At 63.2% G+C, this 57,671-nt stretch carries 25 protein-coding genes and 2 pseudogenes (2 of these 27 cut by a window edge); 14 read left to right on the forward strand and 13 right to left on the reverse strand.

What is annotated here, in order from left to right; all coding sequences use genetic code 11:
* From AC07W0_RS12785 to AC07W0_RS12810, 6 genes are all read left to right on the forward strand, one after another.
* Nucleotides 1–3,699: the 3' portion of a membrane-targeted effector domain-containing toxin gene (locus AC07W0_RS12785; protein ID WP_102617527.1), read on the forward strand. Its footprint begins 2,013 nt before the window's first position; 3,699 of the gene's 5,712 nt are visible here — the last part of the coding sequence; its start codon lies off the left edge, out of view; the stop codon is at nt 3,697–3,699.
* Nucleotides 3,700–4,143: 444 nt separating this feature from the next.
* A complete protein-coding gene (locus AC07W0_RS12790) occupies nt 4,144–4,635 on the forward strand; it encodes a CS1 type fimbrial major subunit (protein ID WP_017844569.1) in 492 nt (163 codons plus the stop codon).
* Between the two features lie 114 nt (nt 4,636–4,749).
* Complete coding sequence (locus tag AC07W0_RS12795) at nt 4,750–7,269, forward strand: TcfC E-set like domain-containing protein (RefSeq protein WP_102617526.1); 2,520 nt, start codon at nt 4,750–4,752, stop codon at nt 7,267–7,269.
* A 118-nt stretch (nt 7,270–7,387) separates the two neighbouring features.
* Nucleotides 7,388–8,128: a hypothetical protein gene (locus tag AC07W0_RS12800; protein ID WP_017844572.1), complete on the forward strand. Its 741-nt coding sequence runs from the start codon at nt 7,388–7,390 to the stop codon at nt 8,126–8,128.
* On the forward strand, nt 8,125–8,595 hold the full coding sequence (locus AC07W0_RS12805; protein ID WP_017844573.1) for a CS1 type fimbrial major subunit: 471 nt from the start codon (nt 8,125–8,127) through the stop codon (nt 8,593–8,595). Before AC07W0_RS12800 ends, AC07W0_RS12805 begins: the two co-directional genes overlap by 4 nt.
* Nucleotides 8,596–8,636: 41 nt before the next feature.
* Nucleotides 8,637–9,851, forward strand: coding sequence for a hypothetical protein (locus AC07W0_RS12810; RefSeq protein WP_017844574.1), 1,215 nt, complete (start codon nt 8,637–8,639; stop codon nt 9,849–9,851).
* A 45-nt stretch (nt 9,852–9,896) separates the two neighbouring features.
* On the opposite strand, the gene AC07W0_RS12815 is transcribed toward AC07W0_RS12810, so the two are convergent.
* From AC07W0_RS12815 to AC07W0_RS12825, 3 genes are all read right to left on the reverse strand, one after another.
* Nucleotides 9,897–14,975, reverse strand: a complete 5,079-nt coding sequence (locus AC07W0_RS12815; RefSeq protein WP_102617525.1) for an NEL-type E3 ubiquitin ligase domain-containing protein — start codon at nt 14,973–14,975, stop codon at nt 9,897–9,899.
* An 82-nt stretch (nt 14,976–15,057) separates the two neighbouring features.
* A complete protein-coding gene (locus tag AC07W0_RS12820) occupies nt 15,058–18,159 on the reverse strand; it encodes a transglycosylase domain-containing protein (RefSeq protein WP_046485821.1) in 3,102 nt (1,033 codons plus the stop codon).
* A 73-nt stretch (nt 18,160–18,232) separates the two neighbouring features.
* Nucleotides 18,233–23,434, reverse strand: coding sequence for a hypothetical protein (locus tag AC07W0_RS12825; protein ID WP_046485819.1), 5,202 nt, complete (start codon nt 23,432–23,434; stop codon nt 18,233–18,235).
* Between the two features lie 481 nt (nt 23,435–23,915).
* Here AC07W0_RS12825 and AC07W0_RS12830 point away from each other — a divergent pair, with 481 nt between their 5' ends.
* Nucleotides 23,916–25,334 (forward strand): amino acid permease, encoded by a 1,419-nt coding sequence (locus AC07W0_RS12830; protein WP_046485818.1) that lies wholly within the window; start codon nt 23,916–23,918, stop codon nt 25,332–25,334.
* Between the two features lie 45 nt (nt 25,335–25,379).
* On the opposite strand, the gene AC07W0_RS12835 is transcribed toward AC07W0_RS12830, so the two are convergent.
* The 4 genes from AC07W0_RS12835 to AC07W0_RS12850 form a co-directional block, all read right to left on the reverse strand.
* Nucleotides 25,380–31,901, reverse strand: a complete 6,522-nt coding sequence (locus tag AC07W0_RS12835; protein WP_256580828.1) for an NEL-type E3 ubiquitin ligase domain-containing protein — start codon at nt 31,899–31,901, stop codon at nt 25,380–25,382.
* 62 nt (nt 31,902–31,963) lie between these two features.
* Entirely contained in the window at nt 31,964–33,112 is a 1,149-nt protein-coding gene (locus AC07W0_RS12840; RefSeq protein WP_102617523.1) for an OpgC family protein, read from the reverse strand.
* Between the two features lie 266 nt (nt 33,113–33,378).
* Entirely contained in the window at nt 33,379–33,663 is a 285-nt protein-coding gene (locus AC07W0_RS12845) for a putative quinol monooxygenase (protein WP_017844581.1), read from the reverse strand.
* A gap of 12 nt (nt 33,664–33,675) precedes the next feature.
* Nucleotides 33,676–35,295: an FMN-binding glutamate synthase family protein gene (locus AC07W0_RS12850; RefSeq protein ID WP_017844582.1), complete on the reverse strand. Its 1,620-nt coding sequence runs from the start codon at nt 35,293–35,295 to the stop codon at nt 33,676–33,678.
* Nucleotides 35,296–35,598: 303 nt separating this feature from the next.
* Here AC07W0_RS12850 and AC07W0_RS12855 point away from each other — a divergent pair.
* Both AC07W0_RS12855 and AC07W0_RS12860 read left to right on the forward strand, forming a co-directional pair.
* A pseudogene (locus AC07W0_RS12855) lies at nt 35,599–35,766 on the forward strand (type II toxin-antitoxin system RelE/ParE family toxin); the annotation flags it as partial.
* Between the two features lie 3 nt (nt 35,767–35,769).
* A pseudogene (locus AC07W0_RS12860) lies at nt 35,770–35,838 on the forward strand (addiction module antidote protein, HigA family); the annotation flags it as partial.
* Nucleotides 35,839–35,874: 36 nt separating this feature from the next.
* On the opposite strand, the gene AC07W0_RS12865 reads toward AC07W0_RS12860, so the two are convergent.
* From AC07W0_RS12865 to AC07W0_RS12880, 4 genes are read right to left on the reverse strand one after another with little or no spacing between them, the layout of a single operon-like run.
* Entirely contained in the window at nt 35,875–37,266 is a 1,392-nt protein-coding gene (locus AC07W0_RS12865) for an ATP-binding protein (RefSeq protein WP_102617522.1), read from the reverse strand.
* Complete coding sequence (locus AC07W0_RS12870; protein WP_046485809.1) at nt 37,263–39,077, reverse strand: DAHL domain-containing sensor histidine kinase; 1,815 nt, start codon at nt 39,075–39,077, stop codon at nt 37,263–37,265. Before AC07W0_RS12870 ends, AC07W0_RS12865 begins: the two co-directional genes overlap by 4 nt.
* 10 nt (nt 39,078–39,087) lie before the next feature.
* Complete coding sequence (locus AC07W0_RS12875; protein WP_102617521.1) at nt 39,088–40,074, reverse strand: cytochrome-c peroxidase; 987 nt, start codon at nt 40,072–40,074, stop codon at nt 39,088–39,090.
* Nucleotides 40,075–40,097: 23 nt separating this feature from the next.
* Complete coding sequence (locus AC07W0_RS12880; protein ID WP_102617520.1) at nt 40,098–41,972, reverse strand: putative bifunctional diguanylate cyclase/phosphodiesterase; 1,875 nt, start codon at nt 41,970–41,972, stop codon at nt 40,098–40,100.
* Between the two features lie 257 nt (nt 41,973–42,229).
* Here AC07W0_RS12880 and nosR point away from each other — a divergent pair, with 257 nt between their 5' ends.
* Nucleotides 42,230–43,576 (forward strand): response regulator c-di-GMP phosphodiesterase, NosR family, encoded by a 1,347-nt coding sequence (gene nosR / locus AC07W0_RS12885; protein ID WP_046384557.1) that lies wholly within the window; start codon nt 42,230–42,232, stop codon nt 43,574–43,576.
* A 48-nt stretch (nt 43,577–43,624) separates the two neighbouring features.
* On the forward strand, nt 43,625–44,038 hold the full coding sequence (locus tag AC07W0_RS12890) for an NUDIX hydrolase (RefSeq protein WP_017844589.1): 414 nt from the start codon (nt 43,625–43,627) through the stop codon (nt 44,036–44,038).
* A 31-nt stretch (nt 44,039–44,069) separates the two neighbouring features.
* On the opposite strand, the gene metR is transcribed toward AC07W0_RS12890, so the two are convergent.
* Nucleotides 44,070–44,987, reverse strand: a complete 918-nt coding sequence (gene metR / locus AC07W0_RS12895; protein ID WP_017844590.1) for a transcriptional regulator MetR — start codon at nt 44,985–44,987, stop codon at nt 44,070–44,072.
* Nucleotides 44,988–45,276: 289 nt separating this feature from the next.
* On the opposite strand from metR, the gene AC07W0_RS12900 reads away from it, so the two are divergent.
* Nucleotides 45,277–50,211, forward strand: a complete 4,935-nt coding sequence (locus AC07W0_RS12900; RefSeq protein WP_256580829.1) for a dermonecrotic toxin domain-containing protein — start codon at nt 45,277–45,279, stop codon at nt 50,209–50,211.
* Between the two features lie 36 nt (nt 50,212–50,247).
* Here the strand turns inward: AC07W0_RS12900 and AC07W0_RS12905 are convergent, their stop codons facing one another.
* Nucleotides 50,248–55,899 (reverse strand): dermonecrotic toxin domain-containing protein, encoded by a 5,652-nt coding sequence (locus AC07W0_RS12905; protein WP_102617518.1) that lies wholly within the window; start codon nt 55,897–55,899, stop codon nt 50,248–50,250.
* A gap of 207 nt (nt 55,900–56,106) precedes the next feature.
* Here AC07W0_RS12905 and AC07W0_RS12910 point away from each other — a divergent pair, with 207 nt between their 5' ends.
* Nucleotides 56,107–57,126, forward strand: coding sequence for an alpha/beta fold hydrolase (locus AC07W0_RS12910; RefSeq protein WP_046485800.1), 1,020 nt, complete (start codon nt 56,107–56,109; stop codon nt 57,124–57,126).
* A 55-nt stretch (nt 57,127–57,181) separates the two neighbouring features.
* On the forward strand, nt 57,182–57,671 hold the 5' portion of the coding sequence (locus AC07W0_RS12915) for a DsbA family oxidoreductase (RefSeq protein WP_057004339.1). It continues 164 nt past the right edge of the window; only the first 490 of its 654 coding nucleotides appear in the window; the start codon lies at nt 57,182–57,184; its stop codon lies off the right edge, out of view.

The following is a 57,671-nucleotide window of genomic DNA, read 5'->3' on the forward strand; positions in this document are numbered from 1 at the left end:
CGTCGACAACTGACTCAACTGGCGGAAAACGCTGAAGGCGCGGCGAACACCTATGCGCAAAACCCGTTGTCCGACGCCCGCTTCATCAGCTTCGAGCGCTTCCTGCATGCCCAGGCCAAGACGCAGCTCAACGCCCTGCTGGGGCGCCAGCGGCAAAACGATGTCGACCCCGATACGGTGTGGGTGCATTACCCCAAAGACTTCCCGGCGTTGACGCGCCCCGCGTCGGTGTCCTACACCCGCCTGTATCGCGATGGTTATGAGGATTCGCTGGGGTTTCTCGACGCCAGGTTCGACACCGTCGCCACCTTCATGGGCCCGGCCGGGGTCGACCTGAGCAAGCTCACGCCGCGCAACGTCGCGCTTTCGGTGCGCGGCGTATGGATCGGCCAGCGCTACGCCGATGAAGTCCAGGCCACACTGCAAAACCCGGCCAGCCCCGGTTATGCCCTGCGCCGCGACGCAACGCTGGCGATCAACCAGTTGCAGTTGCACAGCGCGGCGCTCGAATCGCGCCTCAAAGGCCATATCGCCCAGGTCGATCTGGATTGGCTCGAGCGCGCCATCAAGAGCCTGGACGACACCTCGGTCGAGACGCGCAGCACCTACAACGTGCATCGCCTGATGATCGACGGCGACTGGGTGATCGACACCTTGCTGTTCAGCCACGGCGCGAACCCGGTGTTGCTCTATACGCCGCAGGCACCGGACGGCGTGTTCTTGCGCGAAGCCCGGCTGTTCAACTACCTGCTGAAAAAAGTCGACGGCATGCTCGATTACTTCAGCGCCCGCGTCGGTGTGCAGTCCCGGGTGCGCGTGCGGCGTTTTCTGCAAACCGCCCAGGCCGGCCTGCCCGCAGACCTCAACAGCACCGACCTGAGCCTGGCGCGCTACGACGCGATCGAGCGCGTGCCGCCCGTGCTCGACCTGCGTCACCTGCTGCACGACATGAAGCTGCAACGCAAGATCGATGACGTCGCCGCCACCACGGTCAATCGCAGCGACATGATCATGGGCCTGGTCTGGAGTTGCCTCGAACCGCTGATCGCCATTGCGACCGCGCCGTTCCCGGTGTTGAGCCTGAGCCTGGGCCTGCTGCTGGCGCTCAAGGACGGCATGCTGGCCCTGCACGCCTACAACCAGGGCGACACCGATGCGGCGCTGCAACACTTCGTCGGCTACTTGAGCAACAGCCTCGGCGCAGTGTTCACCGACCTGCGCCCGGCACTCAAGTCCATCGGCCCGCTGCTCCGGCCGATGCGCCACCTCATGCGCCCAGCAGCGCCGCGCCAGGCCATGGCGTTGATCCAGCAACTGCAGCCGCCGAGCCCCGCGCTCGCCGGTATGCAGGCGGTGTGGTTCGAGGGCCGGCCGTTGTGGGCGGGCAAAACCCCCGATGCCCTGGGCCGCTATCTGCTGTTTCACCAGGACCCGGTGAGCGGCAAACTCGTGTCGACCGCCCGCCTGGTCAACCAGAACGCCGAGGGCCGCTGGGTGCGCTCGGGCCTCACCGGCGGGGCGCCGAAACGCCCCGCGCCAAGCCCCCACGCGTTGCAGCGCTATGAAGTTCCGCCGGAGCTGGCCAAGGACTACGAAAGCGTTCTGAGCGTGGAGTTTCGCAACACCTCCAGCGTCGATGAGTTGTTGGGCGAGGGCACCCGCGACAGCCTGCTGACCTATGAAATGGCCCCGCTCCAGGCCCCTTACCTGCACGCCTACCTGCAGTTGCGCGGCGATGCCGACACGTTCTTCGCCCAGCTCAATCCCATCGTCCCCAGGGCCGATGTACTGGCCTTCGAAGCCAGCGCGAGCCATCGGCACATCCTGGAAAGCGCCTTCAAGGAAAACCCCGGCTTGGTGGTGGGCGCCGTGCCTGGCTCGCTCGCCGCCAAACAGCTGCTGATCGACAATATGCACACCCTCTACGAGCAGGGCGTGCGGCGCCTGTACATCGAGTACCTGCCGGCGGACCTGTTCCGGGGCAAACTGGACAAGTTCAACGCCGGCGGCAGCTACTGGCACATCAGCGAGTACCTGAAAAAAGTCGAGACAGCCCTGGGGATCGCCAACGACTCGCCGCACTCCTATCGCGCCCTGATCCTTGCGGCGCGCCGGCAAAACATCGCCGTCTGTGGGCTGGACGCGTCCACCGGCTACGAGGTGGACAAAGCCTTCAACCTGAAAAACGGTGCGCTGGTCAGCCCTCGGCCCAACGCCCAGCGAAACTTCTACTCCCACACGCTGATCGAGGCCGACATCGGCGCAAAACCCGGCGAAGGGTGGGTCGCCCTGGTCGACAGCCGCCGTCTCAACACGCACACCCAGACCCCGGGCCTGGCCGACCTGCAAAAGACCCTGAGTGTGCGCGTCGAAGACGTCGCCCCCGGCCAACTGGTGGGCATCTGGAACGATACGCCCGGCGCGATCGTCGACGACCCGGCGGCCAAAGCCGACTTCAAGCTGACCCTGCAAACCGCCTACACGGCGCCCCCGGCATTCGTCACCGCGCCTGGCCGCGCAAACGCGTACAGCGAGTTCGACATCGACTCGCGGTTCGTCCCCGAGCTGCATGAAATGGGCAAAGGCGCGCATGCGTTCGACACCCGTTATGGGTCGCTCAACCCGAAAATCGCCGCTGCCGAAAGCGCCTTCCGCAAGACCCGCGAGCGCCTGAGCACAGCGGCGCAGGCGTTCTTCAAAACCCCTGAACTACCCCCCAGGCCGACGTTGCCGGACCTGCCGGCGAACACCACGCCCGCCGACTTTATCGCGCAAAGCTACCAACACGCTCGGGGGCTGATTGTCTGTGAGAGCCACGTCGAGCAATCGAGCAAGGCGCTGCTGATCGATCAGATGAAGGCGCTCAAGCAGCAAGGCGTCAAAACCCTGTACATGGAGCACCTGTTCACCGACCTGCACCAGGCCGACCTGGATACCTTCCAGCGCACGGGCGTATTGCCCCCAGCGCTCAAAGACCGCCTGTGGACCCTCGACCGGGGCCACATGCCCGAGTACCGCGGGCCGCACACCTACACCAGCGTCGTGGAAGTGGCAGGCAAACACGGCCTGCGCATCCGCGCATTGGATTGCGTATCGAGCTACCACACCAAGGGCATGAGTGCGCCGCAGACGTCGCGCATTGCGATGTTCAACTTCTTTGCCGGCGAGGTCATCCGTCTAGACCAGGCTGCCGAGGGCGTGCACAAGTGGGTGGCGCACATGGGCAATGCCCATGTGCATTCGGTCGAAGGGATTGCGGGGGTGGCCCAGACGCAAGGGGCGATCAGCCTGCGGCTCTCAGATGTACCGGCGGGCACGGCCAGCGAGCTGCGCTCAGGGCTGCAATGGACCGTCGCCTACGGATCGTCGTTGTACCCCAACCGGCTGACGGCGATCCGCAGCGACTTCACCCTGGCTGTCGGCGTCCCTGGCATGCGTCCTCCTCGCGCCTATGTTCCCGCCGATCGTTCACGCTTGACGCGACCGGGGCAGTTCATGGTCGAGCAGCTTTCACCCCATGAAGTGAATCTGGTGCATCACTCGCGCAGCGGCGAGATCCTTTCCACGCCGGTGCAGATCGACGATCAAGGCCGCTTCTTCATCGAGCGCTGGGCAGAACTGAAGGACGAGCGGTTCAGCGCGTTCGAACGGCTGCTCTCGGCCCTCGATCAGGTGGTGAAACTCACCCACGTCCAGTAAGCCTGACCCCCCTGCCGGCGCGGGCAGGGGGGTGGAAAAGTCCAGATCCTACGTCAATAACAGCGTCGTCAATCTAGGCGGTGGCCGCTGAAAGCGTAGAGTCATGCCCTCGTGTAGTTCCAATACTACAGATATGAAGTTGTGCGTTAAGTGTCTCTTGATAACTGTACTGCTTTTATTGAATTATCTGTGTGTCATTAACGTCTTACAGTCGTTTTTTTAAAAATCGTATTTATTGCATTTCTTCCTCCAGCGTAATGGCCTATTGGCCTGCATGTTTCTCGGAGCTTGCCTGCTTACTTTTAAAGCGCATTGGTCGAATATTTCCCGGCGTTGAATGTTCAGCCAAACAATGAACATTGCGCCGCGCTGTTAGTTGGAAGTGAGTCTTGACTTGCTTTTTAGTTAACCGCCTTCCTTTAAATGACTACTAGGTATTCAAGCATGATCAAGAAGTTTGCTGTTCTGCTCCCGCTGGCTGTTGCGGTATTGGGTTCTTCGGCTGCCATGGCCGCCAACGATGCAAGCACCACGATCAACATCAAGGCCGACATCCCTACCAAGCAGTTCCACGCCCAGCCCCTGGACCCCAACTTCGGTCGCGACGAAATCATGACCTACAACACCGTGACCGGCGAACTGAGCACGCTGTCCTCGATGTTCACCCTGAAAAACACCGGTGGCTCGATCGACGCCTACCTGCAGGACGGCCCGGCGGCGCTCACCAACGGCACGGACTCGATCCCGCTGACCATCACCCTGGGCACCGTGGCCCTGACCGGTAGCCCGCAAGAAGTGGCCGCCGACGCAGAGTCCAACCCCGGCCTGCAAAAGCTGATGACCATCAAGGCCGCCAAACCGGCGGACACCCAGACCGGTCTCTACACCAGCGTCGCCACCGTGATCTTCGACAACGTGCCGCGCACCGCTTTCTAAGCACCCGGCCCGCGATAAGGCCGCGCCTTATCGATCACACCCACCGCCCGCAGGTTGTGTTCGCCTGCGGTCGGTTTCCAGATGGTTTGCAGTTCGCCATAGAGTATTAAGTTCATGTTCCCGATGAAACCCATCGCGGCGGCGCTGGCCCTGCTTGCCTGTTCGGCTGCCTGGGCGACGGCTGATAACAGTTATACGCCGCGCAGTTTACTGGCTCAGGCGAAAGGTTTGCCGAGCGAATTCGAAGAGCATTTTTTTGATGTGCCCCTGGCCGTGCGTATCGAACGCGACGAAGTCTTTCTGGGCGAGGCGATGGTGATACTTTCGCGCGATGACCGCCTCACGCTGCTGGACTTTACCGATATCAGCGACAGCCCGATACAACCCGCTGAGCGCGATACCTGGAGCGACTACCTGCAACAAGGCGCGGCCCTGGGAAGTTGCACGCAAACCTGCCCGGAGAAGATGTTGGCGGTGCATTACAACCTGGAAAACTCGCTGGTCTCGATCCTCACGGAGAACGCCGAGCACGACACCGATCATCAACGTTATTACCACCAGCCCCAGGACGGCAGCACGGGCTTGATTGTCAGCAACCAGTTGAACCTCAACGGCGGCCAAGCGCAGGAACTCGGCGGACGTTTCGGGGTTGAAGCCAGCAGCAGCCTGGGGAACTGGAGCCATGCGCTCAACCTGCAACTGGCACGCCTCGGCGGGCCGGACACCCAGCTTTATCACGCACTGTATTCGCTGTACGCCCAGCGCGAATTCGAAGGCCAGTTCCTGCGCCTGGGCTATTTCACGCCCACCTCCGAGGGGCTCAATCGCCAGCCGCGCGCGTTCGGCGCCGCGCCGGATATCGCCGTGGGTGTGATGCTCGGCAGTTCCGACAGCCTGGCCATCAACAACCCCAAGCCCAGCGTGTACCCGATCTACGTCACCTCCAACCGCCAGGGCTCGGTGGAGATTTATCGCAACGGTCTGCTGATCAACACCCAGGCGGTGGCCGCCGGTTTGCAGAGCATCGACACGCGGCCGTTGCCCGGTGGCATTTATGAAGTGGAAGTGCGCCTGGTCGAGGACGGCCAGGTCACTGCCACCACCCAGGAGTTGGTGTACAAGCCCAACAACTGGCGCAACCATGACGAGCGCTGGCGCTACAACGTGTTCGCCGGCCGCGAAAGCACCTTGTTCAACAACTGGGAGCAACGCGACAAAGGCGACATGACCGCCGGCGCTTCGCTCAATTACCTGCTGCACCCGCGCGTGATCGTCGGCTTGTCCGGGCGCCAGGTGCAGGAGCGCATGCAATACGGCGCTTCCATCGACTGGACGCTGGCGACCCAGGCGAGCCTGTACGCCAACGTCTACCAGACCCAGGACCACGGCACCGGCATGGACGTGCAAGGCCTCTACAGTTATGGCGCCGGCAGCGTGATCGCCAGCCACAACCGCAGTTGGCTGGACACCCGCAACACCTACGACACGCTGCCCGACGGCACGCGGCTGCGCACCCGGCAAACCTTCGTCGGCCAGACCAGTACCTCGTCGCTGTCGATCAACCACCGCCTGATCAACCAGCATTCGCTCAATGCACGCCTGTCCCACAGCCAGGGCAACGTCGAGGGCGTCGGCCTGGACCTGGGTTGGAGCAAGCACGACCGGTTGTTCGGCAGCGATGCCAATTGGCGCCTGTCACTGTTCGACCGCCCCGCCAGCCGCAGCACCGGCGACCGGCGCAACCGTGGCGTCGACCTGACCCTCAACCTGGCCCTCGGTGGGCCGGGCGAGCAGTGGTCGGGCAGCATCGGCTCGCGCACCTCGCGCGACGGCAAGCGTGACAACAATGGCTCGCTGACCTACCGCAAAGACCTCAGCGGGCATGTGCTGCAGAACGTCTCGGCCACCGTGCTGACCGACACCTACGGCGTCGGCCTGTCCGGCATGACCAGCTTCCACGGCGACATGCTCGCAGGCGATGCGTTTGCCCAGCGCTCCTCCTTCAACGGCAACCTCACCGGCGGCCTCAACCTGCACAGCACCTTCGCCGTCGGCGGCCGGAAGATGGCCCTGACCAGCCAGTACCACGGCGACGGCGCGGGCATGATCGTCGATGTGGAAACCGACCTCGACGACATCACCCTGCGCGCCGACGACCTCAGCGGTGGCAGCACCGCGCTGCGGCCGGGGCGCAACTTCGTGCCGCTCACCGCTTACCGAACCGGCTCGGTGGCGTTCGATTTCGACGGCAACCACCCGCCGGCGGCGAACATCCAGCCGCCGCGCAGCGCCTACCACATCAACAAGGGCGGGGTGGACTACCGCAAGATCCGCGTGATGAAAACCGTCACCGTGCTTGGTCGCCTGCTCGACCCGCAGGGCCGCCCGCTCAAGGGGCATCACGTGATCAACCATGCCAGCCGTGGCGTCAGCGAGGTCGACGGGTTCTTCTCGATGGAAATGAACGCCGGCTCGCCCACCCTGGAAGTGCGCCGGGGCAACCAGTTGCTCTGTCAGTTCCGCCTCGACCCGAGCAAGGCCCGCAGTGAAAACGATGTGCTGATGATCGGCGACCTGCGTTGCACGCCGGATACCTTGGCCGATGGCGCATTCGAGCGGCCGACGTCGGGGTGATTCGCACAGGGTGTAAGCCATGAACATCGATACGGATAGGCCTGTTCGGGCGCCGGTATTTGCGCTTCGCAAGTCGAGTGGGTTGGCTTCAGGCCAACCGTTAATGAGGTGTAAAGCAATGAAAGTATTAGCCGCAATTCTGGGCGTGTGGATGGTTTCCCTGGGGGTCCAGGCGGGCCCGAATATCAACGTCGGCGTGGTCTATGACTACCTGGACGGGAGCAAGAGCAGCTACCTCAAACGCATCTTCAACGGCGGCACCAGCACCGCGTTCGTCAAGGTCGAGATCCTCGAAATCGTCTACGACGCCAGCGGCGTGCCCCAGGAAATTCCCGTGCAATCCCAGGCCGACGCCAGCGCCCGCGATGGCCTGATGGCCAGCCCCGCGCGCCTGATCGTGCCGGCCAACGGCATGCAGGGCACGCGCTTGCTGTACATGGGCGAGCGCGCCAGCGAGCGTTACTTCCGGGTGCGCTACATCCCGGTGGTGCCGGAAAAAGAGGACGCGTTTGCCTTGTCCGAAGAAGAGCGTGAGGAATATCAAAAGACCCTGCAGGCCGGCGTCAGCGTGCTGGCCGGCTATGGCACGGTGTTTTTCGTGCGCCCCAAGGACACCCGCTACGACACCCGCATCAACGATGGCGCCACTCGCTATGAACTGCGCAACAACGGCAACAGCGTAATCGTGGTCGATGAGTTCAAGAACTGTGTGGCCGGCAAGCCGACCGATTGCCATCCGACCACCAAGAACCACGTGCTGCCGGGGCGTGCCTTTACCTTCGATAAACAAACCGGGCGCCACTACACCTTCAAGCTGGTGGAAGGCGACACGCAGAAGAATCAAGAGGTGAAAGGATGAGCCGCTGGGCCGTGTTGGCGCTGTTGAGCGCGCTCAGCTTCAGCGCCCTGGCCGCCCGCGAGGAGGCGGTGTTCCAGGTGTCGGTCAAAGTCCCCACCAGTGACTTCTATGTATTGCCGCTCAACCCCGGCTTTCTGGAGCGTGAGCAAACCCTGAGCTGGAACCCGGTGACTGAAACCCTGAGTGCGCTGCGCGAGCCTTTCGATGTGAAAAACGTGTTGGGCGCGGTGGACGCCTACCTCGCCTATGAACCGGTGCTGTTCAACGGCCGCGACAACATTGCGCTCACCGTCACCTTCAATCAGCAGGTGCTGGGGCTCGACGCCATGCGCGTGGTGCCGGAAGCCGAGGCCCGTGTCGGCAAGCGAGTGCTGCTGGAAATTGCCGCGCAGAAGCCTGAGGACGGTTACCTCCCCGGCCAGTACTTCGGCAACGTGCAGATCATTTTCGATGCGTTGCGCCCATGAACCGGGGGCCACGCTTGAGTTTTTTCAGAACGAGTGAACCCATGCAAATCAAAAACAAGGTGTTGGGGCTGTGGTTGGCCGGGCTGCTGGTGGGGCTGCCCGCCGACGTAACGGCGGCCACCGTGGACATCCTGGCCTCGTTCCGGCCGGACCCCAGCCAGCCGGCGCGCAACGTGTTCAAAAACCACACGCCGCCGGGTAACAGCTATTGCACCTGGGCGCCGCAGTACTGCAACGAGACGCGCTACAGCATCGGTCTTCCGATCGATTTTCGGATGAGCGCGCCGATCGTGCCGGGCGGGGACGATCGCAATCATCTGTTGTTTCATGCGCCGACCGAACGCAGAAACATCACCGTCGTGCATGACGAAACGGGAGAGGCCGAAACCCTTCAGTTTCGGATCAGTGGCATTGGCATGGTGTTCCGGTGGCTGCGGCAGGACCCCACTGTGCGTTGGGAACACGATTATCCACCGCCACCGTGTCAATCCAGCGGGGTGAGTGTCGGCAACCAATGGCTTTTCGCGTTCACCTGGTTTTTGCCGGAAGGTGTCAGGGGGTGTGCGCAAAGAGCCGCCAGCCATATCCCCGCCGAGACATTTTGGTTCGATGGCCTCGGTTTCACCTACGAATTGGTCACGCCCGATCCCCTGGGGATGAGGGCCGGGACCTACCGCGGGCAGGTGACGTACAGCGTCGGGCCGCACAAGGACTTCGACCTGGGCAACGTGATGTTACCCAACGATGAGCAGATCACCCTCAATTTCATTCTTTCGGTCGATCACATCCTCAAGGTCGAGATCCCGCCGGGCGGTGAGCGCGTCGAGTTGCTGCCCCAGGGTGGCTGGCAAGGCTGGTTGAGCCAGGGGCGCAAACCGACGCGGCTGTTCAGGGACCAGACCTTCAACTTCTATTCCACCGCGCGCTTCAGGATCGGCATGGAATGCCAGTACGTCGAGGCGGCAGACAACACCTGCCGGATCCGTGACGCCAGGTCGGGGCGCTCGGTGCCGTTGCAGGTCGGCGTGACCATGCCCCACGGCATCGTCGACCCCGAAGGTCAGCCGGTCCAGCGCCGTCCGCTGCGGCTGGACGGCAGCGGCACGCACCTGTTGCTGTCGACGATGTTCGTCGACCGCAAGCCTGGCACCCTGCATTTCGAAGTGGCGCGCGACGATGTGGAGACGATGTTGCAGCCCGGTGAGTCCGGCACCTATGAAGGGAACGTCACAGTGATCTGGGATTCGGAGGTGTGACCCGCGGGGGTTGCAGGCGCGGGCATGCGCGCGCCTGCAGTGCCCTCACGTGTCGGACAACGGCGCCCGGTTACGCTGTTGAGCGGCGTTTTTCAGGGCTGTGCGGGTCAGGTCGCGCATCCAGTCTTTCTCCTTGTAGCCCAGGTCGTTGAGCAGGCGGTTGTAGAGCGCGTCGCTGATCGGCGTGTCGCTGAGCACGAGGTTTTCGGCCGTGTCCAGTTCGTCCGCCAGGGCCTTGAGCTGCTCGGCGAGCTGGGCTTTCTGCTGCGGCTCCTGTTCTTCGCGCCATTGCGCCTGCAGGGTTTGCAGGTCGTCCAGGCGGTAGAACTTGTGCGTGTACTCGGTGAGATTCTGTTGATAGCGGTTGTCGTAGGTTTCCTGCAGGAAGGTCTCCCAATACGGCTCGAGCAGCATCTGGTTGACCAGGCCGTCGCCCTGGCCCATTTCCCTTACCGTGGTGTACGCCTGCTGGATGCGGTCCGGGCTGACATTGGCGGTGTCGCGGTAGAGCATGTGGTCCGACAGCCAGGGCAAATCCAGCCTGTTGGCCAGGGCGGTCTGGTAGGCCAGGTGGATATCCACTTCGTCCACCGCGCCGGCCTCGCCGTCCACCAGCTCGGAGCGCAGGCGCTGGCCTTCGCCACCGGCGTCGATGGGCCGCAGGCGCCGGGCGACGTCCGCCTGGGCCACCAGATTCAGGTGCTTGAGGCGCGCCGCGCCCTTGGCCAGGGTCACCAGTCGGCCTTCGAGTTCAGCCAGTGACGCGGAAAAGCGCCGGGCTTCGCTGGCCATGACCTCGATCCCCATCTCATTGAAAATCTGCGCGCCGCCGTCGCCGCACAAACCGGGGAAGCTCGACAGCTTGAACAAGCGCTCGCGCAGGGCGCTGTCGGCGTGGGTGGCGTTGATCAAGCGCCACACCCGTTGCGTCAGCTCCGCTTGGTTGCGGGCGTAGCGCTGCTGGTCCTGGGGGTTCTCGAAAAACTCGGGCGGCTCAAGCAGCTTGATGACTTCGAAAAAGCCCTGGGAGCCGTGTTCGTCTTCGACGGCGTCCCACAGTTGCTCGCGGACAAGCCGGGTGTTGGCGTCGACGCCTTCCAGCCAGGGATCGCTGCTGCCCTGGGGCTCATAGGTGCGATACGGGTCCAGCCCGGCCTCGCTGCGGTAGCGTTCGTACAGAGTGCGCTGATCGTCGTTCAGCGTGTTGCGGTCCAGGCGGGTGCGCGCCACGGTGCGCGCAGCCGTGGGTTCCGGCGTCAGGGTGGGCAGGGCGCGGATCGGGTTGCCGCTCAGGTTCAGGTCGAACGCATCGTTCCTGGGGTGGGCAAACAGGCCACGGGGCCATTGGCCGATCTGTGTGTGGCTGAGGTCGAGGCGGCGCAGGTTGGGCATGCGCGTGATGTCCGGCGCGAGGCTGAGCGGGTTGTGGCTGAGGATCAGGACTTGCAGGCGGCGCAGGTTGCGCAGGCGCGTCACGTCTTCGGGGAACAGGGCCAGGCGGTTGCTCGCGAGGTTGAGGTTGCGCAGCAAACGCATCGCGCCAAGCTCGACCGGCAGGCTGGTCAGGTGGTTGTCGCTCAGGTCCAGGGAGTGCAGCGCCGGGAAGTGCTTGAGCAAGCCGCAATGGGTTTGCCCGACGCTGCTCTGGCTCAGGTCCAGGAATGTTACATGTTCAAAGTTGACGGTCAGCGCGGGCAGCGATTCGGGTAACGGCATGCCGTTCAGGTCCACGCGCGCGCCGTGTTGGGTGCGGCCCCAATCGTCGGTGTATTCGGCGTAGCGGTCGGCCCAGGTCTGTTCGAGGAGCAGCGCCAGGCGTTTGCGGCTGGCCAGTTGTTGACGCTCCTGGACGCTGCCTTTGGGGTGATGGGTGGGCGATTGTTTCCAGGTCTGCAATTGGCTGTGCAGGGTTTGTTTCTCCAGGGTCAGGTCGTTCAGGGTGGTGCCCAGTTGGTCGGTGGGGATCGCCTCGATAAAGCGGCTCAGCCGTTGCTCGCTGAGGCTCGGAAACAGGCGTTGCAAGACCTCCCTGGCAAACGTCGCCGGGTGATCGGCAGGGGCGGCGCGGCAGCGGCTGAGCAGCGGGCCGCCGAGCAACTGTTGGGTGTGCCGCTCCATCACCCGGTGAGTCGCCGGCTCAGCGAGGAGCGTGCGGCGCTCGGCCAAGGGTTCCAGGGCGGTCATCAGCCAGCGCCGCAGGTCTGCGCCTTCGCCGGGGCGGTAACCCAGCCCGCTGTGCGACGCGGCGGGCAGGCTCGACAACACGGCTTCGTACAGATTGGCCGGGCTGTGCAACGGTTGGCCGGCGCCGTCATAGACCGCATAACCGAGGCTGTTGTGGACCAACACCCGGCGAGTGGTGGCAGTGTCCGGGCCGGCCTGGCTGCGCAGGGGGCCGGTGACGGCGCCGTTGCGGATTTCAAGGTGCAGGTCGCTGAGCACGTCGGCGTGCAATTGCAGGGTCTTGAGCACCAGGGTTTCCGTGGCCGGGCTGGGCGACGCCGGTGGATAGAAGCCTTCGTAGGCGCGTGCCGCCTCGGCGGCCACGTGCAGCTCGTCGGCCAGGTTGCGCAGGCGCAACGGCCCGCGCCGGTGCGCGGCCAGGGCCTGGCGTTCGGCGGGGCGGGCGGTGTCGAGCAGGCGGCGGGCCAGGCTCAGGTCGAGGTCGGGATGGTCGTGGCGCAGGCTGATAATGCTGGGGTCGTCGCTCTCTTCACGGGCGCGGTAGACCGCCGGGGCGATGTCGCGGCTCTGGCTCAATACGTAGTCGGCCAGTTGCTCGCGTAACGCGTGTACCCGCTGCGACTTCGGCACCTCGGCGCCCAGCAGGCGGGTGATTGCCGCTTCATCGAGAAAGCCCAGCACCCGTTCCGGCAAGTGCCCGGACAGCACTTCGCCGAGGCTGATGCGCAAGGTGTCGGCGGCGCTGGCTTGCGCAGCGCCATAGCGGTGCGAGCTGCCGCTCAGGTCGGGCTTGAGGAACACTTGCAGTGCTTTGTTCCGGGGCCAACCGTCGAGTTCGGTGACCATCTGCTCGAACCAGTCCGAACTCGGGTCGGCGCTCAAGGCCTGCCCGGCGCGGATTTTTTCGCTGGCCACCTGGATGGCGTCGGCCGCTTCGAGCCGTTTGAGGCCGGCATCGAGCAATGGCGGCAGTGTTTCGTTGTACTCGTACATGCGGCGTAGGGCGCCGTCTTCGGTGGCGCTGGCGACCCTTAGCTGTTCCAGCTGCGTGTCACTGAACGGTTGCACCCGATGCCCGAGACGTCGCAGCAACTGCGCACGCTCCCAGGTGCGCGGGCGTTCGCCCTCGTGGGTCGCCGCGCCGTCGCCGTTCAATTGCAGGCGCGGGCGGTAGGCGTCCGGGCGTTCGGGGTGGACCACGCGGTGCGCGTCGCTGAGCGGGTCGTATTGCACCTCCAGGTGATGCTCGCCCAGGGCCAGCAGGGTTTTGCCGTCGTGCTGATGCAGGCCCGCGGGCGACGGTATCGAATCGGCGGGGATCGGGGTTTTCCGGGCGAACGCGCTGATGTCCGGGTTCCACAAGCGCCGGCTGCCGTCGGCCCGCTGCACCGGGACCAGGCCTTCGATGAAGGGCGAGAGCTTGAGCCGCGCCAGCTGACCGATGTGGCCGCCCGCGGCAAACAGGGCGAACTGGATCACGCTGTCGGCCACCCCCGCCACATGTTCCCAGGCTTCGGTGCGCCGGCCTTCGCTCCAGTCGACGACGCCTTCGCACACCTCGTCCATGATCTGGTAGGCGCTGTAGACCAGCATCAGTTCGCCGAGCACCGGCACGAAGGGCGTCAGCACCAGCAACGCGGCATTGAGGAGGTCGGCGAACATCTGCTCCAGGTTGTCCCACCAGGCCCAGCGGGCGTGGCGTTCGACGTCGGTGCTGGACACGGCGATAGTCCGCGCATCGTTGACGATTTTGTTCAGTTGCACGCGATACAGGTAGCTCCACAGGGTGTCCGCGTGGGGTGTCGGCGGGCGTTGGCGATAATCGTCCTGCCAGCGTTGCACGCTAAAGTGCAGGTTGGGGTCGCTGATCGGCGTGTCTTTCCAGCTCGGCCCGCTGTCGGTGCGGGCTTTTTGGTGCCATTGGATGTGGCTGAGGCGCGCATTGAGCCCGGCAAAAAAAGCCCCGCGCTCGGCATGGGGCACGAACTGGCTGAAGAACACCTGGTAGCGCGCCTTGTCGCGCAACTGACGGGTCAGTTCGGCCATGAACGCCTGGGGCGACGGGTATGCCTTGAGCGGGTGTTCGGGGTCTTCGGCGACATAAGCGATCACCCGAGGGCCTGGCGCGGCGATAAACAGCACGATGCCCACCAGCGCGACGTTCATCACGCTGAGGGTGTAGGCCTGGAGCGGGCTCGGCCGGTCGCTCAGCAGGTCAAGCATCGAACCGTGCGTCTCGGGCTCGAGGTCGCCCTTGGCCAGGGCCAGGTGGGCGGCGCTGTTCAGCGCGGCTTTGTGGCGTGCGACCACCTCGTCGTGAACCGTGCGGGCCAGCGGCGGGTTATTGAAGCCGAGCGCCTGACTGAGCTTGAGTTGATACTGCGCGCCGAGATCCAGCTGGCGGCAAATGTCTTTGAACCCCTGCGCCGTGAGGCGGGCGCCGCTGGTGCGGTGGGTGATCGACAGCACATCGCGCTGGCCGCGTGCATCGCTCGGGCCGAGGAAGGCGAAGTCGAGAAAGTCGTCACTGGCGGCGAAGTTGCCCAGCGCCGCATCGAGCAACGACACGGTCTTGCTGGTCTGTGCGCCGCTGATGTTGATCTTCCACCAGGCCAGGTTGGCTTCGACATAGAGGCGCAGGTAGGTGTTGCGCACATCCACCGCGCCATAGTCGCGCAGGGCGTGTTTGAGCAGCGGTTCGGCGAAGGCGTACACATCGTTCAACCCGGCGAGCCGTTGGTCCAGGCGGTTTTGCCGATGCCAATGTTCGGCAATCGCGGCCTTGAGCGGGGCCGGTGCGGTCAGGCTGTTGAGGCGCGCGGTTTTCAATGCGCCGAGGCGTGCGGGCGTGGCCTGGGTGAGCCAGGCCGGCAGGGCGTCGCGGATGTGCGCGTAGTGGGCGCCGTTGAAGGTGCTGTCGAGTGACGGTAGAGCGGGCATGGATCAAGTCCTGTAAAGGGTGATCCATGAGTGTGTGTGGCGGCGTCGCGCCGCGGTGGCAGATAGGTAGTGCAGCCGGGCGTCAGGGTTGGCGGGCCAGGCACAGCGTCGGGTCGCCCGGTTGCAGCAGCGGGTTGAGCATCGGCGCCATGCCCTTGAGCACCTGCACCGGCAAGGCCGAGGTGAAGGTGAAGTGCTGCGCCGACGCCCCCGGCACAAACGCGGTGAGGGTGCCGAAGTGATGCGCGCCGATGTAGAACACGAAGGTCGCCGTGCGGTTGATCGATTTCGAACTGAGCATGCGCCCGCCGGGCCCCATGGCCTCGATGCGGTTATCGCCGGTGCCGGTTTTGCCGCCCATCGCCAGCGCCGTGCCGTCCGCCAGTTTGAAGCTGCCGGCCACTCGCTTGGCGGTGCCGGCGTCGACCACTTGCGACAGCGCGCCGCGCAACGCCGTGGCGACTTCGCTGGGCAGCACCCGTTTGCCGCGGTTCGGGTCGTTGACCACGCGGGTTTCATAGGGCGTGCCGCTGGCGAATTGCAGGCTGTCGATACGCAGCACCGGCAAGCGCACGCCGTCGTTGAGGATGATGCCCATCAGTTCCGCAAGGGCGGCGGGGCGGTCGCCGGAACTGCCGATGGCGGTGGCCAGCGACGGCACCAGATGGTCGAACGGGTAGCCCACGGCCTGCCAGCGCTGGTGGATATCGAGGAACGCTTCGATCTCCAGCATGGTGCGGATCCGGCTGTCACGCGCACTCTGGTGACGGCTCTTGAACAGCCAGCTGTAGACCTCCTGGCGTTCGAATTCACTGGCTTTGACGATTTCGTCGAAGCTCGCCTCAGGGTGGTTGAGCAGGTAGCCCAGCAGCCACAGGTCCAGCGGATGCACCTTGGCGATATAGCCCTGGTCCGGCAGGTCGTAGGCGCCGGGGCCGTAACTCTGGTAGAGCCGTTCGAGGCGCTCGTCGCTGAGCGTGTCGGGGGTTTTGAGGTTTTTCAGGTGCGAGCGCACGAAGGTGTTGAAACTCGCCTGGCTGGCCTGGGGCAGCAAATAGCGGTGGACGGCGGCCAGGCGGATCGCGGTGGGGTGCAGGCTGTCCATGAAGGTGTCGAGTCGGGCCTGGGTGTCTTTGTGGCGGTATTTTTTCCAGAACTTGAGCAGGAACGCGGTGCCTTCGTGGTCGGCGAACTTGGCCAGGTATTCCTGGCGGCGCGGGTCGTTGTCGTCCTTGAGCAGCCGTGCGCTGTTGTCTTCGCCCGAATAGGTGGTGTAGCGCACCAGGTCGCGCATCAGGCGAATGAACGGCAGGTTGATCGACTCGCGCAGGGCATCGCGCAAGGTCGGGTTGCGGCCGTTGTCTTCGTTGCGAAAGTTATGGAAGCGGTGCAGGCCGCCGCCGGTGAAAAACGCCTCGCCGGGGCTGGCCGAGTAGGTGCGGTCGAGGGCGGCGTCGAGCATTTTCGCCAGGTCGCGGTCGCTGTGCTGGATCAGGTAATTCAGCGCCCAGCGCGAGAGCACATCCTGCTCGGGCAGCTCGACGCTTTTCAGCTCGGCGGGCGTGCGCGCCTGGTAGCGTGCATGCAGCTCGGTGACGATCTGCAGGTAGGTGGTCAGCACCCGCAGCTTGGCGGTGGAGCCCAGTTCGAGTTTGCTGCCTTCGTTGATATCGAACGGCTGGTCGGTGTTGTCGGTCTGCACCCGCACGCGTGCGCCGTCGGGCGTCAGTTCGTAGAGGGTGAAGCTGTAGCGCACCTGCGGTGTGCTTTGCGGCGTCAGCAGGCGCGGGCCGAGCAGGCCCATCTGCGCGGCGAACGCCGGGTCGGCCAGGTGCTTGAGGTAGTCGGTGGCCTGGGTTTGCAGCGCGTAATGCAAGGTGCTGGTGGCCGACAGGTCGAGGCGGTCGAGGTCATACAGCGAGCGGTTGAGCAGGCTGGCGAGACGGCTGCGGGCGACGTTGATGGCTTTGTTGGTTTCTACCGGCTGGAGGGTCGGTTGCTGCTGCCAGTCGCGGTAGGTCACGTGGCTGGCGAGGGCGGCGGCGGACAAGGTGGCGGGGATCACCTGGTTCTGCGCGAGCAGGCGGATATGGCTGTCGGTCAATTGCGCCAGCTCTTCGCGGCCTTTGGTCAGGTAGTGCGAGGGCCGGCGTTGGGCAATCATCAGCGACAGCACCTGGCGCAGGGCCAGGCCGCGTCTGGCCAGGCTCGCCGGGTCTTGCGCGCTGTCGCTCAGCGCCTGGTTGACCTGATTGAAGTCGGCGCCGTACCACACCCGCAGGCCTTCGGCCAGGCCATGCACTTCGCCGTGGCCCGGCACGGCGGACAACGGCACGCTGTTGAGGTAGTCGCGCACGATATTGCGCCGGCTGCCCGAGGTGTCCGGCCCGGCCTGGTAGGCCCGCACGCTGGCGGACATCATCTGGCGGATTTTCTCGCCGCCGGACAAGGTCAAGCCGTCGGGCGAATGGCGATATTTCTCGAGCTGCGTGGCCAGGGTGCTGCCGCCGGCGGTCTGCCCCGGCAGATGCACGAGTTTGGCCACTTGCGACCAGGCCGCCTTGGCAAAGCGCGGCCAGTCCACCGCCGGGTTGGCCAGCGGTTGCGTGGGGTCCAGCAGGTCGCGGTCCTCAATGAACAGCAGGCTCTGCACCACCAACGGCGGAACCTCGGCAAAGCTGGCGTAGAGCTGTTGCGGGTAGGTGAAGGCATACAGCGGCGCGGCGCGGCAATCGGTGATGCTCAGGCCGGCCTGGACTTTTTCCGCGTAGGGCACGAACAGCCCGTGCTCGGCATAGCCCAGCAAGGCCGGGGAGAAGCGTGTCTGGGCCTGGATCAGGTAATTGCGCTTGAGCAGGCGCGGTAGGAATTCATTCAGCGCGCTGTAGCCCAGGCGCCGGTCGAACGGGCCGTCGCCGGGGTACACGATGGCATCGCTGGCGCCGGGCTCCAGGCGATAACTGAGGGTGGCGGCCAACGGGCTCAGGTAGCGGGCCTGCAGGCGCGAGGTGTGCATTTCCACGCTGGCGGCCCAGCCCAATGCCAGCAGCGCGAGCAACAGCACCAGCCACACCAGGCGCCACCACCCGGATCGCCGGCGGGCGCTGTGTGGCAATGGCAGTTGATCCGGGCTGTCGGTTGGCAGCGCAGCCTGTTTCGAATCGGTTTGCCATAAAGCACCCATAGTCGATTCATCCATTTACGCAGATTGATCGGACTTGGGTGAAGCTTAGTCGTTGGTGACGAAATGTGTCGGCTCACGGCTGCGGGCGTTTCACGCCGTTGCGCAGCAGCGCCAGCCAGTTGCGGTCGTTGGCCTGGCCCCAGCGGTAGGTGCCGCGATCGTTGAAAAACACCGAAATGTCTTCCAGGTACCACATGTGCATTTTGACGTTGAGTTGACGCACATAGTCGCTTGCCGGGCAGACGATGGCTGCCCAGGGGTCGCATATCCACAGGCCGACCCAGCCCGCTTCGCTGAAGTCCAGGGTCGAGCCCAGCGTCGCCGGCGGGTTCCCCACCACCACAAACGCGTGGGCGGGCGGGCTGGTGCCCCAGACGCGCGCGGCGCCGCCGTTGAACCTGATCAGTTCGCTCGCCACGTGGCCCATCTGGTCGCAATTGCCTGCGCCGGTCTTGAGGATCACTTCGGTGTAGTTAGGCTGGCCCGCCCGGCTGTACTGCCACATCACCAGCGGTTCGGCGATGGCCAGCCGTTCCAGCTCGTCGACCCCCGTGCCCACGATGTTGGCCGAGCCGATCCCGGTGCTTTTGACCAGCGCCACGGTGCTGGCCTGGGCCTTGCTGGCCAGGTACTGATTGAGGGTCTGGCCAGGCTGGGCGAGGTAGGGCGGCCAGGTGTCGAGTTTCAAGGGTGTGACGGCCACGCTCATGCCCAGGCGCTGCCCCTGATCGCTGGCGTTGAGCAACAACTCGCGCTGCTTGATGACCCGCAGGCCGCGTGACTGCTCGAGCAGGCGCTTGAGTTTGGCCGCACCGAAGCCGCGCCTGGCCAGTTGTTGGCTCAGTACCTCCAGGGTGGGCAGTGTGACCAACGGGCGGTTATGCACAAACCCGGCGGCGCTCAAGTAGTCGAGCTTGCGCTGGCTGAATGCGCGGATCAGCTGTTCGGGTTCACCGCCGAGGTTGAAGTCCAGGCGGTTGAACAGCATCGCCGGTGCGGGGGCGATGGCGATGCCTTCGTAAAAGACCCCGGCGTCGGCCTCCACGATAATCCGCGTGCCTCCCGCCGGGGTCAGTTCGATCGCCATGGCGCGCAGGGTTCGGCTGTCATCGGTGCCCACTGTCAGCCCGGTCAGCTCGACCACGCGCGTGTCGCGGTTGAGTTGATTGTCCAGCTGATTGTTGGGCAGGCCGAATTGCGCTTCGTTGGCGATGAGCCGACCGGTGAGCTGGGGCTTGTAGGTCAGCGGCGCGGTCCTGGCCACTGGCGTCAGTTCAAAGCTGGTGCCTTGGGGCAGCGCTTCGTACAGCCGGCGGTTGTGGACCAGCTTGCGCGGGTCGGGGCCGACGGCGGGGGCGGGGATCAGGCGCAGGTGCTCGATGGCCTGGGCGCGGCGTTGCTGGATCGAGGCGTTGAACGCGGTGAGTTTTTTGGTGAAACAGATCAGTGGGATCGGGCTGCGTTTGCTGCGCGCCGCACCGCACAGGCTGTCGAAGCCTTCGGCGGCCTTGAAGTAGGCGGGCGAGGCCAGGTCGTCCAGGTGGGTCGGCGCCTGGTGCTCCAGGCGGAACAGGTTGTCGCCGTCGAGCAGGTCGGTGGCGTCGCGACGCGCAATCAGCAGCGGCTGGGTGGCGAACAGCCGTTCGCTGACCAGCACCTGCTGCCCGCGGGCGTTCTGCATCGGCGCCACGCCAAGGGCGCTGTCCAGGCGAAAGGTGTGGCTCGGCGGCCCATAGGGTTTGCCGGTGAACGGGTGGCACGGGTACCAGTAGTTTTTGTGCAGCAGCGCATTGATCCGCAGCAGGTCGCTGCCGCGCAGCAGCGTGCCGCTGCCGAGGTCGGCGCCGGCGAGCAGCCGGGGGTAGTCGAGCAGGAACCGGTCGGCGGTGCGACGTTGAACCTGTTCGATGGCCGTGTGGAGGATTTTCCGCGCACCGCCGCTCAGCCGGATCACCCCGCTGCGAGCCAGCCTGAACAGGCCCGGAAGGCCGTCCAGCGGGTTCAGCGCGGTGTTGAGGAAGGCGCCGCTCAAGCGGGCCAATTGCAGCAGTTTGATCGGCAACGGCGCGGTTTTTTTCAACACCGCCAGGGAGGCCGTGAGAAAGCGCTGGGTGGGGAAAAGCAGCGCCAACAGGTCGATAAAGCAGGCGTAGCCGCCGTCGATGACACGGCGGGTGTCGCCGGAAGCGAGGTCCTCGGCGCAGGACCAGAACGGCACGAGGGCTTTGAGGCGTGTCCACAACCGATCCCAGCGTTGTTGCATCTGCTCGCGCTGCGTGGTCCCCCGGGCTTGCAGGTGCAAGGCGTCGACTTCGAGGAAGAAGTGCTCGCGCACGATGGCTTGGGCAATGGCGCGGTTGAGCGTCGAACCATAGGTCAGCGCCGCCGCCGTCGGCGGCTGGGCGGCGGGCGGGCTGAATGACCACAGCGTCTGCACAATGACCTTGGCGCGCACCCCCGGCCGTGGCGGGCGCCCGTTGGCATAGGCGTCCCAGTCCAGCGGCAGTTCATCGCCCATCAGCAGTTGGGTGACCGGGCGGGTGGCGTGGGGAGTGCCGGTGGCCACCGACATCAGCGTGCCGCCCTCGCGGAATGCCAGCGGTGCGCCGCGGCGTTTGTCGACGCGGTTCAACAGCGGGAACAGCTCGTATTCCTGCACCGCGCTGGGCGATGTACCGCGCAGGATCACGCCCATTCGGGCGCTGCGCGCCAACGCTTCCTCCGGGCTCAGCAGGGCGAGGTCTTTGCCGGGTTCTTTTTTCAGCACCAACAGCTGCAAGTCGGCCTGTTGCAGGTGGCGTCGGTCGGCCAGCGGCAGTTGCGCCAGCAGGTCTTCGATCAGGCTGCTGTAGGCCTGTTTCAGGCGTTCGATGTAGGCCGCGAACGCGCTGTCGAAGCGTTGATGGATGTTGCCCAGGCGCCCGAACGATGGGCGCAGTTGTGCCAGGTCCAGTTGGGGCTCGGTGGACTGCCAGCGGCTGTCGCTCAGTTGGCCATCCATGTGCAACTCCACCAGGCTGTGCAGGCTGTAGTTCCGGCGCTCGTGATGGTGCATCGGGAAGCGCAGGCTGCCGCTGGCGAGCGGCGGGACGGGGCGCCACAGGCAGGCTTTGTCCAGCAGCGACTGGTTGGGGAATAGGTTTTTCAGGTCGGCCAGGGCAATGCTGCGGCGGGTCGGTGGCGCGTCGGCAAAGGTGATCAGGGCTGCCTTTAAGGCGTGCAGGCGTTGGCTGAGGCGCAGCTTCAGCGCGTCGATTTCATGCGCGAGGTAGGCGGTGTTGTCGCGTTCGGGCAGTTCGCCCACGGTGATGGCCCAGTCGAGCAGGGTGCGGGTGGCGAGGTATTCGCGCCACTGTTGTTGCTGGCCGGTCGTGGCGGGCATGGATGCCAGGGCGAGCATGTCGTGGTAGCTCAGCTGGCGCGGTGAGCCGGGCGCCATGGCCTGCGCGATCAAGACCCCTTGCTTGAAACTCATCCAGGCGATCGAGCTGCGAAAGCGCATCGTCGCGGGCAGCCCGCGCACCAGAAACTCCGGCGCGGCGCCGGCCAGCAACAGGTGGGCGGCGAGGGGCGCAGCGCGGGTGGAGACCTTGCAGGTTCGCACCAAATGCAGTTCCAGGTCTTGGCGCACTTCGCCGTGGGGCTTGCCCGCGTGGGCGCTCAGCTCGAAACCGGCGATGGGAGCGCCTGCTTCGCCGGTTCCAGGGTCGAGGTCGAGGATCAGGGCGCTCAACACCAACAGGTCGAGGCTGGTCTGGCTGGCGGCTTCGTCCGGGTGCTGGCCGTACCAGTGCAGCGCCGTCACCAGTTGTTGGCCCAACTGCCGCGCCGGTCCGCGCCGCAGCAGTTGTTTGAGCAAGTGGTCGGCCTGGGCGCGGATCGCGTCAGCGCTCAGGTCGCTCAGCAGTGTGCCGCACAAGCGGTCAAGCAGGCGTGGGTGGCCATCGGGCAGGCCGTGATTGGCGGTGGCGAGAACGCTGTGGCGCTGTTCGCTGAGCAGTCGTACCGGCGAGTGGGGCGTGGCGCTCAACAGCCCATGATAGTCGCCGAACTCGGGGCGGCGGGGCAGGTTCATCTCCAGGGTTTGCAGGGTGTCCTGGGCTTCGTCGACGCTGGTCGGTGGGGCAAGATCATGCTGTTGCAGCAGTTGCTGGAGGGTGAAGGGGCCGCAGATGGGGTGCGGGACAACGGCGGGATGGTGCGGCGCGCCGGAGTCCGGTGCGGGGTGCAACGTCACGCTGGCCGTGTCGATTACGTGGTCGTTGGGCGGGGCTTGGATCAGGCCTTTCAAGCACTCGGCCATGACGTCGCGGTCATGGTCCTGGGCCAGCCACTGCTGGTGCTGCATCAGGGCGAGATCGGCGTTGGCCAGGTCGCTGACCGGCAGCGTGGTCAACGCCGTCGACTGGCGCAGCGTGTCGATCAGCACGCGGGCTTCGGCGGGTGTGTCGGGCACCGGCAGATCATGGCAATTGAGCAGTTGGGCGAGGCTGAACTGGCCGCTCTGGTGGACAAAACTCCCCAACTGCTCGGCGACTTCGACCAGTTGTTCAAGCTGGCCGTCCAGGGGCAGCGCCACCAGTTGTTCGATGCCGATATCCACCAGCCCGCCCCAGGCTTTTTTGCCGCTGAGCCGGCGTGTGGCGGGATCGAACATATACGTGCCGGGTTGCAGGCCGTCGACCGCTTCCAGCGCCAGGAACGACGGGTTGCGGGTGATGGCGTCGAGTAACGCGGCGCCGGTTTGCTGGGCGGTGGCCCAGAACGAACCGGAGTCGAGTTTGAAATAGCTCCTGTAGCAGGAAAACAGGCTGAAATCGTCGTCGTCGAGCAGGGCTTGCAGTTGGTCGGCGATCTGTTGCCGGTCTTGATTCAACCGCTTCAACCCGTCATCCAGCCCCGCCTTGGGCTCGGCGAAACTGTTCGATTGATCGAGCGCCTGGGAGATCACCCTGCGCTCGCCGCGATGCTCGGGGTAGGGATAGCCATAGAAATTCAGCACCGATTGCGCCGGCAGTTCGAGCGGCGCGGTTTCGAGCGGCACGTCCAGGCCGGCCAGCTCCACCGGCAGGCGCGTGGCCCAGGCCCGCAGGTGTGGGCGGCTGAGTGCGCGGCGGTACACCTGCAGCCAGCAGCCCAGGGTGGAGTGCTCGGGCACGATCACTGTGGTGGAGTCGCCGTTTGTCAGGTGATTGAACAACGCGCTGATCAATTGGCCATCGGCGGCCAGGCGTCGTGCCCGGCCTTGCTGGAGTACGTCGAGGGTGGTCGGCATGGGGAGATCCTTTCGCTGGGATTGCCGTCCTGGCAATCGAAGCACCCCATGGTGAAGGGGCGGCCCGGCAGCGGGTATGGCGATGCTTCCCGTTCGGCCGTGGCCGGCTTCCGCGTTGTCCGCCCGATGGGCTGAAAGTATTGAAGCAGAGCCTTCGGCTGGGTATATACGGCCTAGGTAGGGGCATGACGCTGCACCAAAGCTGTGCAATACTCGGCGCGCGTCAAACGGAGAAAATCCTTACGCTATCCAGGTAATGCCCCTCCACAAAAGCCGCTTTTACCGCGAGTTCTCGCTGAATCTTGCCGTTTATTAAGTGAAAAACCCTGGGTTGAGCTTTTTATACTGCACCCCCGCTGAACTGGCCCTGGCCAGACGGGTTGGCCCATGAGGCGAACCCGGTGTGAGGCGTCCTGGCGGACCTGCTGCGACGTCGAGTACTCGGTGGCTTAATCCAATAACAAGACGAGGTTGTACCCCTATGCCAGTTGGCAACCACCTGCCTCATGGCGAGACCGCTCAGGGCGGCCCGCTGAAACGTGAACTGGGCGAACGGCATATTCGCCTGATGGCCCTCGGCGCCTGCATCGGTGTCGGCCTGTTCCTTGGCTCGGCCAAGGCCATTGAAATGGCCGGCCCGGCGATCATGCTCTCTTACATCATTGGCGGCCTGGCGATCCTGGTGATCATGCGCGCGCTTGGCGAAATGGCGGTCCACAACCCTGTCGCCGGCTCGTTCAGTCGCTATGCCCAGGATTACCTCGGCCCGTTGGCGGGCTTTCTCACCGGTTGGAACTACTGGTTCCTGTGGCTGGTGACCTGCGTTGCGGAAATCACCGCCGTGGCCGTGTACATGGGCGTCTGGTTCCCCGATGTGCCGCGCTGGATCTGGGCCCTGGCGGCCTTGATCAGCATGGGCACGATCAACCTGATCGCGGTGAAGGCGTTTGGTGAGTTCGAGTTCTGGTTCGCCCTGATCAAGATCGTCACCATCATCGCCATGGTGATCGGTGGCGTCGGCATCATCGCGTTCGGTTTCGGCAATGACGGCGTGGCGTTGGGGATTTCCAATCTGTGGGCCCACGGCGGCTTCATGCCCAACGGTGTGCAGGGGGTGTTGATGTCCCTGCAAATGGTGATGTTCGCCTACCTGGGCGTGGAAATGATCGGCCTCACCGCCGGTGAAGCGAAGAACCCGCAGAAGACCATCCCGAATGCCATCGGCTCGGTGTTCTGGCGCATTCTGTTGTTCTACGTCGGCGCGTTGTTCGTGATTCTGTCGATCTACCCGTGGAATGAAATCGGCACCCAGGGCAGCCCGTTCGTGATGACCTTCGAGCGTCTGGGCATCAAGACCGCCGCCGGCATCATCAACTTCGTGGTGATCACCGCTGCATTGTCGTCCTGCAACGGCGGCATCTTCAGCACCGGGCGCATGCTCTACAGCCTGGCGCAGAACGGCCAGGCCCCCGCGACCTTCGGCACCACCTCGCGCAACGGCGTACCGCGCAATGCGTTGCTGCTGTCGATCGCTGCGTTGCTGCTGGGCGTGCTGCTCAACTACCTGGTGCCGGAGAAAGTCTTCGTCTGGGTCACCTCGATTGCCACCTTCGGCGCGATCTGGACCTGGGTGATGATCCTGTTGGCGCAGCTCAAGTTCCGTAAGAGCCTGAGCCCGGCGGAACAGGCGGGCCTCAAGTACCGCATGTGGCTGTACCCGATCAGTTCCTACCTGGCCCTGGCGTTCCTGGTGCTGGTGGTGGGCCTGATGGCGTACTTCCCGGACACCCGCGTCGCGCTGTATGTCGGCCCGGTATTCCTGGTGCTGCTGACGGTGCTGTTCTACACATTCAAATTGCAACCGACCCAAGTTGCCCAAGGCGTCGCGCGCTCGGCGTAACGCTTGTTCAAGGCGGCCTGTGGCGCACAGGCCGCCTTGATGCGCTCAATCGCGCGGCAACGCGTGAAGGGCGGCGTCCGTCAACTGGCCGATGAGGCGGTTGCGCTCGGCGGTCTGCGTGTCGATCAGCGCTTGCAGGCGGTCGAGGTGTTCATCGGAGTGTTTGTCCGGCAGCTCCTTTTGCAAGAGCCCGATCTTGTAGCGGGTCACTTCCTTGATCGTTAAGAAGGGCGCGGGAAAGCGTCGTTCCAGGTAGTCGAGCCAGAAGTCGCAGGTTTTGTACGCGTTCGCCAGCCCAGGGGAATCCTTCAACCCGCGCAGCATTTGACGCGCCTGTTGGACATCGTTGTCGACCACGCCGTACCCCTCCACTGAATACAACATTTGGTCCGCCTGGACCGGCAGGTTGAATTCCTCGCGCAACATCACCCGATAGAACAGGGTGATTTCGGCGGGGTCCGGCGAACGCCCTTGCGCGGTCAAGCGGCTGATGTGATCGTCGGCGAACTGGTCGAGCTGCTCCAGGTAATACACTTGTTTGGCCAGGCCGAGCAGTTCGCGGTCGATGCGGTTTTCGTCGTATCGAGCGAGGGTCTGATGCACTCGGTGCATGAGCTCCATGTTGTTGAACAGCAGTATGGCGCCGTCGCCACAGGTGCCCGCCGCATGGGTGTTGAGGAACACTTTTTCGCGCAGCTCGGTGGAGTTGCTCAGGCCATCGAGCAGGTTCCAGACCCGGAATGTCAGTTTTTTACGTGCATTTCCAGCGATGGTGTACTCCAGAGACTTGGTCAAGTCCGCCAACACTCTAAAGACATCATCGGGACGGGCGCCTTCATGGCTTGACAGACCGTTCCACAGTTCTCTGGCGCTGTCGTGTTTAAAGGGTTTCAGGTGGACCAGCCAAGGCAAAATGCCGCGTTCGGCGGGCGGCGTGTGGGCGATGCCGGGGAGGGAGCCCCCTACGGCCATGCCAATGTCGACGTGGTATTGCCTAACGCGCTGCAAGGTTTGGGGCGACAGCGGATTGTCATGCAGGAACGTCGAACGATTTCGGATGATGGCTCTGGGGTGGGTAAACACACGCTCGGGAATGCTGGAAATCTGGTTTTCCTGCAAGTACAGGGTGTTCAGATTCGCGTGATCTGCGGCGCCGATCGGCCATTGTTGGGTATGGGTTGCTCTTAAATCCAAGGTCGAGAGTTGGCTCATTCGCGTGACGTCGAGCGTGATCCCCAGGGGGTTGTAACCCAGGTTGAGGTTTTCCAGGTTGACCATGGCGGCGAGGCGTGCGGCGGACTCCTCGGTTAAAACCAGCGCATTGCCTTCCAGGTTCAGGCGGGTGAGTTGCGTCATCTGGGTGATGGCGCTCGGTAGCTCGCTCAACTGGCAGTCGATTTGCAGGGCCCGTAAGCCTGGGAAGAGCGCGAGGAATGCATGGCCCGAGGCGGGGAAGCTGTCCCCGGCGATACTCAGGTGCTCGATGTGCTCGAAGCCCCTGAACCCGTTGATAAAGGCCGCCGTGGGCAGATCGATGGTGTCCAATTGCAGTGTTAATGACTCCGCATGAAACAACCCATCGATGTAGACCTGTGGCGGCTCATCCCGTCGCCAGGCCCTGCGCAGTGTGTTGGCGATATGGCGACGACGGCCCAGATGGAGGCCCAGTGGGTCGGTTTCGTCGTTGTCGGTGTCACGGGGGGTGTCGCTCCAGCGGGTCAGTTCAATGTCCAGGAAGCTGTATTCGGCCTGGCGTCGGTCAAGCTCGATCAGGGCGGCCGGCTCATCCAGGTTGAGCCAGCGGATGAAGGTGCGGGCGGTGTCATTGTCGAACCGGGGGTAGAGTTCCTGGACCCTGCTCACCAGGTCCGGCGCGCGATTACCGCCGAATGGCCACAGCCAGTTCCAGGCGGGGTACACCAGAAATGAGCGATCCAGGCCCATCGGCGGTTGCAGCCAGGGTTGCAGGTGCGGCAGGTCCAGCAGGCTTTTTATCGCCACGCGCTGGGACAGCGCCAGCTTGGCGATCTGCTCCTGGAGTGGCGCGAGGTCGTCTTCATGTGTGATTCCCAGCGTGCTCCGTTCGGTATCGGTCAACGTCTGGATGATGGCCGACAGCAGGTTGCTGCCGCTGCCGGCGGGCGTGGCGAGAGGCGCTCCTTGTGAGTCGTAGGCGTGGTAGACCTGGTGTTGCTTGACCAGCACTTTTTGGCGCGTCCCGGCCGGGTTGCCGGCGGCTTCGATGCTGGAGCCGCTGAAGTGTCGGTCGCGGACTTCGATGCGCAGGTCGCTGGGCCAGCCGGGCACGGTGTTGAGCAGGTGCAGGATGATCCGGTCGCTGTCCGGGTTGATCAGGTTGTCCAGGTACAAGCCCTCGAAGGCGCGGTTCAGACGCACCTCGTGGGCGGTCAGTCGGGCTGTTTCGCCGAGGCGCAGGCTCACCTTGCCGTGCTCGTGCAGTTGCTTGAGTTCGCGGGGCGTTGCGTGGCCGAGGATGCTGTCGACGGTGTTGTTGGGTAAGTCGGCATGTGCGGCCTTGAAGCGTTCGCGCGCGACGTTGGGGCTGCGGTGCTCGCTCTCTTGGTAGAGCGAATTGAACAGATGGTTGGTTTCTTTCTCGGCGAACTCGACGATTTTTTTCACCAGTTTGAACAAGCGCTCTTCAGCGGAGCTGGGCAATTCGCCCAACAAGGCATTGATCAGCGTGTCGTAGCCGGTGAGTTGGTTCAGCAGGCGGGCGTCCCTGTAGTCCTGCTCGGTCACGAGGATTGTTTCAGCGTTCGGGCCCGCACTGGCCGGGTATTGATAGCGCCCCTCGTTCCCGGGGCCGACGATCTGCAGTCTGTGGTTGTCCGGCCATCCCGGCAACGCGGAGATCACCAGCAATTGCAGGGCCGGCTCGGCTTCCTGGGTGTTGGGGTTCACCCTCAGTGCATTGATGAAGTGTTGAATCTGTTGCTCGATCTTGAAGCGTTTGCAGGTGTCGGCCAACAACGGCGGCACCGGGTGGGTGGCACGGTGTACCTGGCGCAGCACGTGGTCCGGGGTGTCGGTCAGGGCGAGGATTTGACTGGCCCGTTCCTGCGTAAACGCGTAGTCCTCCTGCCCCAGGCGGTGGAATAGCTGGTGGGTGTCCCAGGTCATCGGGTTCTCGCTGGCCAGACGCCAGGTGCCCTGGCCGTTGTGCTCCAGGAGCGGGGTGTCGACACCGATTTTTTTCGGGTGCTTGAGCCGCCATTTGAACAGCGTTTTATCGAAGACGATGCGGAACAGGCTGCCGAACAGCGGCAGGTATTCGTTGCCCTCAATCATGAAGATCCCGTCGGTCCTGGGTTTGAGGCCAGGTGACAGCATTAGGTTGTGTTGGTAGGGCACCAGCGAACCATTGACCAGGCTGACGTGACCTTGGGGGTTGCGTCGGGCGCTCATGTTGTCCCCCAGGGTTTTGCGCAGGCCCTTGGCGTCGGTGACACTGCTCATGCCCAGTTGTTGACGTTCGTGGGGGTGGAGCACCGAGGCGATGGCCAGGTAGAAGCTGTCTTGGGCGGGTGAGACGGGGATTTCACTGTCGTTGCGGATGTCATAGGCCTGGTAGCGACCGCCGGGGTGCAAGCGCAGGTTGACGGTGAGGTCGTCCGCACCGCTGGGCACGAAGGTCTCGCCCTGGCTGACATCCGTGACCACGAAGGGACGCTTGAGGGTGTCGCGGATCAGCGCTCCAGCAAATTCCCGGGCCCAGAGGTCGGTGTCGGCATTGAAGTCGCGGGGGTTGTACAGGCTGTCGATCACCGCGTCGATGCGCAACGCGGTACGTTGGCGATCGAGTGTTTCAACGAACGCTACCGGCAGGGTGCCACCGCTCAGAAACGCCTCTTGCTGGCGTGCTGTCAGCGGGTGCTCGGCGAGTAATCGCGCAAGGTTGGCGGCGGTCAGGGGCGGGTTCAGGTCGCGCAGTTTTTTCAACAGGGGCGTGACGGTAATCAAGGCCGGTGACACCTTGACCGGCAGAAACCGTCTTGCCGCCGGTGCGGCGGCGAGTTCCGCTTTTTCATAGCCCCAGTAATCGAACAGCGCCGAAAACAGCGCGTGGCGCTCGAGGCTTGCCAATGCGCCAACCTGTTCGCGTACGCTGCTGACGCGCGCGTCCTCGGAGGCGTTGGGTTGGTCCTCTTTACCCAGGGCCGAGTCGCGTGGTTGCTGGCGGATGATCAGTTGAAGCAGGTGCTCGTTGCCCTCGGGGCCGCTGCCCGCGTCGTTGAGGTCTGTGTAGCTGCCATCCTCGCGGCGCTTGAGGTTGATGGCATGGGCGCGTGGGGGTGGTTGCTCGGTTTTGCCGTAGGTCTCGATCCGCGTGCCTTGTGCATCGTGGACATGCAGCAGGGTGTCGGTCGGCCAGCCGTTGAGTTGGGTCAGCAGGCAGAAGACCGTGCTGTCGGCATGCGCCGGCAGTTGGCCGGGTTGGGGGAACCGCTCGATGATTTGCTGGATGACCTGATCGACCTGCAGTCGCCGGGCGCCTTCGATCAGGTTCAACGGTGCCGGCTGGGCACGCCACACGCGATCCAGCGTATCGCGAGTGGTGGCGGTGCTGCGTAGCATGTGTTCAAGGTCGGCCGACGGGATCGTCGACGCCCCGTTGGGCAGCATGCGTTGCAGCAACTCCGGGTTGGACAGGAGATGGGCATTGTGCAGATCGAAGGTCCAGGCCTGGAGCTCTGGGGCGAATATGATCGCTGGGGTGTAGCCGTCTTTACCGCGTGTGAGTACATAGCGTTTGTGCGCGTCGTCGAATTTGACTTCGATCAGCACGTCCATCTCGCCCTGGCGCAGTTTGGCGTAGAGGTGACCCTCGACCGTGTAAATGCCCAACGCGTTGGGCGTGATACCGTTGACCAGGCGCTGGTTGTCGTGGGCATACGGTTGGGCGTCGGCTTTCCAGAGCCCATGGCTGCCGTCGGCGCGCGTGATTTTGTACGGGTTGCCGAGTTTTTCCAGGTACGCGTGCATGCGTTGGCGATGGGCCCTTCCGGCGGTTGAGATCAGCTTGCCGCTGACGGCCAGGTCGGTGACATCGGCCAGCGCCGAGGCAAATCCGCTGGCTTCGCCCTTGGCCAGCTCATTCACGCCCTGGGCGGCGCTGTAGGTCAGGCTGCCCATGACCGCGAGTTGCATGACCCGGTTCATGCCGGTGACGCCGCCGGGCAATGGCGTAAGCAGCATCTGCAGCACTTCACCGGCAATCGCCGCCGCCGCATCTTTGAGGGCTTGCCAGTCTTTTTCCGAGCGGGTTTGCGCCAGTGTGTCGAGGTCTGACTGAAAGCGCTGGATCTGGCGATAGGCACACGCCTGCACCAGGGTGATTGCGCGCCCGGATTTGATGTCGGTGTTGAAGCGGATGTTGTCCAGGGTCTTTGTTGAGAAGGCCAGGTGAAAACCGTCGTACACATAAGCGCCTAACCAACTGAACCCCTTCAGATGCGGCGCTTTGTTGATCAGTGATCTGAACACCGACAGCCCGATCAAGGGCAATTGCCGGGAGAACCAGCCCAGGTCTTTTTTCGCGTGGCTGTCAGTGAGTTGTGTGCGAAACGCGTACTCGGCGGCCTGGGTATCGTCGTGGTATTGCAACGCCCCGCCGGGACGGAAAGGGAAGTAGGACAACACGCCCAGGCTGGCCACGCGAATCAGCATTAAGGGCACGGGGATGCAACTGTCCCAGGGGACGAAGGGCACCGAGATCAGGGGGGTGATACCGGAGCTCAGGTTCAGCGTGTCGAACGGCAATTGCGCACCAGTGCCTTCGATGGCGGCGTTGAGTCGCGTGTAGATCTCCAGGGTGACGCCGGTAGTGGCACGGTTGCGGTAGGCTTCGATTGCGTCGAACAGCAGGCTGGCCTTGGCCGACGCCTCGAACAATGGGCGCAACGGCCCTCCCGGCGCCATGGCGGTACGGGCTTTGTCGCGCAACTGAGCGCCCAGGTCCAGCGTGCGGGCGGCTTCGATGAAGGCCAGTGCGCCCAGGCTTCTGTCGTTGTCCGGCCCCACGATATAGCTGGCTTCCACCAGGCTGAAACCCGAGTCCCCGTGAATGGAGTGGGTGAAACCGTAGTTGAGGCAGGCCGCTTCCCACAGCGACATGTGCTTGAGATGCTCAATGTAATGGAAGTCGTAATGGGCCCGACGATAGCGCGCGGCGGGCAAGGGCACGGTATTGAGCGGAAGGAGCGGCTGCGGCGGGTCCCAGGGGAAGCCCTGCTCCCGTTTCTCCTTGTAGCGGGTGAACAGGGTGTATTGCTCGGGATCGCGCCCGCCGATTTTTTCCCGCAGTTGCGCAAGGCCTTGAGTCTTGAAGTCGCGGGTCAGCGCTTGCTGGGCGTGTTCCAGAGCGGTCAAGGCGCTCAATGCTTCGCGTTGCAACCTGACGTAGCGGGCTTTTTCCTGTGGGTTCAAGCTGCTCATGGCTTGAATCACGTTGTTCTGAATCTGCTCAAGGGCTTGTTGCCGTGACCAGGAACTGCTGGACTGCAAGTTGCCTGATAACCCGTTGAGTCGTTGATAAGTTGACATCAGCCATACCCTTTCACGATAAGTGGAAGGGCATGGAAGCACCGTCGCGAAAACGGCCGGGGCTATCTATTTAATGATGATGTGGGCAGTGAGCGACGCGCTTGCAACCTGCTGTCCAGGCGTTTGTTGAATTCCAGCCAGGTCGCCAGAGCGCCCATCAACACCACGCCTGCCAACGCGCTGAATAGCTGCATGGCCAACGCGTCGCCGGCCAGGGCGTTGAGCATGTCCGCCAGCGGTGCGAGCAGCACGCCGAGACAGAACACCTCCAGGGAATAGCGGCCCATGCGGCAAGTCTGTTGCGCCAGCCAATGGCGGGTCCAGCCGGCATGGGGCAAGAGCTTGGCGGTGACATAAGCCAGCGCCAGGAAATGCACCAGGCGCACCGGCGACAGGTCGGTCTTGCTGATGGGGTACAGCCGTTCGCTGAGCCACGCGGGCATCAGCGCGTCATGCACCTCGGGCCAGCGCCAGGCCAGCGTGATGATCGCGGCCAGCAGCGAGTAGCCCGCCGCTGCCACAAACAGCGGCTGACGCAGCAGCGCGCGGCGCTCTGCTACGCGTGGTTGGCGGGCATGAATCGCCGCCGCGCCGCCGAGCACAAACAGCAACTGCCAGGTGACGGGGTTGAAGTACCACACGCCATCGGCAATCGCCCGCAGGTTCCAGCCCATCCACGGCGCCAGCAGGTACACGCTCAACGACACGCCCACCACCGCCCAGGTCTGGCGCAGCAGCAACGGCAGCACCAGCGGCAGCCCGCCGAGCAGCACGATGTACAGCGGCAGCGGGTCCATCAGGTTGGGCTTGAAGCGCAACAGCAATTCATCGGTGAGCGCCTGCTGCGGGTGGGTGACGAAGTGCGTCAGGCCCATCTCTTCGACCAGGTCGCGGGTTTCCACATGGCTGTTGGCGAAGAACACGATGCCCATCAGCATCGCCAGCAAAAAGATATGCACCACATACAGCACCCAGGCGCGCCGCAGGATTTTCAGCGAGGCGATCCAATAGCCGTCGCGTTGCAGGACTTTGCCGTAGGCCAATACGGCGGCGTAACCGGCGAGGAACACAAACACCTCCGCCGCATCGCTGAAACCGATGTTGCGCAGGGTGATCTGGCCGAGGGGGTTGTGGGGGACGTGATCCCAGAAAATGAAGATCAACGCCAGGCCCCGAAAAAAATCGATGCGCGGGTCGCGTCCGTTCAGCATGGCAGCGGGCTCTTGTACGAAAGGTTTAGTAATGACTGGCGCGCGCGGCTGTTGTCTTACGCCGCACGTCGAGCGGGCGCAGGTTGGCGGTATTTGTAAGCGATTGCAAAGGCTGGGTATTACTGAATGTCTCAATGGCGGCACGGGGGCAACATGGGCCATCGCCAGAAAAATCTGGCGATGGTCGCGAAGTCCCGCAACGGCATGTGAACCTGCTGGTTTCAATAGTGCCGTCGGTGGTCCGCTTCAGCGCGGTAAAGGCTGGGTCAGAATGCGTCCATCAGCAGCACCCTGCAGGGCTTGGCTTGGTGCTCATTGATCTGTGGCACCAGCCGGGTGAAGTGTTCGGTCTGGCAATGGGTATCGAGTGCCGCCTGATCGGGCCATTGCTCGACAAAGATAAAGTGCCCCGGGTCTTTCTGATCGACAAACAGATCGTAGGCGATGCACAGCGGTTCCTGGCGGGTTTTTTCCACCAGTTCGGCGTACCACGGGCGCACCGTGTCCAGGTGTTCGGGCTTGATGAAATCTTCCGCGATGACTTTCAACATATCATGGCTCCCTTACGCCGCAACGACTTCCTGCGGCTCAAAACTATCCGCCCGCGCCATCTGCCACATGCGCGAATAAAACTCGCCGTTCACTTCCCCGGTCAGCAATTCCCCTGGCTTGAGGAACACATGCAGCTGAGAGAACAGCTTGATCTCGGTCGCCGACATGCGTCGCACCAAATGCTTGGCCGACAATTGCGACGGGTGTTCCAGGCCCGCTGCCGCGAGCATTTCGGCCAGGGCCTTGAGGGTGTTGCTGTGGAAGTTGAACACGCGCTGGGCCTTGTCCGGCACGACCAGGGCGCGTTGGCGCAGTGGGTCCTGGGTGGCGACGCCGGTCGGGCATTTGTTGGTGTGACAGCTTTGCGACTGGATGCAGCCGATGGCGAACATGAAGCCGCGCGCCGAGTTGGCCCAGTCGGCGCCGATGGCCAGCACGCTGGCGATGTCGAAAGCGCTGACGATCTTGCCGCTGGCGCCGAGTTTGATCTTGTCGCGCAGGTTCAAGCCCACCAGGGTGTTATGGACGAACAGCAGGCCGTCGCGCAGCGGCACGCCGATGTGGTCGGTGAACTCCACGGGCGCGGCGCCAGTGCCGCCCTCCTTGCCGTCGACCACAATAAAGTCGGGGAGGATGCCGGTTTCGAGCATGGCCTTGGCGATGCCCATGAATTCCCACGGATGACCGAGGCAGAACTTGAAGCCCACCGGCTTGCCGCCAGACAACTCACGCAATTGGGCGATGAAATGCATCAACTCGATAGGCGTGGAAAACGCGCTGTGGCGCGACGGCGAGACGCAATCTTCGCCCATCAGGATGCCGCGTGTCTCGGCGATTTCCTGGGTGACTTTGTGCTTGGGCAGAATCCCGCCATGGCCAGGCTTGGCGCCCTGGCTCATCTTGATTTCAATCATGCGTACTTGCGGGTTCTGGGCCTGCACCGCGAAGCGTTCCGGGTCGAAATGGCCGTCGCGGGTGCGGCAGCCGAAGTAGCCGCTGCCCAGTTCCCAGGTCAGGTCGCCGCCGTTTTCGCGGTGATAGGGGCTGATGCTGCCTTCGCCGGTGTCGTGGGCGAAGTTACCCAGCTTGGCGCCCTGGTTGAGCGCGCGGATCGCGTTGGCGCTCAGAGAGCCGAAGCTCATGGCCGAGATATTGAATACCGAGGCCGAGTACGGCCGCTTGCATTGCGGGCCGCCGACCATCACGCGAAACGAGCTCGGGTCAGTCAACGGCGCGGGGCGCATGGAGTGGCTGATGAACTCGAAGCCCGACTGGTACACGTCGATCAGGGTGCCGAAGGGTTTGTCGGCGGTTTGGTTCTTGGCGCGCGAGTAGACCAATGAGCGTTGCGCCCGGGAAAAGGGCAGGGCGTCGCTGTCGGACTCCAGCAGGTACTGGCGGATCTCCGGGCGAATGCCCTCGACCAGGTAACGGATATTGCCCAGGATCGGGTAGTTGCGGCGTATCGCGTGGGGGCTTTGCAGCAGGTCGAAGAGGCCGAGCAGGCTGAGGGCGCCGGTGACCAGGGTAATGGGCCATAACCATTCATGTTCGACAAAGGGCAGGCTGGCGAGGGTGAACATCACGCATACGGCAAACACCGCGTAGCGGCTTAGCAAGGACAGGCTCATACGGTTACCTTGGGATCGGACTCTTCTGGTCGGTGCGGCATTCTGCGCCAGTAAGGAAACCCTGAACAACCTGTAGGTGCATTCGCTTGGGTCGCATAGACACGGCGGACTGGCCCGATATAGACAGTTGGCGTGAGGCGTTCCGGCCTTACCTCTAAGGCCGTTCCAGTGTCTGGAGCGGCTTTTTTTGACGGCGGCACTGACCGCTCGTCGCCCTCCCTCAGCGCCTATTCAACTGTCGGTTGAATATATCGACAATCCATGTAGAACTGGTCATTAACGAATAACGTTAAGCATTAAGCGATGATCAGAAGCTTTAAATGCGCCGAAACCCAAAAACTGTTTGAAACCGGTCGAACCCGACGTTGCTCCGCTGTCGTTTCCGTGGTGGAACGACAGCTGAGCATGCTGGATGCAGCGGTTGAACTCGCTGACGTGCGCTCACCGCCCGGGAATAGGCTGGAACCGCTGGGCCTGACCGCAGCCGCTCTCGCAAGGGCGCTGCATGTTTCCGCCCCTACGGTGAATGACATTGTATTGCGTTGATCCAACTGTTGCGTGATGCTTTTTCGAACGGGCCTACACCGCTGTTTGGCGAATGGGCAGCACTACCCGGAACGTGGTGCCTTTGCCCAGTTCGCTGCTGACGGAGATTTCGCCATGGTGTTTCTTGACGATGCCGTAGGAGAGTGACAGCCCCAACCCCGTGCCTTCGCCCACCGGCTTGGTGGTGAAGAACGGATCGAAGATTTTCAGCTGGGCGTCCGGGGCAATCCCGCAGCCGTTGTCCGCGATTTCCAGCCAGATGTTCTCGCCGTCCACGCCGTCGCTGATGGTTATGGTGCCGCGCTCCGGCCCGATGGCTTGCGCTGCGTTGATCACCAGGTTCATCACCACTTGGTTGAGCTGCGAGGCCAGGCATTCGATTTCCGGCAAGGGCGCATAGTGCTTGATGACGTCGGCTTTGTACTTGAGCTCGCTGGCGACGATGTTCAGGGTCGAATCGATGCCTTGTTGCAGGTTGGCCCACTGCCAGGTCTGGTCGGTGTCCACTCGGGAAAAGTCTTTCAAGTCCTTGACGATCTGCGCCACACGGCCAATGCCCTCCTTGGATTCGTGAATCAGCGTCGGAATATCTTCCCTGAGAAAGTCCAGGTCCAGGCGTTGGCGCAGGGCTTGGAGCTGATCGTCGCCGATCGCGGCTTCGGCCTGGCGGTAGGCATCGAGCATCTGCTGCAGCTGTTTGAAATAGCCTTCGAGGGTGCCGAGGTTGGAGGAGATGAACCCTACCGGGTTGTTGATCTCGTGCGCCACGCCCGCGGCCAGTTGCCCCAGGGACGCCAGTTTTTCCGATTGCACCAACTGGCTTTCGAGCTGTTTGCGTTCGTCGATCTCCAGTTGCAGGGCCTGGCTGGTCTGGGTCAGCGCTTGGGTACGCTGTTCCACCAACAGCTCCAGCTGGCTGGTTTGCAAGGATGCGCGGCGGGCCATGTCCCATTTGGCGGTCAGGGTGTTGGCCATTTGCTGGACTTCGATATTGTCGAACGGCTTTTTCAGGATCAGCAGCCGGTCATGGGCACGCAGGCGAAACAGCAGCTCTTCCCAGGAATAATCCGAGTACGCCGTACACACCACCACCTGCAGGTTCGGGTCGACCCTCCACAGTTCTTCGATGGTTTGCGCGCCGTCCCAGCCCTGGGGCATACGCATGTCGACGAAGGCCAGGGCGTAGGGCAGTTGCGCCGCCATGGCCGTCTCGAGCAGTTGTAAACCTTCCTGCCCACCGTAGGCGGAGTCCAGCTCGAACAGCGGGCTTTGCGGTTGTTTGTCGCTGGTGCCGAACAGCGCGGCTTCCATCGCGTCCAGGGCCTGGTTCTGTTCCAGGGGCGGCTTGAGGATCTTGCGGAAATCTTCGTGAATCGAGGGCGTGTCGTCGATCAGCAGAATGCGCCGGTTCGGTGGTTGGTTCATGCGGGGCCTGCAGCATCGTTGAGGGGGATTTGCAAGGTGAACAGCGCGCCTTTGCCCGGACCATCGCTATAGCCGGTAAGCCGGCCATTCATTTCAATCGCCGCCAGGGCGCAGCTGTGCAGACCGAAGCCATGGCCTTCCTTGCGAGTGGTGAAGCCGTGGGTGAAGATCCGCGTCATGTTTTCCGCGGGGATGCCTTCACCTTCGTCTTTGACGCTGATTTGCAGGATGTTGTCCTCTATCGTCTGGATCGACAACGTAATCTGCCGAGGCCGGTCGGTCAGGTTGGACATGGCGTACTTGGCGTTGCTGATCAGGTTGACCATGATCAGCAGCAGCCGGTGTTTGTCGGCCATGATCTGCGGTACGTCGGCGTATTCCTTGACCACCGTCACATGATGGCGATTCAGCGCGCCGGAATTCATGCGCAGCGCGTCGTCCATCAGGGCGCTGACCTGCAAGGGCTCCAGCACGCTGGAAACGCCGGCGTAGGATTGCTGGGTGGAGACGATGTCCTTGATGTGGTCGACGCTTTTGCTCAATTGCGCCAGCTCGTCGGTCAGGCCCTGTTGCTCGACGGCAATGGCTTCCACCAATTGGTTGAGGTAGCCCGGCAGCAGTTTGCCTTTTTCGTCTTCGCGCAGGTAAGTGCCCAGGTCATCGGGGTGTTCGTTGATCAACTGCATGGCCTTGCCCAACCCCAGTGCTTTGCTGGTGCGCAGCTTACGGGCGACCAGGTCGGCGGAGATGTTCACGCTGTTGAGCACGTTGCCCACGTTGTGCAGCACATTGGTTGCGATTTCCGCCATGCCGGCCTGGCGGGCGCTGTCGAGCAGTTCGCTTTGCGCATCCCTGAGCTGGCGCGTGCGTTTTTCCACGCGCTGTTCCAGGCTGGCATTGGCGGTGTGCAGGGCGCGGTTGACGCGGTTGATCACGGTGAAACTGCGCAACAGCCTGATGGCCAGGTACAGCAGCAATGCCACCAGCAGGGTGGAGAACACCAGCAAGTAGTTGTGATACTTCTGGTCGATCAGGTCGGCGGCCTGCTGATCCTGGTTGAGGTGGGTGGTCAGTTCGTCCAGGCGTTCGGCCACGGGAACTGCGGCGATGCGTTCCAACAAGGTGTTGACCAGCGGCTGTTCGCGCAGGATCAGCGCGACGTGGTTGCTGAGAATCTCCACCGGCAGGTGGAAGTCGGCCGGCAAACGTTCTTTGTTCACCGCCAGCAGGTTCAGGCCCAACAGAATCTCGGCCGCGCGGTCGGCACTGGCGACCTGGGCGAACTCCATGCTGCTGAGCAACAGGTCATAGGTGTCGGTGGCCACGCTTTGCAGTGGCAGCCGCTGTTCGTCGTCGAGCCGTGTGAACGCGGCCTGGATATCGTTTTCAGCGGTCGGCAGGAACGCCAGGGAGTTGCGCAGCACGGCGTTATGGGACTTGAACTGGTCGACCAGTCGCGCTTTGTCCTGGATCGCCGCCTGACCGGCCTCCAGGCTGGCTTGCCAGCCGGGCAGGTCGTTGGGCGCGTGATACGACTCGTGCTGGCGCAGTTCCTCCCAGATTCTTGTGATCTGCGTCAGCGGCGTCACCAGGGGGTCGTAATTGTGGGTCAGGGCGATTCTGGCCTTGAGCACCTCACTGTCCCACTGCGCGTTGAGCTGCTGCATCTGGCGGATCAGGTCGCGGGATTCGGTGTAACGGCTGGTCTGGTCAGTACTTGATTTGATGTACAGGAACACCAGTATCGATGCCAGCAGCAGGGTCGCGGTGCCCAGTAGTAGTTGGATGACGTAGTGGCGGGAGAGTCTCATGACCGTCTGCTCATAAAGGTTTGCCCGCCCATTGGCCGGTCAGGGTCTTGAGAAACTTGATGATCTGGTCCTTGTCTTCCGCCGAGGGCACGCGCCCCAGTTGGAATCTGAACATCACGTCCACGGCTTCTTCGAGGGTCTTGGCCGAGGCGTTGTGAAAATACGGCGCGGTGACGGCGACATTGCGCAGGCTGGGCACCTTGAACACGTTACGGTCTTCTTCGTCGTGGGTCACCAGATAGCGGCCCAGGTCGGTCTCGGCGGGCGGGCGGCCCTTGAAATAATCATCCATCACGCCGAACTTCTGGAACATGTTGCCGCCGATATTCATGCCTTGATGGCAGGCGATGCAGCCATATTCCTTGAAGCGTTGGTAGCCGTATTTTTCTTCGATCGTGAGGATCTCGGTATTGCCCAGCAGGTATTGGTCGAAGCGGGAGTTGGGCGTGAGCAATGTGCGTTCATACGTCGCCAGGGCATTTTGCACGTTGGCCGCCGTCACGCCGTCGGGGTACACCTGAGTGAAGGCGGCCTGGTACTGCGGCATGGCGGTGAGGTTGTCGACCACGGTTTTCCAGTCGCTGCCCATTTCCACCGGGCTGATGACCACTTGTTCGATCTGGGCCTCTAGGGTATCCACCCGACCGTCCCAGAACTGCTTGAAATTCAGGCTGGCGTTGAACACCGTGGGTGTGTTGAGTTTGACCGGCTTGCCATCAAAGCCCAAGGAAAACGGCTTATCGTCGCCCCCGCCCGTTGCCAGTTGGTGGCAACTGGCACAGGACAGGCTGTCATTGACCGACAGGCGTTTCTCGTTGAACAACTGGCGACCCAGCTCAACTGTTGCCACATCCAGCAGCGGCACCGGCGGCAGTGGTTTGAGCGGCTCATCCAGTGGCGCGGCCGCCGCGGGCAGGGCGGCGCCAACCCCGAGGGCGACGGCAAGACCGAGTGCCCAGGGTGACGGGCGAGGAGAGCGGGTGAGGGGACGGATCAAGCGTTCGTTCCTTGGATAGACAGTCACTGGGGGGGCATCAGGCTGCGTTGCCCGGCTTGCATCAATTGGGCGAATTCAGCGGCCGCCACGGCTTTGCTGAACAGGAAACCCTGGCCCTCCTCACAACGGTGGGCTCTGAGGAACTCCAATTGCTCAAGGGTTTCGACGCCTTCGGCAATGATGTTCAAGTCCAGGCTCTTGCCCAGGCTGATGATGGCACTGATCAGTTGTGCGTCCTGGCTGTTTTCGCCCAGGCCGCGCACGAAGGATTGATCGATCTTCAACACATCGATGGGAAACCGGCGCAAGTAACTGAGGCTGGAATAGCCGGTGCCGAAATCGTCGATCGACAGCCGCACGCCCAAGGCTTTGATGTCTTGCAGGGTGACGAGCGTGTCCTCGACGTTTTGCATCAGTACGCTCTCGGTGATTTCCAGTTCAAGCAAACTGGGCGTCAGGCCGGTGCGTTGCAGAATGGCCGCCAGGTTGGCGACAAAATTGCGCTGGCGAAAATCAATCGCCGAAATATTCACCGAGATACACAGTGCAGGCAGGCCGGCGGCGCGCCAGGCTTGTGCTTGCTCGCAGGCTTGGCGCAACACCCATTGGCTCAAGGGCACGATCAGGCCGCTGTCTTCGGCCACCGGAATGAAGGCTGACGGGTAGATCCAGCCGTGGTCGGGCTGGTGCCAGCGAATCAGGGCTTCGGCGCCGACGATCCGCCCGCTGTTCAAATCCAGTTTCGGTTGGTAGTGCAATATGAACTCATCGCGCTGCAAGCCCTGCCGGATCGCGCTTTCCAGGCTCTGCTGGGCCTGGGCGCGCAGGTTCATCTCGTTGACGAAGAAACTGAAGTCGTTGGGGCCATGGGCTTTGCTGGTGTGCATGGCGGTTTCGGCGTTCTTGATCAGCTCCACCGCGCTGAAACTGTCGTTGGGGTAGATGCTGATGCCCAGGCTTGCGGTGACACTCAAGTCATGCCCGGCCACATAGTGTGTCGTGCTGATGGCGCCGAGCAGTTTTTCGGCAATGTACTGGGTTTGCTGGGGATGCTTGATGTCGTTGAGGATCAGCACGAACTGGTCGGAGCCGTAGCGAAACACCGAATCCGACGCGCGCACCGTGGCCACCAGGCTTTGGCTGACCTGCTTGAGCATTTCATCGCCGACCGGATAGCCCAGGGCATTGTTGATGCGCTTGAAGCGGTCCAGGCCGATAAACATCACGGCCAACTGGGTGTCATGGCGCCTGCAGACGGCAATGGCCTGCGTCAGCCGGTCGCCCAGCAGGGTGCTGTTGGGCAGTTCGGTCAGGGCGTCGTATTGCAGCAGGTGTGAGACCTTCAGCAGTTCCTGCACGCGTTCTTCGACCGTGCGCTCCAACCCCATCAGTTTGAGCGCGGCATCCTGGGCCAGCTGCCATTTCCAGGTCAGCGCGCTGGCCATCTGACGGATTTCCAGGTTGTCGAACGGTTTTTTCAGGATCAGCAACTGGTCGCTGTATTGGATGCGCGCTTCGATGGCTTCGAAGGAATAGTCCGAGTAGGCCGTACACAGGGCGATCTGCAGGTTCGGGTCGACGTTCCACAGTTGTTCGATGGTTTCCAGGCCGTCCCAGCCCGGCGGCATACGCATATCGATGAACACCAGGGCGTAGGGCGCGTTGTCGGCCAGGGCCTGGTTGACCAGGGCGAGGGCTTCCTGGCCCTGATAGGCGGAGTCCAGCACAAAAGTCTGGCGCACGGTGGGGGCGGTGCCGAACAGGGTTTCTTCGATGCTGTCCAGGGACTGGCCGCCTGTGGTATCGGCGCACAGGATCTTGCGGAAATCCTCGTGGATGGAGGCCGCGTCATCGACGATCAGCACCCGTCGATTGGCCCTTCCTGAGCACGGATTCATGGCTGACACCGGGACGCAGGCAACTGAAGATTCTTACGCATCGGGCTTCCTTACCTTGAATGCTTCAATAAACGGGGAACAGTCATGGCTTCATGCTACTAGCATAGTCGGGTCCCTTGAATAAGTACGCCAGTTGGCGTCAAATCACCCTCAGTTACCCCAGCCTGCATCTAGCGCTCATTGCTTATGCAAGTACAGTGATCGATCACGCCGGGGCGCAATGAAGCAACCGAGTACCATCGCCAGGAGGTGTCGCCATGGATGAACAAACTGCTACGACGTCCCCTTACAGACCTACTATTTTGCTGGTCGACGATGAAGAATCGATCCTCAACAGCCTGCGCCGTCTGCTGCGGGGCCAGCCTTATGATGTGCTGCTGGCCAGCAGTGGTGCCCAGGCCCTGGAAATCATGGCTGCCGAGCCCGTCGACCTGCTCATGACCGACGCGCGCATGCCCGCGATGGACGGGGCGATGCTGCTGGCCGAGACCCACCGCCTGTACCCGGCCACCACGCGCATCCTGCTGACTGGCTATGCCGACATGACCATGATGATCAAGGCGATCAACGAAGGTCAGATCCACCGCTATATCAGCAAGCCCTGGAACGACGAGGAAATGCTCCTGACGTTGCGCCAGTCCCTGGAACACCAGCATTCCGAACGCGAGCGCGTGCGTCTTGAGCAGTTGACCCGCGATCAGAACGAGCAGTTGAAGGCCCTCAACGCCACCCTGGAAAAGCGCGTCGAAGCGCGCACCAGCGAGCTGCAACAAACCGCCGACATGCTCGACCTGGCCTACGACGAGCTCAAGCGCAGCTATGTGACCGGCACCGAAGTGTTTTCGCTGCTGGCCAACCTGCGCCTGCCCAAGCAGAAGCAGACCAACCGCCAGTTGATCGAGCTGATCCGCGTGTACTGCAAAGCCCAGGCGCTGGACGAAGCCAGCGCCCGTGACCTGACCATGGCCGCCGCGCTCTACAACATCGGCAAATTGAGCTGGAGCGACGGCATGATGGCCGTCCCGTCGGAACTGCTGCACAGCAACGACCGCGAACGCTATCGCGCATACCCGGCGCAGAGCGAGTCGTTGCTGATGACGCTCGAGCCGATGAAGGACGCCGCACGGCTGATCCGCCATCACCAGGAGCGGTGGGACGGCACCGGGTTTCCCGATCACCTCAAGGGTGAAACGATTCCCGTAGGCGCGCGCTTGCTCAAACTGGCGGTGGACTTCATCGAACTGCAGAAGGGCCTGATCCTGGAACGGCAGATGAACAGCGATGAAGCACTGCTGTACATCCGCAAGTACGCGGGGCGGCTCTATGATCCGGACATGGTCGAAGACTTCGTCCTGGCCTGCGCCGCGTTCCTCAACGACGTGACCCTGGGCGACCCGAGTGTCAAAGTGCTGAGCACCCGCGAACTGGCCGACGGCATGATCCTGGCGCGCAACCTCAACGCCGATAACGGCATGTTGCTGCTCAATGCCGGCAAAGTGCTCAACTTGCCGCTGGTGGACAAGCTGATCGCGTTTGAAGCCATGGAGGGCGCCAAGTACAGCGTGTTTATCCGCGAACCGGAAGAGCCCCATCTTTTGAGCTGAGGCGATTCATGGGATCATTGTGTCTTTGCATTCAAGGTGATTTTGTCCATGCCAACCACTATCCGTATCGCCGCCGCGCTCCTGATCGGCGGCGACGGCCAGACGTTGCTGGTGCGCAAGCGCGGCACCCAGGCATTCATGCAACCGGGCGGCAAGATCGATGCCGGCGAACAACCGGTCGAAGCGCTGGCCCGTGAGCTGCACGAAGAGCTGAACTTGCGCATCGAGCCGAGCCAGGCGGTCTACCTCGGCCGTTTCTCGGCCCCGGCCGCCAACGAGCCAGGTTTTACGGTGCAAGCCGAACTGTTCCAGGTACGGATCGACGTGCCGGTGACCCCGGCCGCCGAAATCGAAGAAGTGCGCTGGATCGACCCGGCCGGAGACGGCGGCCTGCACCTGGCGCCCTTGACGCGTGAGCTGATCCTGCCGTTTTATCGCAAATCGCTGACCACCACCGCCTGATTGGCGGGTTCCAAGGACTGAGCCGTGCCCCTCAACGCACGGCGCTGACCCCATCCAGTGTGGAAAACGACGTGTCCTTGGCCGTCAGCAGGAAGTCGCGCATGTACGGCGCGTCCAGCATGTCTGCACGAATCCCCGCATACAGCGTCGCAAACAGGCCTTTCTCACCCAGGCGCTTGGCCTTGACGTAACCGCGCGAGCTGTATTCATGCAGCGCCCAATGCGGCATGCCGCAAACGCCACGACCGCTGGCGACCAGTTGCATCATCATCACCGTCAGCTCCGAGGTGCGTACCTGGGCCGGTTCGACATCGGCGGGTTCGAGGAAGCGGGTGAAAATATCCAGGCGGTCGCGTTCCACCGGGTAGGTGATCAGGGTTTCGCTGAGCAGGTCTTGCGGCACGATGTACGACTTGTTCGCCAGGGGGTGCTGGTTGGCCACGGCCAGCATGGCTTCGTAGGTGAACAGCGGCACATACGTGATGCCCGGCAGCTCCAGCGGGTCGGAAGTGACCACCAGATCCAGGTCGCCACGGGCCAGGGCCGGCAGCGGGGCGAAGGCGAAACCGGACGCCAGGTCCAGCTCGACCTCGGGCCAGGCATCGCGGAACTGGTCGATGGTCGGCATCAGCCACTGGAAGCAGCTGTGGCATTCGATAGCCATGTGCAGGCGCCCGGCGGTGCCACCGGCCAGGCGCGCAATGTCGCGCTCGGCGCCGCGCAGCAGGGGCAGGGTGGCGTCCGCCAGTTGCAGCAGGCGCAGGCCGGCGCTGGTGAAACGCACCGGTTTGGTCTTGCGCACGAACAACGGCATGCCCAACCGCTCTTCCAGTTCTTTGAACTGGTGGGACAGGGCGGATTGGGTCAAGTGCAGGCGTTCGGCGGCTTCGACCAGGCTGTCGGCCTCGCGCAAGGCGTGCAGGGTTTTCAGGTGGCGGATTTCCAGCACCGTGGCCTCCATGAGCAATATTGATGAGCAATTCGAATAGGGTGAGTTTGTCTCATGTTGCGCGGGCTGTCGACCTGCCGGCCGGCGCACGAGGTTCATATCCCGCCATACATTGCGAAACGGCGCTGGCCCGGAGCCCCGGCGGGCCCCGCGTGTGTCGACATAGTCAATTACGCATTTCTTGTTTCACCGTAGGGATGAGTGGGTATTTTTGCCGCGACATTCGTCCCGAAGGGCGCTCCATGCGTCGTTGGGACGACACCGTACCGCCCCGCCAAGGATGTGCCCCATGACCGCTAGCGCCGCTGCAATGCCCTTCATCCCTCGTCTGTACCCCGCTGTACCGCCGGCCAATCCGAGCCTTTCGCCCTCTGCACCCGCGCCCACCTCCCTGAGCCGTGCCGGCGCCATCGCCGAGGTGCAACCCCGGCCCCGCGCCAGCCACCTCGCCGCCCACGCCGTCAGCAGCCAGTTCGCGACGCGGCCCGACGTGCGCTCGGTTGTCAGGGACATGCTCGGCGAGGCGATCAACAGCCTGTATCCCACGCTGGAATTCGACGTGGGGCGGACCTCGGTGGCAGAACCGATCGCGGAAAACCCGGTTCAATACCGCTTGACCCCGCTGCTGGATGTCGCGCTCAACCACCTGGCCAGCGGGGCCGATATCGATTTCACCGACAAACATTCATGGCCGCAGAAACTGGTCAAACAAGGAACCGGCACCACCCTCAGAGTCCCCGACGCTTCAGGCAACCGGCGCGAAGACATCGACATGTCGGCCATTGAGCTGGCGATCCGCAGCCTTCGGCCCAGCCTCAAAGACGCGTTTGCGCGAGCCTTGACCCGTTACTGGGGACAAAATGCTGGCGGGGCGGACAACCGCTGGTTGTGGCTCAGCGGCATGCTCAGCGACAACCTGCGCAGTGCGGCGCTGAAACAGCCCGGCCTTACCGATGCGCAACGCGCCACCCTTGACCAGGTGGTCACCTGGCCCGAGCGTGCGCAACGCGTGAGTGCCAACAGCGACGACGCGGCGCGGGTCTTCGTGCTCGACACCAGCGTCCGCTACGGTGGCGGTGCCTCCACCCAGCTCAGCCCGGATCTTTTGATCACCCGTCAGATCGGCGCCAGCACCCAGGTTCTGCATGCCGCGGCCAACGGCCAGATTACCCCTTACGACTCGCTGGAAGCCTTCGGCAAGGCCTGGGGCGAGACGCTGGAAAACGACTTCGTCTTCGACCACTTGACCTGGAAACGCCAGGAGCCGGACGCGAATATCTTCGATGCACAAGCGGGCATCATTCTGAACAACCAGTTGCAAGCGATAGACAGCATCGAACTCCCGCCAGCCGGCAGCCTTCAGGCTCTGGAGCAGCGCTTCAGCGTGCTCAGCGATCCGAGCCCGTGGTTTGTCGGCGCCTATGCCGCAGATTCCACGGAGCTGGCACGGCTGCAGGAAAAACTGCCGCAGTGGATGCGCAACGCCGACCCGGCCGATCGCCTTGCCTACCATCGCCACGCCCTCGAACTGGCCAGCGATGTCCAACGCAACCAGGGGCGTAACTTTTTTTCGGACATTCCCGATATTCGCACCTATACCCAGCAACAGCTGCAAGCGCAGTTGCAGAACACCGGGCTGCTCGCGGACCACCTCGACGTCACCTTCAAAGTACCGGTCGGCACGTTGGGCAGCGGCTACATCGAGCGCGTCACGATGAGCCTGACCGACATGGCCTTGCGCAATCTGGCCGGGCTGCCCAAGGGCGAAATCGAAGTGCGCCACTTCGGTCAACCGATCAGCGACCCGACAATGCCGCAGCGCTTGAAAGACATCGTCAGCCAGGTGGACATCGGCAAACACTATCCTGCGTTGCTGCAAACCCACCTGCTGGGTGACAGCGATGAGTCACGTCGGCGCAGCGCCTTGTTCGCCCAACAAGTCCCGCGCCAACTGGCGATGCAGGCGCTGGAGCTCAAGCTCAAGGGCGAAGCGGGCATCACCGCGCACGGTTACCGGTATGTGGAGGCGCTGCTGACGCCCGGCGCTGGAGCGAAACAGGTCGACGGGCAAGACATCGTCATGCGGCCCCTGGCGTTTATCCGCAAGCCCGGCGCGACACCCGATGTAGTCCAGAACATGTTCGTCATCGAGCCAGCGAATGCGGCTGTCGGCCCGCACCTTCTCTACCGGCCGATGTTGTCCCCGGTATTGCAGGAATTTGCCACGCGTCAAGCGCTGCTGGAGGCGGTGCAACAGCCCGGCCCCTTGCAGCAAAGCGTGCTGGCCTGGTTGCCCGACGACAGAACGCGCGCGGTGTACGGCAACGGCGGCTTCAAGATTCCCAACATTGCCCGCTACAGCGTCTTCAACGAGTTCGATGCGCCCGCCCAACCGGCACCGACGACACTCGCCGTGGACGGCTATGACGCAGCAAGCACATTACGCCAGGACCTGGAGCAAGGGCGCCTGATGCAGCACCTGTACCAGAGCAACACCCACAGCCTGGTGAACCTGGCCCAGGGGCAATCGGTATCGGACGCGCAGAGCCGCTGGGCTTCCTTCAAGGAACTGGGCGGGTTGTTGTTCAACACCCTGTTACCCGTGTTGCGTGGGCCTGGGGCGATGGCGGGGTGGTTGTTGCAGTTGGCCGGTAGCGAGGACGATATCCGCAGACTGTCCAACCCCGCCGCCCAGGGCGACAGCACGGCCAGCGTGGTGGACCTGTTGCTCAATATGGGCATGGTCTTGACCCATTCCGCGCCCGCCGACACTGCGCAGCCGCCGCTGACGCTCGACGCTCTCAAAGCCATCGCGCCAAACGATGGCCCGCTGCGCCGCGCCCCGGGCCAGGCGCCGGGCGCCCATCGCGCGAGCATCCGCCAAGGCAGTGTGGCGCCTTCTGCCGGCGTCATCGGCGGTCATGCGAGCATGCTGGATTTTGCGTTCTCCAGCCCGCGCCGCCTGAGCTCCGGCCAGCTCGCGCAGATCGAGTCATTCCGGGTAGCCGCGCCGGTCGATGTCGGTGCGGCGATTGCCGAGGGGCCAAAACAGGGCTTGTACCTGAGCCAGGGCGGGCTGTACGCCAACATCGACAAGCAGTGGTTCCGGGTGGCCAACGACCTCGACGGCGTGTTCATCATCGACGCGAACAACCGCGCGCGTACCGGCCCGCCGATCAGGCGTGACGCACAGGGGCGCTGGAGTTTCGACAGTCGCCCCCGGCTGCGCGGTGGCATGCCGCGCAAGAGCGGCGTCGCCGAGCGGGTCAAACAAAACAGGCAGGCACAACAGGCGCGAGGGGAAGCGTTCAGTCAGGCCGTCGAGGCCGCACTTGTATTGGATGGACCGAGGGCAGACTCGCGTAATCAAGTGATTGCGAGCATTACCGACTACTACAACGGCCGTAAAAAACTGCGCACGCTGTGGGGGCTGTCTACCACCGGGGAGCATCAACAGCGCTTTATCGCGCCTTACCTGGCGCAGTTGGAACTCACGAAGAACCTCAGGCAGACCATCGACCAGCAACTCGTGCAACTCAAGCAACGCACTGAGGTACACAGTGCGGCGGCTCAGACCGCCATTGACCATCTGGTGCCGAAAAAACTCGGCGCAGTGGATGATCTTTCCGAAGAAAAACAGGCGCGCTCCAATCTCTATGAGACGGTGCTCGACAACTACCGTGAAATCGAACAGTTCTACACCACGCTGGCCGAAGACAGCAATCAACACGTCCCCAGCGGACGCTCGATGGCGGAGGTGGTGAGCGAGGCAAGGACCGGCTCCAAAAGCACGTATATCGAACTGATGGACAACTTCGCCAGGGTTTACCGCGACTTGGAAAGCGTGCGGGAAGCCGCCCTGGCCTCCGCCGCCGTGCTGGAAAAATGGACGGACGATTCGTCGTTCGGCAAAACCAAGGCCGCGCACTTCCTCAAGCAGCAAGAGCGACAGCCACCTGCGATTACGGCCCTGCGCATGAAGCTGACCAGCCTGACCAACCTCAAAGAACTGAGCCTCGATCGCTATGCGCGAACGACCGACCCAGTGGAGTCGTTTTACCTGCAGCGCTTGAGTTCAACCAACCTGATCCCCGTCTACAACGCTCACCTGGACCTGCGGCAGTACACCGGTTACAGCTTGAGCGAACGCAAGGCGACGCTAGAAACCGTCATCGGCACCTACCAGCGCGTGCTCAGCGATAGCCTGGCGATACAGGACACGAATCCCGGCCTTCAACGAGCCGAGTATCAGCAGCTGTTTGCCGAACGCCTGCGCGATGTGATCAACGATGCCCAAACCGACCTGGCCGAAGTGATGCGCGAGGAACAAGCGCTGGTGCCTGCCGCCGTCGTGCGTATCGATCAACGGCAAAAACCGGCGGGCCAGCGCACGTTCAAGACCCGCGACAAGGAAACCCTGATCGGCACCGCGCGTCCCCAGGCGGCAGGCTCCGGCGCGATCATCGATGTGCTGGACCCGCAATCCGGCCGGTCGGTCGCCAGTTACAGCGAACACGCGAGCGAGGGCGAGTGGGTGAAGATCGTTCCCGCGCAACCCGCACGGCCCGCGTCATCGCCCAAGTCGCTGTCAACGCTCAAGTCCGACGCCAGGAAACTGCTCGAAGAAAGCGCCGGCATTGAACGCACGATCGCGTTCCAGAAACGCAAACTCAACGACCCGCAACGCCGGGAGGGCATCAACCCGCTGGACTGGAACGACATGCTGCAAGCCCAGGCCGAGCGGCTTCAGGCGACCGCCTTGCTGGCCGAAACCCGTCACGGCAGCAATCCCGAAACCGAACAATGGGTCAAACAGTGGCGCACGGCGGCGGACGAACTGCTTGCCAAGGCCCGCCAACATTGCGCCGATGGCTACAAGGTCCTACCCCCCAAACCGGAAAACATCGACTACCTGTGGAAGCACGGGTTCGTCGACATCAACCTGGTCCAGCGAGACGTCGCGACCAAAAGCGGCGATGTCTTCACCGAGTACGCCGTGCGTGAAAAAGGCAAGGTCGACGTCTTGTGGTATGCCCATTTCCACTACCCGGCCAAAGGTTCGCCGCGCAATCTCTACACGGCGGCGCACCTGAAGATCCCGTCGCAGCGCACCAAGACCCAGAAAGACCTGGTGGCCGAGGCGGGCAATAACCGCGTGGTGGAACAGATCGTCAGGGCGCGGATCGGCCCGCCGCTGGATGAAAAACTGTTTTTGACGCTGTGACCGAAGCGCTCCGCTGACAGCCGCAGGCCGGCGCGGTTATTGGGCAACCCATAGCGGCCGGATATGCGGCAATGCAGCGGACTGCCTGCCGATGTCCGAGAACGGCAGCGACGGGTCGTCGGCATGGGTCAAGTAACGATGCTCCGGCAGTTTCAGGTGGGCCTTTTCGAACTCGTCGAAGATCGCCGTGCGGCGGTTGTAATGAAAGTGCGCGTACCACAACGGGCGCGGCGGGGTGGCGGTCAGGTCCCAGACTTCATATTCCTGCATGAAGTCGCGATGTCCGTTGGCACGCCTCGCCAGTTCGCTCATCGACGCGGTGCGACGCACCTCGACCACGTGATGCCTGACCAGGTCATCGAGCATGCCGTCGGTGGGTTTGCGGCTGGCCAACGATTGTCGGGTGCGCAAGGCGCGGCCGGCGGCGGTCAGTTCGCTGGCGGTCGTGCGCAATGGCTGGAGGCTCGGCTCCTCGGGGTCAAGGCGCGCGATGCGGTTTGCGCGCAAGGTGAGTTCGGCGGCTTCGCTGACCAGCATGTGTTCAAGGTCCACCGGCAACATGCCCTGGCGGGCATAGGCGTCAACTTTGGCCTGGTACGCCGGTACGGCGCGCAGGCGGTTCTGGGCTTCGCTCACCATCACCGACTTCACGTTCGCCTCCGCCGGGAACTCCACGGGCGGCGCCGGTTGGCGCTGGGCCCGACCGTCCGGGCGTTGCTCCCAGGTCTCGGTGTGGCCGCTGAGGTTGTCGATGGTGTAGCGCGTGGTGTTGGTGCGAGGGTCGGTGCTTTTTATGCCGATCAGCAGCCGGTTGTCTTCGCTTTCAAACACCGTCCCTTGGGGTTCATCGAGCTGCGGGCGCCGCAGGCGAGGTGTTGTGCCGATACGGTGGCGGGCCAGTTGAATCATGCGCTCGAGGTTGTTCAGCAAGGCGTCCAGGTTATCCAGGTCAAAATGTTGCGGGTAGCCTGCGCTCAAGGTTTTAACGCTGAGGCTGAACCGCGCGTAGGCATCGATACATTCATTGAGGATCCGCGTGCGCTGGCTGACGGTGGTGGGCGTCTTGGTCAGTGCGAAATGCGTGTTGAGGGCCAGGTGAGCGTCGAGATAGACGCGATTGACCTCACTTTGCAAATACAACCAGGAAGGATCGCTGACGTGATCGTAGCGGTTGAACGTATCGATGCTGTGGACGGTGCGCAGGTGCGTGCGAAACCCTTCATCGTAGAGCTCGTTCCAGCGCGCCGCGTCATCGCGAGCCTCGCCCACCAGCGTGCGCGTATTTTGCAGGTCCGCGTCGATCTGTTGCGCGGTCCTGCGCGTGCTTCTGCCTTGGAGGCGCAGATCGGCCTCCAGCGCTGCCAGGTTGATCTGGCTGCTCCATTCGTTCATGACCAGGAAGATGCGGTCGATCCGGTCGAGTTCCTGCACGATTTTCTGGCTGAGACCTTTGCGGGTTTGCAGAAACTGCAGAATGGCGGCGGGGCGTGCGGGCGGCACCTGGATATCAGCGAATTGCCCGGTCAATTCCTGCAGCGCGGCCGCGGCGACTTTCAGGCGTTCCACGGCTCTGCTGGTGACAATCAAGGCAGCGCGGCTTTGCAAGCCTTGGAGGGCCAGGTGCTCTCTGTTGGGGGTGGAGGCGATCACGTCCTGAATGGCGTTGGTCTGCTGAATCGCCAGCTCGATGTCCTGGGTGTAGGCCTGATCAAGGGTTGGCTGCAATGTCTTGCGGGTGGCGAAGTCGCTTTGGTTGGACAGGTGTTGCAGGTTGCTGGTCGCGGCCAGTTGAGCGTCGAGCCGACTGCTCAGCGTATTGAGCGCATTGCTGAGCGCCAGTTGGCGGCGCAGGACATGATCGGTCCACCAGATCGGCAGCCGTTGTCGAATCGCCATCGGCCAGAGCGGCTCGAGGGTGTCCGCCAGGTGCCCGAGTACACCGCCGCCGCCCGCCAGGCCCGCCGGTTGCGCGGTGCCGTAGACGCCGAAGTGGGTGTCCCATTGGCCGGCGTCATCCAGGGCAATCGGTTGTTTGTAGGTTTTCAGCGCGTTGCCGCTCAAGCGCCAATGGCCGTTCTGCAGTTCGACCTGATAGACGTTGCCCTGCCGCACGATGAAGTGGCCGTCGGCATGGCGGTAGATGTTGCGATAAATACCGTGGCTCGCCGGGGTCAGATGGGCCAGGGCGATCTCCTTGTCGTACTCATACCCGCTGAAGCGCTCGGCGATGCGGCGCGCCTTGCGGCTCATGGGCGGTTGCAGGTAGCGGCCGCCCTTGAAGGCATTGCGCAACTGGCGCCCAAGCGTGCGCGTGCGCGCTGCATTGGGCGTAATCAGCACCCCACCGGCCACATCCACGCCGGCGTCGATCATTGATTGCAGGACCTGGGTGATGTCGTGCATGCCTTGGGCATGATCGCCGCGTCGAAATGCATCTACCGCGTCATTGGCGCTGACCCAGCCGTCGTAAAGGCCGATCACCGTACCCACCACGGGGACCACGCCGAGCGCCATCTTGATATAGCTGAAGGCCTGCACGCCTTTGATGGCATAGCGTTCCAGGTACAGGTCGCTGTTGGAACGGGAACTGGCGCGGTGGGCCTCCTTGACGCGGCCCATTTGCGCGTTGAGCAAATGGCCGGCCAGCGACGGGGTGACGGGCCAGGGGCGGCCGACGCCGATCAGCGCGTCGAAATGCCGGAGCACCGCTTGATTGATCCGGCTGACGTGGTTGGCCACGTTGCCCAGCAAGGCGCGGCCGGCCAGGTAATTGACCATTGTGCTGCTCAGGCACAGGCGGTACAGCGCCAGCCGCGCGGCTTCAAGGTTGGCGTAGCTGCGTAGGTAGTGGCCGTCCGGGCTCTCGGGCAGATAGAGCAGGGTGAGCCCGGAGTTTTTCTGACGGATGAAGGTGACGCCGGACAACGTGCTTGAACCGTCCTGGGTGTCTGGCCCGCCGACACTGAGGTGGGCGGGGAGCAACTCAATGTCATTGCCATCGGCGCGCCAGGCTTCGGCCGTGCTGGCATTCACGGCGATGTTGAAGGTGTTCAGTTCGGTGGCCGTGATGTGCTTTTGCAGGAACGCCAGGCGCCCCTGGAGCGTAAGCATCAGGCGCTGAGGTTCGAGCAGGCATTCGAGGCGATAGTCACGGCTGAAGTCCGTTTCGCGATCCGAGCCTTGGTAAGCCTCGACGATCAGGTCTTCATACGCTTGGGCCAGGTCCAGTTCCGGCACCAGCTTGCGCAGGTAGTTGGCGCTGAGCCCGGCGGTGAGTGCCTGGCCTTCCGTGGCGTCCTGGCTGCTGACCTCGACCTTCATGAACGTCAAGCGCTCGGCGATCGGCGTATCGATGTTGCTCAGCGCCAGCTCATCCAGGCTCATTTTGACCCGGGTGGCGCTGGGGACCTGCACCGTCTTGGTCGGAGTGCCGGGCGCGCCGGGGGCCCCGACGAAATGCTGTTGATGCGTGACCGATTCGGGAACGTCGAGCTGAACGCTGAACGCTTGTTTGAGCGAGAAGTCCCGGGACAGCCTTGCGTGCAGGCGTTTTGTGCAAAAACTGCTGATCAGCGGCAGCTTCAGGTTCAATACCTCATCGGCGCGTTGCAACGCCACGATGTAGCGCTCCAGCAGGGCCTTGAGTTCGGCCCTGTCGGCCGCTGAAACCTGGCCGAGCCAGACCGGCAGTTGCGCCGCCAGTGCGCCGCTCTGCTGCTGCTCCAGAAGCTGCGCATAGGCCAGTTCGCGCGCGGTGTTGGTCGATACGCCCAGTTCCTGGATCGCTTGCACGCGCATGGGTTGCAGCTCCCGGGCTTGGCGCTCGGTGTCGTCCGGGGCGCGGCGAAGCATCGCTTCGATCTGGGCGACCCAGTCGTCGAGTTGCACGGTGAGGCTGTACTCGAACGGGGTCTGATTGAGCAGGGCCAGTTCCAGCGACGACGCGTCCGAGGGCGTTACGCCGAGCCACTGTTCAAGCGCCTGGCGCGAAGCGAAGTGCTGCAGCCCGCCCTGGCTGCCCGGCCAGTACAACAACAGGTCCTGAGGCGTTGACGCATCGAGCAGCGCCGCTTCCAGGGCGATCAGCAGCACGCCGTCCAGTTCTTTGCGCTGGGTGTTGATTGCGTCGTTGCTGCGCTCGCGGATCGACAGCGTCAAGGTCGCCACCGACACTTTGAGTTCGGGGTCTGGCGCGTTGAGCGGGTCAAGCGCGGCCAGGAGCATGGCGTACCCGGCCGGGCTGATCTGGTTGAGTTGGCGCTGCAGGCTGGCTTCGGCAAGCAGCCCGTTCAGCCGTGCCTGGAGCAAGCGGTGATAGTCGGGGTTGGCCTGTTGGGACAGCTCCAATAGCCGGTTCTGGGGTTGATTCCACAGCGCGCTGGCCGCTTCGTGGGCTTGCTGTTGCGCCTCGTGCAAGCGGTTGAGTTGGCTGCGCAACGTGGCCTGTTGCTCATCGCTCGGCGGCGGCAATATGGCAGGCGCCTGCACCGTACCGAAGAGCGGCTGTTGTTGCCGCGACAGCGCGTGACGGCGCTGGGCCAGGGGCAGGTCGGCGGTCAGTCCGGCGAAGACTATGGGCGCGCTGTCGACGGGCGCGTCGTTCTCGTCGGGAGCGAGCGCGGATGCCGGCGGCAAGGCGAAAACCCCCTGGCTGCGCTGTTGCCGGTCCACCTGATCGGCTGCTTCCAGCGCTCTGTGTCCATGTTCGGCGAGGTCCCGGCCGTGGGGGTATTTCAGGCTGGCCTGCTTTTCTTTGAGGCGATGTTCCAACAGGTGCGTCACGCCGGCTTGCAAGGGCTCGTCGACCTCGCGGTAGTCGATCAGGTTGTCTCGCGTGATGGCCGTCACGCCGGGGAACAGCGTGGGGTGATCGAGCAACCACTGCTCCATGCCGACGCGGCTGTTGAACAGGTTCAGCGCCGGTTCTTCAGAGGGCAGGTACAACAGCTGGAGGACGACCTCGGCATCCAGGGTAATGACCAGCGCACCGGGTATCTCGGCATCGGCCAACCCGGTGCGTTTGAGCAGCAGTTGCTCGGCGTAGATCTTCTGACCGTCGAGCTGCAACGCGCCGCTTGGCGGGTCGAGGACCGTGAGCAACGGTTTCAATTGATCGGCCGTGATCGCCCCCGAGGCGCAGGCCAACTGCGCGGCGGCTTGGAGATGGCTGCTGTACTGCGCAACCGCGTGATCGCGACGCGAGACCGCAGTGCCAGGCGCGCGCGTGAACCACCAGTAGCGGACCCACGCGGTTCGCAGGGCCTGTTCCACGTTGAGCTGGGTAAAGGGTTTAACCAGCTCGAACGGTTGCGCTGCGTACTGGGTTTTGCTTTCCGGCAGGCCGATCACCCGGCAATGTTGGTAAAGCGCGGCGTAGGCGGGAAATTGATGAACGAAGGCACTGGCCTGGGTCAGTGTGATGGAGCGCGCCGGTCTTTCATCGGAGGCGGCAAAGTGCAACTGCACGCTGTCGCCGTCCAGGTCCAGTTGCTCGTTGATGAACGCGTTGAGCGAGGCGTGGACACTGGGCGCATCGGTGCTGAGCCGGAGCATCTGTTCGCGGCTGGCGTGCCAGCGGGCCGTGGCTTCCAGCAGCAGGCTTTCGTTCACGGGGCGAACCTGCGCGTGGGAAAACTGCGGGAAATCGCGCACGGCAAGGGGGGAGAGCGGGTTGGATGTATCGGTCATGTGACGGCACTCGAAAAATAGGGGCAGAACGGTGCTTTACCGGTCGGAGCCCTATTTAAAGGTGGAGAACGAGGCGCGCAGGGATAGATAGTTAGTGAGCCGACCGTTGAGCGACATTCATTAAACTGTCACGCAACTGTGGCAGCGCGCTTGAACAAACTTCATCAGACTCGCGCTCTACTGGGGTTCTGTGTTTCGGTGTTTTTCATGCGCGTGTTGCTGTTACTGGCCGCTCTACTGTTCGGCCTGCCGTCTTTTGCGGCGTCTCGATGTGATGTCAATGTCCCGACCCAAACGGTCGATCTGGCTCAGGTGAGCATCGCCTACCAGAGCATCGGCCGTGCGTCCGATCCGGCCTTGTTGCTGGTGATGGGCCTGGGTGGGCAACTGATCCACTGGCCTGACGAGGTTGTCGTCGCCCTGTGCCAGCAAGGTTTTCGGGTGATCCGCTACGACAATCGCGATGTCGGCCTGTCCACCTGGCGCCAGGCTCCGGCCAGCGCCAACCTGACGTTTGAAGTGTTGCGCTACAAACTCGGCCTGCCCGTGGCGGCGCCATACACGCTGACCGACATGGCCGATGACGCCCTGGGTTTGATGGATGCGTTGCAGGTCCAGCAATTCCACGTGCTCGGGGCGAGCATGGGCGGCATGATTGCCCAGCACCTGGCCGCGATGGCGCCGCAGCGGGTGGAAAGCCTGACGCTGATCATGACCAGCTCCGGCGCCGAAGGCCTGCCGGCGCCGAATGCGGCGCTGGTGCAATTGTTGTCGCGGCGCAGCGCACCCAATCGCGCAGTGGCCCTGGAGCAACAGGCCGATTTGCTGGCCGCGCTGGGCAGCCCGTATGTCAAGGATGACCGCCAGGTGTTGCTGCATCAGGCCGCGCTGTCCTACGACCGTGCGTTCAACCCCGAGGGCGTGAAACGCCAGATCATGGCGATCCTCGCCGAACCGAGCCGCGTGCCGTTGCTCAACCAATTGCGCGTGCCGACCCTGGTGGTGCATGGCACCGCCGACCCGTTGTTGCCGGTGATGCACGGCGTACACCTGGCCGCGCATATCCAGGGGAGCCAGTTGAAGCTGATTCCGGGCCTGGCCCATCGTTTCCAGGAAGCGTTCAAGGCGCCGTTGCTGGCGGCGGTGCTGCCGTACCTGCAAGCCCATCGTGAAGACGCCGTCCATTGGGCGCAGATCGAGCCGCCGGTCTCGGCGAAGGTGTTGTGACATTGGTGTATCGTGCAGCTTTTGCGGCGCATTAATGCCAGCGAGGTTGCCTACCATGAGTACTGCCCTGAAAATCGATTTCGTCAGCGATGTGTCCTGCCCCTGGTGCGTCATCGGCCTGCGCGGCCTGACCGAAGCCCTCGACCAACTCGGCAGCGAGGTGCAGGCCGAGATCCACTTCCAGCCGTTCGAACTGAACCCTGGCATGCCCGCCGAGGGCCAGAACATCGTCGAGCACATCACCGAGAAATACGGCTCCAGCGCCGAAGAGTCCCAGGCCACCCGTGCGCGCATCCGCGACATGGGCGCCGAGTTGGGCTTTGCGTTCCGCACCGACGGCCAGAGCCGCATCTACAACACCTTCGATGCCCATCGCCTGCTGCATTGGGCCGGGTTGGAAGGCTTGCAGTACAACCTCAAGGAAGCGCTGTTCAAAGCCTATTTCAGCGATGGCCAGGACCCGTCCGATCACGCGACGCTGGTGCGTATCGCCGAGAGCGTCGGCCTGGACCCACAACGCGCCGCGGCGATTCTCGCCAGCGATG

The organism is Pseudomonas sp. GW704-F2 (assembly GCF_059423025.1).

Coding starts and splice junctions, on each gene's coding strand:
- AC07W0_RS12835 (WP_256580828.1), bottom strand. CDS start 31,901: ATGTCAACTTATCAACGACTCAACGGGTTATCAGGCAACTTGCAGTCC.
- AC07W0_RS12795 (WP_102617526.1), top strand. CDS start 4,750: ATGTTCCCGATGAAACCCATCGCGGCGGCGCTGGCCCTGCTTGCCTGT.
- AC07W0_RS12845 (WP_017844581.1), bottom strand. CDS start 33,663: ATGTTGAAAGTCATCGCGGAAGATTTCATCAAGCCCGAACACCTGGAC.
- AC07W0_RS12825 (WP_046485819.1), bottom strand. CDS start 23,434: ATGCCGACCACCCTCGACGTACTCCAGCAAGGCCGGGCACGACGCCTG.
- AC07W0_RS12870 (WP_046485809.1), bottom strand. CDS start 39,077: ATGAGACTCTCCCGCCACTACGTCATCCAACTACTACTGGGCACCGCG.
- AC07W0_RS12910 (WP_046485800.1), top strand. CDS start 56,107: ATGCGCGTGTTGCTGTTACTGGCCGCTCTACTGTTCGGCCTGCCGTCT.
- AC07W0_RS12905 (WP_102617518.1), bottom strand. CDS start 55,899: ATGACCGATACATCCAACCCGCTCTCCCCCCTTGCCGTGCGCGATTTC.
- AC07W0_RS12790 (WP_017844569.1), top strand. CDS start 4,144: ATGATCAAGAAGTTTGCTGTTCTGCTCCCGCTGGCTGTTGCGGTATTG.
- nosR (WP_046384557.1), top strand. CDS start 42,230: ATGGATGAACAAACTGCTACGACGTCCCCTTACAGACCTACTATTTTG.
- AC07W0_RS12890 (WP_017844589.1), top strand. CDS start 43,625: ATGCCAACCACTATCCGTATCGCCGCCGCGCTCCTGATCGGCGGCGAC.
- AC07W0_RS12840 (WP_102617523.1), bottom strand. CDS start 33,112: ATGCTGAACGGACGCGACCCGCGCATCGATTTTTTTCGGGGCCTGGCG.
- AC07W0_RS12810 (WP_017844574.1), top strand. CDS start 8,637: ATGCAAATCAAAAACAAGGTGTTGGGGCTGTGGTTGGCCGGGCTGCTG.
- AC07W0_RS12805 (WP_017844573.1), top strand. CDS start 8,125: ATGAGCCGCTGGGCCGTGTTGGCGCTGTTGAGCGCGCTCAGCTTCAGC.
- AC07W0_RS12815 (WP_102617525.1), bottom strand. CDS start 14,975: ATGCCCGCTCTACCGTCACTCGACAGCACCTTCAACGGCGCCCACTAC.
- AC07W0_RS12820 (WP_046485821.1), bottom strand. CDS start 18,159: ATGGGTGCTTTATGGCAAACCGATTCGAAACAGGCTGCGCTGCCAACC.
- AC07W0_RS12830 (WP_046485818.1), top strand. CDS start 23,916: ATGCCAGTTGGCAACCACCTGCCTCATGGCGAGACCGCTCAGGGCGGC.
- AC07W0_RS12865 (WP_102617522.1), bottom strand. CDS start 37,266: ATGAACCAACCACCGAACCGGCGCATTCTGCTGATCGACGACACGCCC.
- AC07W0_RS12800 (WP_017844572.1), top strand. CDS start 7,388: ATGAAAGTATTAGCCGCAATTCTGGGCGTGTGGATGGTTTCCCTGGGG.
- AC07W0_RS12900 (WP_256580829.1), top strand. CDS start 45,277: ATGACCGCTAGCGCCGCTGCAATGCCCTTCATCCCTCGTCTGTACCCC.
- AC07W0_RS12850 (WP_017844582.1), bottom strand. CDS start 35,295: ATGAGCCTGTCCTTGCTAAGCCGCTACGCGGTGTTTGCCGTATGCGTG.
- AC07W0_RS12880 (WP_102617520.1), bottom strand. CDS start 41,972: ATGAATCCGTGCTCAGGAAGGGCCAATCGACGGGTGCTGATCGTCGAT.